The organism is Pseudomonas sp. PK-RTE-24, from assembly GCF_054052265.1.
In genome coordinates, this window is record NZ_CM133224.1 from 2149063 (window position 1) to 2204046 (window position 54984).

A 54984-nucleotide genomic window follows, 5' to 3' on the forward strand; every position below is an offset into this window, starting at 1 on the left:
GCGCGGTTGTTCTTTGATGCTGAGGGGCTTCGTTCTCACTCAATTAGAGCTGGCTCGAGCGTACTGGGGAGAGCAATTCGCCGTCTTTATTACGGGAGGGGATGCCGAGTTGGTTAAAGGCGTCGCGCCTGACGCCAGGGTTGTGCCCGACCTGGTTTTTGTCGGCTTGGCGATGGCTTGTCCCTTGTCTTGAGGTTTATATGCGTTGGTTGTTCCTGCTGCTGGTTGTACTCAATGTTTTTTACTATGTCTGGCATCAGCAGGAAGCGCCCTTGCGAGCCAAAGATGTAACGCCTCTTAATCTGTATCGTGGTTCGCAGCAGGATATCCGTCTGCTGAGCGAAACCGCAGGTGAAGGTCGAAGAGGCGAGGTGGCGCCGCGTCAGCAGTGCTTGTTCCTTGGTGGATTTTCTGACGAAGATTCAATTGCCAGGTTGCAACAGCGTCTGGTGGCGATGAAAGTCAATGTGCAATCCCTGCCGAAAGATGCTGCCGGAAGCGGGTACTGGCTGGCAGCTGCGCCGGACAGCCAGCGTTTGTTGGGCGATCTGCAGTTGCAAAACCTTTCCAAGGAATTCAATGAGTTAAAACATAAAATAATGCTGTGCGAAGGGGTTGCACCTGCTCAATAGTTTGCATAGAATGGCGCCCGCTCCACAGCGAACACCTTAAACGGGATTCGAAGTGAAGCGTGTCAACGCAGCTAACCTCAGGTTTTTAAATGAGAAAATGCTTGACAGGGGTTTGGCATGATATAGAATGCCGGCCTGATTAGGAGGGGTTCCCGAGCGGCCAAAGGGATCAGACTGTAAATCTGACGTCTACGACTTCGAAGGTTCGAATCCTTCTCCCTCCACCAGATTTAAGCGTGAGCTGCAGGCTCCGCGGGTATAGTTTAGTGGTAGAACCTCAGCCTTCCAAGCTGATGATGCGGGTTCGATTCCCGCTACCCGCTCCAAGTTTGCAGGTTGTGCAAAAGGGTTTTGCTCTTGTAGCTCAGTTGGTAGAGCACACCCTTGGTAAGGGTGAGGTCAGCGGTTCAAATCCGCTCAAGAGCTCCATATAACAAGGCAGATATGAAAATATCTGCCTTTGTTTTAATGGTTGATATTGTTTGTCTAATTTCTTCTGTAGAGGGTGATATCGATGGCTAAGGAAAAATTTGATCGTTCCCTGCCCCACGTCAACGTTGGGACCATTGGTCACGTTGACCACGGTAAAACCACTCTGACTGCTGCTCTGACTCGCGTTTGCTCCGAAGTTTTCGGTTCTGCAATCGTTGACTTCGACAAGATCGACAGTGCACCAGAAGAAAAAGCTCGCGGTATCACCATCAACACCGCGCACGTTGAGTACAACTCGAAGATCCGTCACTACGCTCACGTTGACTGCCCAGGTCACGCTGACTACGTGAAGAACATGATCACCGGTGCTGCTCAGATGGACGGCGCTATCCTGGTTTGCTCGGCCGCTGATGGTCCGATGCCGCAAACCCGTGAGCACATCCTGCTGTCCCGTCAGGTTGGCGTTCCGTACATCGTGGTCTTCCTGAACAAGGCTGACCTGGTAGACGACGCTGAGCTGCTGGAACTGGTTGAGATGGAAGTTCGTGACCTGCTGTCGACTTACGACTTCCCGGGCGACGACACTCCGATCATCATCGGTTCGGCTCGTATGGCGCTGGAAGGCAAAGACGACAACGAGATGGGCACCACTGCCGTCAAGAAACTGGTTGAAACTCTGGATGCCTACATCCCAGAGCCAGTTCGTATGATCGACAAGCCATTCCTGATGCCAATCGAAGACGTATTCTCGATCTCGGGTCGCGGTACTGTTGTGACTGGTCGTATCGAGCGCGGTATCGTTCGCGTTCAGGATCCGCTGGAAATCGTTGGTCTGCGTGACACCACCGTTACTACTTGCACCGGTGTTGAAATGTTCCGCAAGCTGCTCGACGAAGGTCGTGCTGGCGAGAACTGCGGCGTTCTGCTGCGTGGTACCAAGCGTGACGACGTTGAGCGTGGCCAGGTTCTGGTCAAGCCAGGTTCGGTCAAGCCGCACACCAAGTTCACCGCAGAAGTTTACGTTCTGAGCAAGGAAGAAGGCGGTCGTCACACTCCGTTCTTCAAAGGCTACCGTCCACAGTTCTACTTCCGTACTACTGACGTGACTGGTAACTGCGAGCTGCCAGAAGGCGTTGAAATGGTAATGCCAGGTGACAACATTCAGATGACTGTTACCCTGATCAAAACCATCGCGATGGAAGATGGTCTGCGTTTCGCTATCCGTGAAGGCGGTCGTACCGTCGGCGCTGGTGTCGTAGCCAAAATCATCGAATAAGCGGTTGTAATGTATTTTTCGGGCCGGCATAATGGTCGGCCTGATTTTGTTTTAGGTCAGTAGCTCAATTGGCAGAGCGACGGTCTCCAAAACCGTAGGTTGGGGGTTCGATTCCCTCCTGACCTGCCAGATTCACTCGGTGTGTCTGGCTTTCTTTTCACAGGATCTTCATAGATGACTCCTAAAGCTGAAGCTCAAGGCTCTCGCTTCGATCTGCTCAAGTGGCTTGTAGTAGTCGCTTTGGTAGTTGTTGGCGTTGTTGGCAATCAGTATTACGCTGCTTCGCCGATCCTGTACCGTGTACTCGCTTTGCTTGCCATTGCTGCTGTAGCTGCCTTTGTAGGCTTGCAGACCGCGAAGGGCAAGTCTTTCTTTGTACTGGTTAAGGAAGCTCGCACCGAGATTCGTAAAGTCGTGTGGCCAACTCGCCAAGAAACCACGCAGACCACGCTGATTGTCGTGGCTGTTGTTCTGGTTATGGCGTTGCTGTTGTGGGGTCTTGATTCCCTGCTCGGCTGGCTTGTTTCCTTGATTGTCGGCTAAGGGTGTCCCGTGGCTAAGCGTTGGTATGTTGTGCATGCTTACTCGGGTTACGAGAAGCATGTGATGCGCTCGCTGATCGAGCGCGTAAAGCTGGCTGGCATGGAAGATGGCTTCGGCGAGATTCTGGTTCCCACTGAAGAAGTGGTTGAGATGCGTAACGGCCAGAAGCGCAAAAGCGAACGGAAGTTCTTTCCAGGCTATGTGCTGGTCCAGATGGATATGAACGAGGGTACTTGGCACTTGGTCAAGGATACTCCTCGGGTGATGGGTTTTATCGGCGGTACCGCTGACAAGCCTGCGCCAATTACAGATAAAGAGGCAGAAGCGATTCTGCGTCGCGTTGCTGATGGTAGCGACAAGCCGAAGCCGAAGACTTTGTTCGAGCCGGGCGAGACGGTACGTGTCAATGACGGTCCATTCGCTGATTTCAACGGCGTTGTGGAAGAAGTTAACTACGAAAAGAGCCGGATCCAAGTGGCAGTGCTCATTTTCGGTCGCTCTACTCCGGTGGAGCTCGAGTTCAGTCAGGTCGAGAAGGTCTAACTGGACAAGCAATCCCAACCCCGCAGCCTTAGGCTGTGGGGTTTTGTCGTCACTGGGATAAACGCGCAAGTAACCGGGGAGCCTTTCGAGGCGTTCGAACCCGTAATTGGAGTGCCTCATGGCCAAGAAGATTACCGCTTACATCAAGCTGCAAGTGAAGGCCGCTCAGGCTAACCCAAGTCCACCGGTTGGTCCTGCTCTGGGTCAGCACGGCGTGAACATCATGGAATTCTGCAAGGCTTTTAACGCCCGTACCCAGGGTCTTGAGCCAGGTCTGCCGACTCCAGTGATCATCACTGTCTACAGCGACCGTAGCTTCACTTTCGAAACCAAATCCACCCCTGCTTCGGTTCTGCTGAAGAAGGCGGCCGGTCTGACCAGCGGTTCCGCTCGTCCGAACACCGTTAAGGTTGGCACCGTTACCCGTGCTCAGCTGGAAGAAATCGCGAAAACCAAAAACGCGGATCTGACTGCAGCTGATATGGATGCAGCCGTGCGTACTATCGCCGGTTCTGCTCGTAGCATGGGCCTTAACGTGGAGGGTGTGTAATGGCTAAGCTGACCAAGCGTCAAAAGGCTATCGCCGGCAAAATCGAAGCAGGCAAGGCCTACAACATTGTAGACGCCGCTGCTCTGCTGGCCGAGCTGTCGACTGTCAAGTTCAGCGAGTCGTTCGACGTTGCTGTAAACCTGGGTGTAGACCCGCGTAAATCCGACCAGGTTGTTCGTAGCGCTACTGTGCTGCCACACGGCACTGGCAAGACCGTTCGCGTTGCTGTGTTCACCCAGGGTCCAGCTGCTGAGGCCGCTCTGGCTGCCGGCGCTGATCGTGTAGGTATGGACGACCTGGCTGCCGAAATGAAAGGCGGCGACCTGAACTATGACGTAGTGATCGCATCCCCGGATGCCATGCGCGTTGTAGGTCAGTTGGGTCAGATCCTCGGTCCACGTGGCCTGATGCCTAACCCTAAAGTCGGCACCGTAACTCCAGACGTAGCCAACGCGGTCAAGAACGCCAAGGCTGGTCAGGTTCGTTATCGCACCGACAAAAACGGCATCATCCACACTTCCGTTGGCAAGATCGGCTTCGACGCCGTCAAGCTGAAGGAAAACGTTGAAGCCCTGATCGCTGATCTGAAGCGTATCAAGCCAGCTTCCTCGAAAGGTATTTACGTCAAGCGCGTTACCCTGAGCACCACTATGGGCCCAGGTCTGGTTATCGACCAGAGCTCGCTCGACGCGTAAGACAAAGGTTGGCGCGGATTGTCGCGCCAATTGAAAGATTGGGGTCCCTGCCTGGCGGGGGCTATCCAAGACCGTAGGCGGCGCAAGCCTTAAACCTCAAGCCTACGCAGATGGTGCTCCCGGTTCCTTACCGAATCAGACACCAAAACGACATTCGGTTCCGATCGAATGAAACGGTAACAAGCAGGAGTTAAACCCGTGGCAATTAATCTCGAAGACAAGAAGGCCATCGTCGCTGAAGTCAACGAGGCTGCCAAAGTCGCTCTGTCCGCTGTCGTGGTTGATGCACGTGGCGTAACAGTAGGCGCAATGACCGGACTCCGTAAAGAGGCTCGTGAAGCTGGCGTTTACGTACGTGTTGTACGTAACACCCTGCTCAAGCGCGCTGTTGCTGACACTCAATACAGTGTCCTCAACGACGTGTTCACCGGCCCGACCCTGATTGCATTCTCGAACGAACATCCGGGCGCTGCTGCCCGTATCTTCAAAGAGTTTGCCAAGGGTCAGGACAAGTTCGAGATCAAGGCAGCTGCGTTCGAGGGCAAGTTCCTCGCAGCTAATCAGATCGACGTACTGGCAACTCTGCCGACCCGTGACGAAGCAATTTCTCAGCTGATGAGCGTGATTCAAGGCGCAACCAGCAAATTGGCTCGTACTCTGGCGGCAATTCGCGACCAGAAAGAAGCTGCCGCAGCCTAAGGCTCGTCACTTTTCGCGTTTTTTGTTTATTTCGATGGTCGCGTAGGCCGTCCCCCAATTCAGGAATTGAGTCATGTCTCTGACTAACGAACAAATCATCGAAGCAATCGGCCAGAAATCCGTAGTGGAAATCGTTGAGCTGATCAAAGCGATGGAAGAAACCTTCGGTGTTACCGCTGCTGCCGCTTCGGCTGGCCCAGCTGTAGCTGCTGCTGCTGTTGAAGAGCAAACCGAGTTCAACGTTGTTCTGCTGGAAGCTGGCGAGAAGAAGGTTAACGTGATCAAGGCAGTTCGTGAACTGACTGGTCTGGGCCTGAAAGAAGCCAAAGAGAAAGTAGACGGCGCTCCTCAGGTTGTAGCTGAAGGCGTTTCGAAAGAAGCGGCTGAAGACGCCAAGAAGAAGCTGGAAGAAGCAGGCGCTAAAGTCGAGCTGAAGTAAGCATCGACTTTGCTCCTCCAGCCCGAGCGTCAAGCGACAGGCTGATGGCTGGTGGCTCTTGCCACCGGCCTTTTTCCGTTATTGGCAGCCGACTGGGTCGGTGCTGATAAAGGCGCTGTAACCACCCGATGCGGTGGCGCAAACCATGGGGTTTGCACGATTTTCTGGCTGCTCCCGTCGGGAGGGGCCAAACAAGCAGGTGACCAAGCTGGGGAACGCTGATGGCTTACTCATATACTGAGAAAAAACGTATCCGCAAGGACTTTAGCAAGTTGCCGGACGTCATGGATGTGCCTTACCTCCTGGCCATCCAGCTGGATTCGTATCGTGAATTCTTGCAAGCGGGAGCGACTAAAGATCAGTTCCGCGACGTGGGCCTGCATGCGGCCTTCAAATCCGTTTTCCCGATCATCAGCTACTCCGGCAATGCTGCGCTGGAGTACGTCGGTTATCGCCTGGGCGAACCGGCATTTGATGTCAAAGAATGCGTATTGCGCGGTGTAACTTTCGCCGTACCTTTGCGGGTAAAAGTGCGCCTGATCATTTTCGACAAAGAATCGTCGAACAAAGCGATCAAGGACATCAAAGAGCAAGAAGTCTACATGGGTGAAATTCCCCTGATGACTGAGAACGGTACCTTCGTAATCAACGGTACCGAGCGTGTTATCGTTTCCCAGCTGCACCGTTCCCCGGGCGTGTTCTTCGACCACGACCGCGGCAAGACGCACAGCTCCGGCAAACTGCTTTACTCGGCTCGCATCATTCCTTACCGCGGTTCGTGGCTGGACTTCGAATTCGACCCGAAAGACTGCGTCTTCGTGCGTATCGACCGTCGTCGCAAGCTGCCGGCCTCGGTACTGCTGCGCGCACTCGGTTACACCACCGAAGAAGTGCTGGACGCGTTCTACACCACCAACGTATTCCACCTGAGCGGCGAAACCCTCAGCCTGGAACTGGTGCCATCGCGCCTGCGTGGTGAAGTTGCGGTTCTGGACATCCAGGACGAGAAGGGCAAGGTCATCGTTGAGCAAGGCCGCCGTATTACCGCGCGCCACATCAACCAGATCGAGAAGGCCGGTATCAAGACGCTGGACGTGCCACTGGACTACGTCCTCGGCCGCACCACCGCCAAGGCTATCGTGCACCCGGCTACCGGCGAAATCCTGGCCGAATGCAACACCGAGCTGAACACTGAAGTCCTGGCAAAGATCGCCAAGGCCCAGGTCGTTCGCATCGAGACCCTGTACACCAACGACATCGACTGCGGTCCGTTCGTCTCCGACACGCTGAAGATCGACTCCACCAGCAACCAACTGGAAGCGCTGGTCGAGATCTATCGCATGATGCGTCCAGGCGAGCCGCCAACCAAAGACGCTGCCGAGACCCTGTTCAACAACCTGTTCTTCAGTCCTGAGCGTTATGACCTGTCTGCGGTCGGCCGGATGAAGTTCAACCGTCGTATCGGTCGTACCGAGATCGAAGGTTCGGGCGTGCTGTGCAAGGAAGACATCGTCGCGGTACTGAAGACTCTGGTCGACATCCGTAACGGTAAAGGCATCGTCGATGACATCGACCACTTGGGTAACCGTCGTGTTCGCTGCGTAGGCGAAATGGCCGAGAACCAGTTCCGCGTTGGCCTGGTACGTGTTGAGCGTGCGGTCAAAGAGCGTCTGTCGATGGCTGAAAGCGAAGGCCTGATGCCGCAAGACCTCATCAACGCCAAGCCAGTGGCTGCGGCGGTGAAAGAGTTCTTCGGTTCCAGCCAGCTGTCGCAGTTCATGGACCAGAACAACCCGCTGTCCGAGATCACCCACAAGCGTCGTGTCTCTGCACTCGGCCCTGGCGGTCTGACTCGTGAGCGCGCAGGCTTCGAAGTCCGTGACGTACACCCGACTCACTACGGTCGTGTCTGCCCGATTGAAACGCCGGAAGGTCCGAACATCGGCCTGATCAACTCCCTGGCTGCGTACGCTCGCACCAACCAGTACGGCTTCCTGGAAAGCCCGTACCGCGTGGTGAAAGAGGGTGTGGTCACCGACGAGATCGTGTTCCTGTCCGCTATTGAAGAAGCCGATCACGTGATCGCGCAGGCTTCGGCGACCATGAACGAGCAGAAAGTCCTGATCGACGAACTGGTTGCCGTACGTCACCTGAACGAATTCACCGTCAAGGCGCCGGAAGACGTCACCCTGATGGACGTTTCGCCGAAGCAGGTTGTGTCGGTTGCAGCGTCGCTGATTCCGTTCCTCGAGCACGACGACGCCAACCGTGCGTTGATGGGTTCGAACATGCAGCGTCAGGCTGTACCGACTCTGCGCGCTGACAAGCCGCTGGTAGGTACCGGCATGGAGCGTAACGTAGCCCGTGACTCCGGCGTTTGCGTCGTGGCTCGTCGTGGTGGCGTGATCGACTCCGTCGACGCCAGCCGTATCGTGGTTCGTGTTGCCGATGACGAAGTTGAAACCGGTGAAGCCGGTGTCGACATCTACAACCTGACCAAATACACCCGCTCGAACCAGAACACCTGCATCAACCAGCGTCCGCTGGTACGTAAAGGTGATCGGGTTCAGCGTAGCGACATCATGGCCGACGGCCCGTCCACCGACATGGGTGAGCTGGCACTGGGTCAGAACATGCGCATCGCGTTCATGGCATGGAACGGCTTCAACTTCGAAGACTCCATCTGCCTGTCTGAGCGTGTGGTTCAGGAAGACCGTTTCACCACGATCCACATTCAGGAACTGACCTGTGTGGCCCGTGACACCAAGCTTGGCCCAGAGGAAATCACTGCGGACATCCCGAACGTGGGTGAAGCTGCACTGAACAAGCTGGACGAAGCCGGTATCGTTTACGTAGGTGCTGAAGTAGGCGCAGGCGACATCCTGGTGGGTAAGGTCACTCCGAAAGGCGAGACCCAGCTGACTCCGGAAGAAAAACTGCTGCGTGCAATCTTCGGTGAAAAAGCCAGCGACGTTAAAGACACCTCCCTGCGCGTGCCAACCGGCACCAAAGGTACTGTCATCGACGTACAGGTCTTCACCCGCGACGGCGTTGAGCGTGATGCTCGTGCACTGTCGATCGAGAAGTCCCAGCTGGACGAGATCCGCAAGGATCTGAACGAAGAGTTCCGCATCGTTGAAGGCGCGACTTTCGAACGTCTGCGTTCCGCACTGGTAGGCCACAAGGCCGAAGGCGGCGCCGGCCTGAAGAAAGGTCAGGACATCACCGACGAAGTACTCGACGGTCTTGAGCACGGCCAGTGGTTCAAACTGCGCATGGCTGAAGATGCGCTGAACGAGCAGCTCGAGAAGGCTCAGGCCTACATCGTTGATCGTCGCCGTCTGCTGGACGACAAGTTCGAAGACAAGAAGCGCAAACTGCAGCAGGGCGATGACCTGGCTCCAGGCGTGCTGAAAATCGTCAAGGTTTACCTGGCAATCCGTCGCCGCATCCAGCCGGGCGACAAGATGGCCGGTCGTCACGGTAACAAGGGTGTGGTCTCCGTGATCATGCCGGTTGAAGACATGCCGCACGATGCCAATGGCACCCCGGTCGACGTGGTCCTCAACCCGCTGGGCGTACCTTCGCGTATGAACGTTGGTCAGATTCTCGAAACCCACCTGGGCCTCGCGGCCAAAGGTCTGGGCGAGAAGATCAACCGGATGGTCGAAGAGCAGCGTAAAGTCGCTGAACTGCGCACTTTCCTGGACGAGATCTACAACCAGATCGGCGGTCGTAACGAAGATCTGGACAGCTTCTCCGATCAGGAAATCCTCGATCTGGCGAACAACCTGCGTGGCGGCGTTCCAATGGCCACTCCAGTGTTCGACGGCGCCAAGGAAAGCGAAATCAAGGCCATGCTGAAACTGGCAGACCTGCCGGAAAGCGGCCAGATGCAGCTGACCGACGGCCGTACCGGCAACAAGTTCGAGCGTCCAGTTACCGTTGGCTACATGTACATGCTGAAGCTGAACCACTTGGTAGACGACAAGATGCACGCGCGTTCTACCGGTTCTTACAGCCTGGTTACCCAGCAGCCGCTGGGTGGTAAGGCGCAGTTCGGTGGTCAGCGTTTCGGGGAGATGGAGGTCTGGGCACTGGAAGCATACGGTGCTGCTTACACTCTGCAAGAAATGCTCACAGTGAAGTCGGACGATGTGAACGGCCGTACCAAGATGTACAAGAACATCGTGGATGGCGATCACCGTATGGAGCCGGGCATGCCCGAGTCCTTCAACGTGTTGATCAAGGAAATTCGTTCCCTCGGCATCGATATCGATCTGGAAACCGAATAACACGTGACGCGAATCGAGAGCGGGGCAGGATTGCCCGCTCTCTGCTCCGCCAGGAGGAAAGGCCTTGAAAGACCTACTGAATTTGCTGAAAAACCAGGGTCAAGTCGAAGAGTTCGACGCCATCCGTATCGGATTGGCCTCGCCGGAGATGATCCGTTCGTGGTCGTTCGGTGAAGTTAAAAAGCCGGAAACCATCAACTACCGTACGTTCAAACCTGAGCGTGACGGCCTGTTCTGCGCCAAGATCTTTGGCCCGGTAAAGGATTACGAGTGCCTGTGCGGTAAGTACAAGCGCTTGAAGCACCGTGGTGTGATCTGCGAGAAGTGCGGCGTTGAAGTTGCACTGGCCAAGGTTCGTCGTGAGCGCATGGCGCACATCGAGCTGGCTTCGCCGGTTGCCCACATCTGGTTCCTGAAGTCGCTGCCGTCCCGTATCGGCCTGCTGATGGACATGACCCTGCGTGATATCGAGCGCGTTCTCTACTTCGAGAGCTATGTCGTTATCGATCCAGGCATGACCACCCTTGAAAAAGGTCAGCTGCTGAACGACGAACAGTACTTCGAAGCGCTTGAAGAGTTCGGAGACGATTTCGACGCCCGCATGGGTGCCGAAGCTGTCCGTGAACTGCTGCACGCTATCGACCTGGAGCACGAGATTGGCCGTCTGCGCGAAGAGATTCCGCAAACCAACTCGGAAACCAAGATCAAGAAGCTGTCCAAGCGTCTGAAGTTGATGGAAGCCTTCCAGGGTTCCGGCAACCTGCCAGAGTGGATGGTGCTGACCGTTCTGCCGGTTCTGCCGCCAGATCTGCGTCCACTGGTCCCGCTGGATGGCGGTCGTTTCGCGACCTCCGACCTCAACGATCTGTATCGTCGAGTGATCAACCGTAACAACCGTTTGAAGCGCCTGCTGGATCTGTCGGCTCCGGACATCATCGTGCGCAACGAAAAGCGCATGTTGCAGGAAGCGGTCGATGCATTGCTCGACAACGGTCGTCGTGGTCGCGCTATCACCGGTTCCAACAAGCGTCCTCTGAAATCCCTGGCTGACATGATCAAGGGTAAGCAGGGTCGTTTCCGTCAGAACTTGCTCGGTAAGCGTGTTGACTACTCCGGTCGTTCGGTAATTACCGTAGGCCCGACCCTGCGTCTGCACCAGTGCGGTCTGCCGAAGAAGATGGCTCTCGAGCTGTTCAAGCCGTTCATTTTTGGCAAGCTGGAAATGCGTGGTCTGGCGACCACCATCAAAGCGGCCAAGAAAATGGTCGAGCGCGAACTGCCAGAGGTTTGGGACGTTCTCGCTGAAGTGATTCGCGAACACCCGGTTCTTCTCAACCGTGCACCGACCCTTCACCGTCTGGGTATCCAGGCGTTTGAACCGGTACTGATCGAAGGTAAGGCTATCCAGCTGCACCCGCTGGTCTGCGCCGCGTACAACGCCGACTTCGACGGCGACCAAATGGCCGTGCACGTACCGCTGACACTGGAAGCCCAGCTCGAAGCGCGTGCGTTGATGATGTCGACCAACAACATTCTGTCGCCAGCCAACGGTGAGCCAATCATCGTTCCGTCGCAGGACGTTGTATTGGGTCTGTACTACATGACTCGTGAAGCGATCAACGCCAAGGGCGAAGGTCGTGTGTTCGCGGATCTGCAGGAAGTCGACCGTGTGTTCCGTGCCGGCGAAGCTGCACTGCACGCCAAGGTCAAGGTTCGTATCAACGAAACCGTCAACGACCGTGACGGCAACAGCGTGAGCGGTACCCGTATCGTCGACACCACTGTCGGCCGTGCGCTGCTGTTCCAGGTTGTGCCAAAAGGTCTGTCGTTCGACGTCGTCAACCTGCCGATGAAGAAAAAGGCGATCTCCAAGCTGATCAACCAGTGCTACCGTGTGGTTGGTCTGAAAGAGACCGTGATCTTCGCTGACCAGTTGATGTACACCGGTTTCGCTTACTCGACCATCTCCGGCGTTTCGATCGGTGTTAACGACTTCGTTATCCCGGATGAAAAAGCCCGCATCATCGGTGCAGCCACCGACGAAGTGAAAGAGATCGAGAGCCAGTACGCCTCCGGCCTGGTAACCCAGGGCGAGAAGTACAACAAAGTGATCGACCTCTGGTCGAAAGCGAACGACGAAGTTTCCAAGGCGATGATGGCCAACCTCTCGAAAGAGAAAGTCATCGACCGTCACGGCGACGAAGTCGACCAAGAGTCTTTCAACTCGATGTACATGATGGCCGACTCGGGTGCGCGGGGTTCCGCAGCACAGATTCGTCAGCTGGCCGGTATGCGTGGTCTGATGGCCAAGCCGGACGGTTCCATCATTGAAACGCCGATTACTGCGAACTTCCGTGAAGGTTTGAGCGTACTTCAGTACTTCATCTCGACTCACGGTGCTCGTAAAGGTCTGGCGGATACCGCGTTGAAAACTGCGAACTCCGGTTACCTGACTCGTCGTCTGGTAGACGTGGCGCAGGATCTGGTTGTAACCGAGATCGATTGCGGCACCGAACACGGTCTGCTGATGACTCCGCACATTGAAGGCGGTGACGTTGTAGAGCCGTTGGGTGAGCGCGTATTGGGTCGTGTCATTGCCCGTGACGTATTCAAGCCAGGCACCGAGGACGTCATCGTTCCTGCCGGTACTCTGGTAGACGAGAAGTGGGTCGAATTCATCGAGCTGAACAGCATCGACGAAGTGATCGTGCGTTCGCCGATCAGCTGCGAAACCCGCTATGGCATCTGCGCCAAGTGCTACGGCCGTGATCTGGCTCGTGGTCACCAGGTGAACATCGGTGAAGCGGTCGGCGTTATCGCTGCCCAGTCCATCGGTGAGCCGGGTACCCAGCTGACCATGCGTACGTTCCACATCGGTGGTGCGGCAAGCCGTACTTCCGCAGCCGACAGCGTTCAGGTGAAGAATGGCGGTACCGTCCGTCTGCACAACCTGAAGCACGTTGAGCGAGTGGATGGTCACCTGGTTGCTGTGTCCCGTTCCGGTGAGCTGGCAATCGCTGACGATTTCGGTCGTGAGCGCGAGCGTTACAAGCTGCCGTACGGTGCTGTGATTTCGGTTAAAGAAGGTGACAAGGTCGACGCTGGCGCAATCGTGGCCAAGTGGGATCCGCACACTCACCCGATCGTTACCGAAATGAAAGGTACCGTGACCTACGTGGGCATGGAAGAAGGCATCACGATCAAGCGTCAGACTGACGAATTGACCGGTATGACCAACATTGAAGTACTCGACGCGAAAGATCGTCCTGCAGCGGGCAAAGAAATTCGTCCTGCAGTGAAGATGGTCGACGACAACGGCAAGGATCTGTTGCTGCCAGGCACTGACGTAATCGCTCAGTACTTCCTGCCAGCCAACGCCCTGGTCGGTGTGGCTGACGGTGCGAAGATTGCGATCGGTGATGTTATCGCTCGTATCCCGCAGGAAACTTCGAAGACCCGTGACATCACCGGTGGTCTGCCGCGTGTTGCCGACCTGTTTGAAGCGCGTCGTCCGAAAGAAGCGTCGATTCTGGCTGAAGTCAGCGGCACCATCGCGTTCGGTAAAGAGACCAAGGGCAAGCGCCGTCTGGTCATTACCCCGAACGACGGTAGCGATCCGTACGAAGAGCTGATTCCGAAGTGGCGTCACCTGAACGTCTTCGAAGGCGAACAGGTAAACCGCGGCGAAGTTATCTCCGACGGTCCAAGCGATCCGCACGACATCCTGCGTCTGCTGGGTGTGAGCGCGCTGGCCAAGTACATCGTCAACGAGATCCAGGACGTTTATCGTCTGCAAGGCGTGAAGATCAACGACAAGCACATCGAGACCATCCTGCGTCAGATGCTGCGTAAAGTTGAGATCTCCGAGTCCGGCGATTCCAGCTTCATCAAGGGCGACCAGATGGAACTGACTCACGTTCTGGTCGAGAACGAACGTCTGAGCGCGGAAGACAAGTTTGTCTCCAAGTTCACTCGCGTTCTGCTGGGTATCACCAAGGCGTCGTTGTCCACCGAATCGTTCATCTCGGCGGCTTCCTTCCAGGAAACCACTCGCGTACTGACCGAAGCGGCAGTCACCGGCAAGCGCGATTACCTGCGCGGCCTGAAAGAAAACGTAGTCGTGGGTCGTCTGATCCCGGCCGGTACCGGTCTTGCCTATCACAGCGAGCGCAAGCGTCGCCGTGATGCCGACAAGCCGTTGCGCGTAAGCGCCAGTGAAGTGGAAGCTGCACTGACCGAAGCGCTGAACTCGAGCGGTAACTGAGTTCTGCGATAAACGAGAGTGAGGCCCTGATCGCTCCGTTCGTCGAATCGAGACATCAAGTCAAGGTTCGATGGGCGGGGAGGTCGGGGCCTTGCCTTGACTGGAATCAAGATCCTCTTTAGACTCTTGATCCCCTAAATTTGGCGGGAATTCGTTCCTGCCATTTTGCTTTTCTTGCAAGACAATAGCGTCGCAAGACAACAGTGGAGCTAGTAGATGGCAACTATCAACCAGCTGGTACGTCAGCCGCGTAAGCGTATCGTCGAGAAATCCGACGTACCTGCGCTGCAGAACTGCCCGCAACGTCGTGGCGTGTGCACCCGTGTGTACACCACCACGCCGAAAAAACCTAACTCGGCACTGCGTAAAGTATGCCGTGTGCGTCTGACCAACGGTTTCGAGGTTTCCTCGTACATCGGTGGTGAAGGCCACAACCTGCAAGAGCACAGCGTGGTACTGATCCGCGGCGGTCGTGTAAAAGACTTGCCAGGTGTTCGTTACCACACCGTTCGCGGCTCCTTGGATACTTCCGGCGTTAAAGGCCGTAACCAGGGTCGTTCGAAGTACGGTACCAAGCGTCCGAAGTAATCGGCCGTTTTGCAGATTTTTATTTTATTGAGTCGATAAGAGTAAGGTCGGGCACGCATCCTCTGGATCTGTCCCGAGCTAACCTGAAGACCGCTTGAGGGCTTATCATGCCAAGACGTCGCGTAGCAGCAAAGCGTGAGATTCTGGACGATCCGAAATACGGAAGCCAGATCCTCGCCAAATTCATGAACCACGTTATGGAAAGCGGCAAGAAAGCCGTTGCCGAGCGTATCGTTTATGGTGCCCTGGAAACCGTTGCGGCCCGTAAGGCTGGCACCGATCCCCTGGAACTCTTCGAAAAAGCACTCGACGCCATCGCTCCGCTGGTCGAAGTGAAGTCGCGCCGCGTTGGTGGTGCTACTTACCAGGTTCCGGTCGAGGTTCGTCCTTCCCGTCGTAACGCTCTGGCAATGCGCTGGTTGGTAGACTTCGCCCGTAAGCGCGGCGAGAAGTCTATGGCTCTGCGTTTGGCTGGCGAACTGCTGGATGCTGCTGAAGGTAAAGGTGCTGCTGTTAAGAAGCGTGAAGACGTGCACCGTATGGCCGAAGCTAACAAAGCTTTCTCGCACTACCGCTTCTAATTTTAGCTTCACTAATTTTGCGAGGGCTTTATGGCTCGTACTACTCCGATTAGCCGCTACCGTAACATCGGTATCGTCGCTCACGTGGATGCTGGTAAAACCACCACCACCGAGCGCGTACTGTTTTACACCGGCAAAAGTCACAAAATGGGCGAGGTGCATGATGGCGCCGCGACCACAGACTGGATGGTTCAGGAGCAGGAGCGTGGTATTACCATTACTTCTGCTGCCATTACCGCCTTCTGGAAAGGTTCCGAGAAGCAGTACTCTCACGAGCACCGTTTCAACGTAATCGATACCCCGGGCCACGTTGACTTCACCATTGAAGTTGAGCGTTCCCTGCGCGTACTCGACGGCGCTGTCGTTGTGTTCTGCGGTACTTCGGGTGTTGAGCCGCAGTCGGAAACCGTATGGCGTCAAGCCAACAAATACGGCGTTCCACGTCTTGTTTACGTAAACAAGATGGACCGTGCCGGCGCCAACTTCCTGCGCGTGATCGGTCAGATCAAGCAGCGTCTGGGTCACACTCCGGTGCCGATCCAGTTGGCCATCGGTTCCGAAGACAACTTCCAGGGTCAGATCGATCTGATCAACATGCAAGCTGTCTACTGGAACGACTCCGACAAAGGTATGGTTCCTGTTCGCAAGGACATTCCTGCCGAGCTGCAAGAGCTGGCGGAAGAGTGGCGCAACAACATGGTTGAAGCTGCCGCCGAAGCCAACGAAGAGCTGATGAACAAGTACCTGGAAGGCGAAGAGCTGTCGATCGAAGAGATCAAGGCTGCTTTGCGTCAGCGTACTATCGCCGGCGAAATCGTTCTGGCCGTTTGCGGTTCTTCGTTCAAGAACAAGGGCGTTCCCCTGGTTCTCGACGCCGTTATCGACTACCTGCCTGCTCCGACCGACATTCCTGCTATCAAGGGTTCCAACCCTGATAACGAGGAAGAAGAGATGGAGCGTCATGCAGACGACAACGAGCCTTTCGCGGCTCTGGCGTTCAAGATCGCTACCGACCCATTCGTGGGTACTCTGACCTTCGTCCGCGTTTACTCGGGCGTGTTGAACTCCGGCGACGGCGTGATCAACTCGGTCAAAGGCAAGAAAGAGCGCGTGGGTCGTATGGTGCAAATGCACGCAAACGCCCGTGAAGAGATCAAGGAAGTACGCGCTGGTGACATCGCGGCCCTGATCGGCATGAAGGACGTCACCACTGGTGAAACCCTCTGCAACGCTGACAAGCCAATCATCCTGGTTCGCATGGACTTCCCGGAGCCGGTTATTTCGGTTGCCGTAGAGCCTAAGACCAAGGATGACCAGGAAAAAATGGGTATCGCTCTGGGCAAACTTGCTCAGGAAGACCCGTCTTTCCGCGTTAAAACTGATGAAGAGACTGGTCAGACGATCATCTCCGGCATGGGCGAGCTGCACCTGGACATCCTGGTTGACCGGATGCGCCGTGAGTTCAACGTCGAAGCCAACATCGGCAAGCCTCAGGTTTCGTATCGTGAGCGCATCACGAAGAACTGTGAAATCGAAGGCAAGTTCGTTCGTCAGTCCGGTGGTCGCGGCCAGTTCGGTCACTGCTGGATCCGTTTTGCTCCTGCTGACGAAGGTCAGGAAGGTCTGCAATTCGTGAACGAAGTTGTAGGTGGTGTGGTTCCTAAGGAATACATCCCGGCTATCCAGAAGGGTATCGAAGAGCAGATGAAGAACGGCGTTGTTGCCGGCTATCCGCTGATCGGCCTGAAGGCTACCGTGTTCGATGGTTCTTACCACGACGTCGACTCCAACGAGATGGCGTTTAAAGTGGCTGCTTCCATGGCGACCAAGCAACTGGCCCAGAAGGGTGGTGGTGAGTTGCTCGAGCCGATCATGGCGGTAGAGGTTGTTACGCCTGAAGACTATATGGGTGATGTGATGGGCGACCTTAACCGTCGTCGCGGCATGATCCAGGGTATGGAAGACACAGTGTCCGGCAAGGTTATCCGTGCCGAGGTTCCACTGGGTGAGATGTTCGGTTATGCGACCGACGTTCGTTCCATGTCCCAGGGTCGCGCAAGCTACTCTATGGAATTCAAAAAATATGATACGGCTCCGTCGCACATCGTCGAATCCGTAACCAAAAAACAAGGCTGATTCAGCCCCTTTAGGCTAGGAGTTAATTGTCGTGGCTAAAGAAAAATTTGATCGTTCCCTACCGCACGTCAACGTTGGCACCATCGGTCACGTTGACCACGGTAAAACCACTCTGACTGCTGCTCTGACTCGCGTTTGCTCCGAAGTTTTCGGTTCTGCAATCGTTGACTTCGACAAGATCGACAGTGCACCAGAAGAAAAAGCTCGCGGTATCACCATCAATACCGCGCACGTTGAGTACAACTCGAAGATCCGTCACTACGCTCACGTTGACTGCCCAGGTCACGCTGACTACGTGAAGAACATGATCACCGGTGCTGCTCAGATGGACGGCGCTATCCTGGTTTGCTCGGCCGCTGATGGTCCGATGCCGCAAACCCGTGAGCACATCCTGCTGTCCCGTCAGGTTGGCGTTCCGTACATCGTGGTCTTCCTGAACAAGGCTGACCTGGTAGACGACGCTGAGCTGCTGGAACTGGTTGAGATGGAAGTTCGTGACCTGCTGTCGACTTACGACTTCCCGGGCGACGACACTCCGATCATCATCGGTTCGGCTCGTATGGCGCTGGAAGGCAAAGACGACAACGAGATGGGCACCACTGCCGTCAAGAAACTGGTTGAAACTCTGGATGCCTACATCCCAGAGCCAGTTCGTATGATCGACAAGCCATTCCTGATGCCAATCGAAGACGTATTCTCGATCTCGGGTCGCGGTACTGTTGTGACTGGTCGTATCGAGCGCGGTATCGTTCGCGTTCAGGATCCGCTGGAAATCGTTGGTCTGCGTGACACCACCGTTACTACTTGCACCGGTGTTGAAATGTTCCGCAAGCTGCTCGACGAAGGTCGTGCTGGCGAGAACTGCGGCGTTCTGCTGCGTGGTACCAAGCGTGACGACGTTGAGCGTGGCCAGGTTCTGGTCAAGCCAGGTTCGGTCAAGCCGCACACCAAGTTCACCGCAGAAGTTTACGTTCTGAGCAAGGAAGAAGGCGGTCGTCACACTCCGTTCTTCAAAGGCTACCGTCCACAGTTCTACTTCCGTACTACTGACGTGACTGGTAACTGCGAGCTGCCAGAAGGCGTTGAAATGGTAATGCCAGGTGACAACATTCAGATGACTGTTACCCTGATCAAAACCATCGCGATGGAAGATGGTCTGCGTTTCGCTATCCGTGAAGGCGGTCGTACCGTCGGCGCTGGCGTCGTAGCCAAAATCATCGAGTAAGACTTTTAAAGTCAGCTTGATGAATTGAAAAAGCCCCCGCTCAGCGGGGGCTTTTTTATTGGGTTGACACCTATCGGGGGCGTCTATAGAATTGCGCCTCCTTTTAACGGGCGTATTGCGCCCGGTGGGAATAGCAGCCGGAGTCTGAAATCCAATGCAAAATCAGCAAATCCGTATCAGGTTGAAGGCTTTTGACCATCGCCTGATCGACCAATCAACCCAGGAAATCGTGGAAACCGCGAAACGTACTGGTGCTCAAGTGCGTGGTCCAATTCCACTGCCTACCCGTAAAGAGCGGTTCACCGTTCTGGTTTCCCCGCACGTCAACAAAGACGCGCGTGACCAGTACGAGATCCGCACTCATAAGCGTGTTCTGGACATCGTCCAGCCAACGGATAAAACCGTTGACGCGCTGATGAAGCTTGATCTTGCGGCCGGTGTGGAAGTGCAGATCAGCCTCGGCTAAGACTCGGTCTTGGTCGTGTAACGCTCTGAAATGGGCGGCCATAGCGGGTGAAAGCCCCGTACACTCATGAGGTTTACAACATGACTATTGGTGTAGTCGGTCGTAAATGCGGTATGACCCGTATTTTCACCGAAGAAGGTGTCTCCATTCCGGTCACGGTCATTGAGATCGAGCCGAATCGCGTCACCCAGTTCAAAACTGAAGAGACCGATGGCTATCGTGCAGTGCAAGTCACTGTCGGCGAGCGTCGCGCTTCGCGTGTAACAGCAGCTCAGGCTGGCCACTTCGCTAAAGCGAACGTTGCCGCTGGTCGCACCACCATGGAATTCCGCCTTGAAGAAGGCGAGTACCAGGCTGGCGATCTGATCAACGCTGAAATCTTCGCCGCTGGTCAACTGGTTGATGTAACCGGTCAGTCCAAGGGTAAAGGCTTCCAGGGTACGATCAAGCGTTGGAATTTCCGCGGGCAAGATAACACCCACGGTAACTCCGTATCCCACCGCGTCCCAGGCTCTATCGGCCAGTGCCAGACTCCTGGTCGTGTATTCAAGGGCAAAAAAATGTCCGGTCATATGGGCGCTGAGCGCGTGACCGTGCAGTCCCTGGAAGTAGTGCGCGTGGACGCTGAACGCAATCTGTTGTTGGTCAAGGGTGCTGTTCCTGGCGCTACTGGCGGCAACCTGGTTGTACGTCCAGCAGCCAAGGCTCGCGGTTAAGGGGAAGCTGACATGCAATTAAATGTAAATGACGCTCAAGCGATCGAAGTTTCCGAACTGACATTTGGCGGCGAATTCAACGAGACGCTGGTTCACCAAGCAGTCGTGGCCTACATGGCCGGCGGCCGTCAAGGTAGCAAGCAGCAGAAGACCCGTTCCGACGTTCGTGGTGGCGGCAAGCGCCCATGGCGTCAGAAAGGTACTGGCCGTGCTCGTGCCGGTACTATCCGTAGCCCAATCTGGCGTGGCGGCGGTACCACTTTCGCAGCTCGTCCACAGGATCACTCCCAGAAGCTGAACAAGAAGATGTATCGCGCAGCAATGCGTTCCATCCTTGCTGAGCTGGTGCGTACTGATCGTCTGGTCGTGGTTCAGGATTTCGCTGTTGAAACTCCGAAAACCAAAGATCTGCTGGGCAAACTGAACAACATGAGCCTGACCGACGTTCTGATCGTGTCGGACGCTGTTGATCAGAACCTGTACCTGGCTGCTCGCAACCTGCCGCACGTAGATGTACGTGACGTGCAAGGTTCCGATCCAGTTAGTCTGATCGCATACGACAAGGTGTTGATCACCGTGTCGGCCGTGAAGAAATTCGAGGAGCTGCTGGGATGAACCAGGAACGCGTATTTAAAGTTCTGCTTGGCCCGCACGTTTCCGAGAAGGCTACGGTTCTGGCAGACAAGAAAGGCCAGTTCGTTTTCAAGGTTGCTACCGATGCAACCAAGCTGGAAATCAAGAAGGCCGTCGAAAGCCTGTTCAGCGTGAAAGTAGAGCGCGTCACTACCCTGAACGTTCTGGGTAAGAGCAAGCGCACTGCTCGCGGTCTGGGCAAGCGTAATGACTGGAAGAAGGCAGTTATCTCCCTTCAGCCAGGCCAAGATCTCGATTTCAGCAGCAGTGCTGAGTAAGGAAGGGGTGCATCATGGCAATCGTTAAATGCAAACCGACTTCCCCTGGCCGCCGTTTTGTGGTCAAGGTGGTCAACCAGGAGCTGCATAAAGGCGCTCCTCACGCACCGCTGCTCGAGAAAAAATCGAAGTCTGGTGGTCGTAACAACAATGGCCGTATTACCACTCGTCACATCGGTGGTGGTCATAAGCAGCATTACCGTATGGTCGATTTCCGTCGCAACGACAAAGATGGCATCGTCGCCACTGTCGAGCGTATCGAATACGATCCAAACCGTACTGCTCACATCGCACTGCTGTGCTACGCAGACGGCGAGCGTCGCTACATCATCGCCCCTAAAGGCGTGAGTGCTGGCGACCAGCTGATCGCAGGCGCTCTGGCTCCAATCAAGCCAGGCAACGCTCTGCAACTGCGCAACATTCCAGTCGGTTCTACCGTACACGGCATCGAATTGAAGCCAGGTAAAGGTGCACAGATCGCTCGTTCCGCTGGTGCTTCGGCTCAGCTGATCGCTCGTGAAGGTGTCTACGTGACCCTGCGTCTGCGTTCCGGTGAAATGCGTAAAGTCCTGGCTGAATGCCGTGCGACCCTGGGTGAAGTCTCGAACTCCGAGCACAGCCTGCGTTCGCTGGGTAAAGCTGGTGCCAAACGCTGGCGTGGCGTTCGCCCAACCGTTCGTGGTGTTGCCATGAACCCGGTTGACCACCCACATGGTGGTGGTGAAGGTCGTACCTCTGGTGGTCGTCATCCGGTATCGCCATGGGGCTTCCCGACTAAGGGCGCGAAGACTCGTGGTAATAAGCGTACCGACAAAATGATCGTCCGTCGTCGCAAGTAAATAGAGGGATACGACAGTGCCACGTTCTCTGAAAAAAGGTCCTTTTATTGATCTTCACCTACTGAAGAAGATCGAAGTGGCGGCGGAAAAGAACGATCGCAAACCAATTAAAACCTGGTCGCGTCGTTCGATGATCCTGCCACAAATGGTCGGTCTGACCATCGCAGTACACAACGGTCGTCAGCACGTCCCAGTTCTCGTTAACGAAGACATGGTCGGCCACAAACTGGGCGAGTTCGCCGGTACCCGCAACTATCGCGGGCACGTGGCTGACAAGAAAGCCAAGCGTTAAGGGGTAAGGAAATGGAAGTAGCCGCTAAGTTGTCGGGCGCTCGAATCTCCGCCCAGAAAGCCCGCTTGGTCGCCGACCAGATCCGCGGGAAGAAGGTGGGCGAAGCGCTCAACCTGTTGGCTTTCAGCAGTAAGAAAGCCGCCGAGATCATGAAGAAAGTGCTGGAGTCGGCCGTAGCCAACGCCGAGCATAACGAAGGCGCAGACGTTGATGACCTCAAGGTCAGCACCGTTTTCGTCAACGAAGGGCGTTCGCTGAAGCGCATCATGCCACGTGCCAAAGGCCGTGCTGATCGCATCGTCAAGCGGTCTTGCCATATCACTGTCAAGGTTGCTGACAAGTAACGGAGTCGAAGAGATGGGTCAGAAAGTACATCCCATTGGCATTCGCCTGGGAATCGTCAAGGAGCACACCTCCGTCTGGTACGCAGACGGTCGGACTTATGCGGACTACTTGTTCGCAGATCTGAAAGTGCGTGAGTATCTCCAAGACAAACTAAAAAGCGCGTCCGTAAGCCGTATCGATATCCATCGTCCGGCCCAAACTGCACGCATCACCATCCACACCGCTCGTCCAGGTATCGTTATCGGGAAGAAAGGTGAAGATGTTGAGAAACTGCGTCAGGACCTGACCAAGCAAATGGGTGTGCCTGTGCACATCAATATCGAAGAGATCCGCAAGCCGGAGCTCGACGGTATGCTGGTTGCGCAGAGCGTAGCTCAGCAGCTGGAGCGTCGTGTAATGTTCCGTCGCGCTATGAAGCGCGCTGTACAGAACGCCATGCGCATTGGTGCCAAAGGCATCAAAATCCAAGTGAGCGGTCGTCTCGGCGGTGCTGAAATCGCACGTACTGAATGGTATCGCGAAGGTCGTGTGCCACTGCACACCCTGCGTGCCGACATCGACTATGCCAACTACGAAGCTCACACCACTTACGGTGTGATCGGTGTAAAGGTTTGGATCTTCAAAGGCGAAGTTATTGGTGGTCGCCAAGAAGAACTGAAACCACAAGCACCAGCGCCTCGTAAAAAAGCTGCTAAGTAAGGGGTACGCCAAATGTTGCAACCAAAGCGTACGAAGTTCCGCAAGCAGATGACCGGCCACAACCGTGGTCTGGCACTGCGCGGTAGCAAAGTCAGCTTCGGCGAGTTCGCGCTGAAGTCTGTTGCTCGTGGTCGTCTCACCGCTCGTCAGATCGAGTCAGCGCGTCGTGCTCTGACCCGTCACGTAAAACGTGGCGGCAAGATCTGGATCCGTGTATTCCCGGACAAGCCGATTTCCAAGAAGCCTCTCGAGGTTCGTATGGGTAAAGGTAAGGGTAACGTGGAGTACTGGGTTGCCCAGATTCAGCCAGGCAAAGTCCTGTATGAAATCGAGGGTGTTTCTGAAGAGCTGGCGCGTGAGGCTTTCGCCCTGGCTGCTGCAAAGCTGCCGCTCGCCACCTCCTTTGTTAAACGGACGGTGATGTGATGAAAGCGAATGAACTTCGTGAAAAATCCGCACAGCAGCTGAACGAGCAACTGCTCGGCTTGCTGCGCGACCAGTTCAATCTGCGCATGCAGAAAGCAACTGGCCAGTTGGGGCAGTCTCATCTGCTCTCGCAAGTTAAGCGTGACATCGCTCGCGTGAAGACTGTGCTCAACCAGCAGGCAGGTAAGTGATCATGGCTGAAGCCGAAAAAACTGTCCGTACGCTGACTGGCCGTGTTGTCAGCGACAAGATGGACAAAACCATCACCGTTCTGATCGAGCGTCGCGTAAAGCACCCGATCTACGGTAAATACGTTAAGCGTTCGACTAAGCTGCACGCGCACGACGAAACCAATCAGTGCCACATCGGCGACAAAGTCACTATTCGTGAAACTCGTCCGATGGCCAAGACCAAGTCTTGGGCGCTGGTTGATGTTCTCGAACGCGCTGTGGAAGTCTAAGGGCTAGGGGTCGGAGAAATTATATGATTCAGACTCAATCCATGCTCGATGTGGCCGATAACAGCGGCGCTCGCCGTGTTATGTGCATCAAGGTGCTGGGTGGCTCCCATCGTCGTTACGCTGGTATCGGTGACATCATCAAAGTTACCGTGAAGGAAGCAATTCCTCGCGGTAAAGTGAAAAAAGGCCAAGTGATGACTGCTGTTGTAGTCCGCACTCGTCACGGCGTACGTCGTGCTGATGGCTCCATTATCCGCTTTGATGGCAACGCTGCTGTTCTTCTGAACAACAAGCAAGAGCCGATCGGCACCCGTATCTTTGGGCCAGTGACCCGTGAACTTCGTACTGAGAAGTTCATGAAGATCGTCTCGCTCGCCCCAGAAGTGCTGTAAGGAGATCCGACATGCAAAAGATTCGTCGTGACGACGAGATCATCGTGATCGCCGGCAAAGACAAAGGTAAGCGCGGTAAGGTGCTGAAGGTTCTTGCTGACAACCGTCTGGTTGTTGGTGGTCTGAACCTGGTCAAGCGTCATACCAAGCCTAACCCGATGTCGGGCGTACAGGGCGGTATCGTCGAGAAAGAAGCGCCACTGCACGCTTCCAACGTCGCCATCTTCAACGGCGAAACCAACAAGGCTGACCGCGTTGGTTTCAAAGTAGAAGACGGTAAGAAAATTCGTGTCTTCAAGTCGACCCAAAAAGCGGTTGATGCTTGAACACTGCTAGGTAGAAGACCATGGCACGACTAAAAGAGATTTACCGGAAGGAAATCGCTCCGAAACTTAAGGAAGAACTTAAGCTTTCGAACGTGATGGAAGTTCCGCGCGTTACCAAAATCACCCTGAACATGGGTCTGGGCGAAGCGATCGGCGACAAAAAAGTCATCGAGCACGCTGTTGCTGACCTGGAAAAGATCACCGGCCAGAAAGTCGTTGTGACCTACGCTCGTAAATCCATCGCTGGCTTTAAAGTCCGCGAAGGATGGCCGATCGGCGTCAAAGTGACCCTGCGCCGTGAGCGTATGTACGAGTTCCTGGATCGTCTGCTGTCGATCTCCCTGCCTCGGGTTCGCGACTTCCGCGGCCTGAATGCCAAGTCCTTCGATGGTCGCGGCAACTACAGCATGGGCGTGAAAGAGCAGATCATCTTCCCGGAAATCGACTACGACAAGATCGATGCTCTCCGCGGTCTGGACATTACCCTGACCACCACTGCCAAGAACGATGATGAAGGCCGCGCTCTGCTGCGTGCTTTCAAATTCCCGTTCCGCAACTGATTGGAGTAGGAAAATGGCCAAGAAGAGCATGAAGAACCGTGAGCTGAAGCGTCAGCTCACCGTTGCCAAGTACGCCACCAAGCGTGCAGCGCTGAAAGCTATCATCGTCGATCTGAACGCAAGTCCAGAAGCGCGTTGGGAAGCTACCGTAGCTCTGCAGAAGCAACCACGTGACGCAAGCGCTTCGCGCATGCGTAACCGTTGCCGCCTGACTGGTCGTCCGCACGGCGTGTACCGCAAGTTCGGCCTCGGCCGTAACATGCTGCGTCAAGCTGCAATGCGTGGTGACGTACCAGGTCTGGTTAAAGCCAGCTGGTAACAGTTGTCAAAGTCTCGATGTTCGGGTTCGCAAGAACCTGACCATCGGTGGCCTTGAATCTGAATCAAGCCCCTTTTGGGGCTTGATTCATTTCTGGGGTGTGTCTAGAATGACCGGCTCGCCTGAGCCCGTGTTTTTCTGCCCGGAAGTTCTCGGCGACAAGTAGTAGCCGCAAGGCTAATTTTTTTGTATTAGGAGCGTCTAGCCCATGAGTATGCAGGACCCGTTAGCGGACATGCTAACTCGAATCCGTAATGCCCAGATGGCTGAAAAGTCTGTCGTAAGCATGCCGTCTTCCACGTTGAAGGCTGCTGTAGCAAAAGTCCTGAAGGACGAAGGTTACATCGCGGATTTTCAGATCACCACCGACGCCAAGCCGTCGCTGTCCATCTCGCTGAAGTACTTCGAAGGCCGTCCGGTTATCGAAGAAGTGAAGCGCGTTAGTCGTCCAGGCCTGCGTCAGTACAAGTCCGTTGAAGATCTGCCGAAAGTTCGTGGCGGTCTTGGCGTGTCTATCGTCTCCACCAACAAAGGTGTGATGACTGATCGTGCTGCGCGCGCTGCCGGTGTCGGCGGCGAAGTTCTTTGCACTGTGTTCTAAGGGGGGATAAGCATGTCTCGCGTCGCTAAGAACCCCGTTAAGCTGCCAGCCGGTGTCGAAGTCAAATTCGCAGGCCAACAGCTTTCGGTGAAGGGTGCCAAGGGCACTCTTGAACTGAACATCCATTCGTCCGTTGAGATCGTTGAAGAAGCTGGTGAGCTGCGTTTCGCTGCTCGCAATGGCGATCAACAAACTCGCGCAATGGCCGGTACCACGCGTGCGTTGGTAAACAACATGGTCCAGGGCGTAAGCCAAGGCTTCGAGCGCAAGCTCCAGCTGGTCGGTGTTGGTTACAAAGCGCAAGCAAAAGGTCAGGTTCTGAACCTGGCTCTTGGCTTCTCGCACCCAGTGGATTACGAACTGCCGGAAGGCATCACCGCTGAGACTCCTAGCCAGACCGATATCCTGATCAAGGGCATCGACAAGCAGCTGGTAGGTCAAGTGGCCGCCGAGATCCGCGACTTCCGTCCACCAGAGCCGTACAAAGGCAAAGGTGTGCGCTACGCGGACGAAGTCGTCCGTCGTAAAGAAGCCAAGAAGAAGTAGGGCATAGCAAATGACCGACAAAAAAGTTACTCGACTGCGTCGCGCTCGCAAAGCACGCCTGAAAATGCACGAACTCGAAGTCGTGCGTCTCTGCGTGTTCCGCTCGTCGCAGCACATCTACGCCCAGGTCATCTCGGCCGACGGCAACAAAGTCCTGGCAAGTGCCTCGACTTTGGATAAAGAACTGCGTGATGGTGCCACTGGCAACATCGACGCGGCCACAAAGGTTGGCCAGCTGGTCGCTACGCGTGCTAAGGCCGCTGGCGTATCGCAAGTGGCTTTCGACCGCTCTGGCTTCAAGTACCATGGCCGCGTTAAAGCGCTGGCTGATGCTGCTCGTGAAGCTGGGCTGGAGTTCTAAGTTATGTCAAATAACGACCAAAAGCGCGACGAAGGCTACATCGAGAAGCTGGTTCAAGTTAACCGCGTAGCCAAAACCGTTAAAGGCGGCCGTATCTTCACTTTCACCGCGTTGACCGTGGTTGGTGATGGTAAAGGGCGTGTTGGCTTCGGCCGTGGCAAGTCGCGTGAAGTGCCTGCTGCGATCCAGAAGGCAATGGAAGCTGCTCGCCGCAACATGATTCAAGTTGACCTGAACGGCACCACTCTGCAGTACGCAATGAAGTCCGCTCACGGCGCTTCGAAGGTGTACATGCAGCCTGCTTCTGAAGGTACCGGTATCATCGCTGGCGGCGCTATGCGTGCTGTCCTCGAAGTTGCTGGCGTTCAGAACGTTCTGGCCAAGTGCTACGGCTCGACTAACCCGGTAAACGTGGTTCACGCCACTTTCAAGGGTCTGAAGGCTATGCAGTCTCCTGAGTCCATCGCTGCCAAGCGTGGCCTGCGTGTTGAGGAGATCAAGTAATCATGGCTACCGTTAAAGTTACGCTGATCAAAAGCATGACCGGCCGCATCCCTAACCACAAACTGTGCGTTAAGGGTCTGGGTCTGCGTCGCATCGGTCACACTGTAGAAGTCCAGGATACTCCCGAGAATCGCGGGATGATCAACAAGGCTTACTACATGCTGCGTGTCGAGGGTTAATCGATGAAACTCAATGATCTGAGTCCAGCGCCGGGTTCCCGTCGCGAAAAGCATCGTCCGGGCCGTGGTATCGGTAGTGGTTTGGGCAAGACTGGTGGCCGTGGTCACAAAGGTCAGACCTCCCGCTCCGGTGGCACCATCGCTCCAGGCTTTGAAGGCGGTCAACAGCCGCTGCATCGTCGTCTGCCTAAGTTCGGTTTCGTTTCCCTGAAAGCCATGGATCGCGCAGAAGTGCGTTTGTCCGAGCTGGCTAAAGTGGAAGGCGACATCGTTACTGTGCAGTCCCTGAAAGATGCCAACGTGATCAACGTCAACGTACAGCGTGTGAAAATCATGCTGTCCGGTGAAGTGACTCGCGCTGTCACTATCGGCAAGGGAATCGGCGCCACCAAAGGTGCGCGTGCGGCTATCGAAGCAGCTGGCGGCAAGTTCGAGGAATAAATGGCTAAGCAAGGTGCTCTCTCTGCGCTCGGCAAAGGCGGTATGTCTGAACTCTGGGCTCGTCTGCGTTTTCTGTTCCTGGCGATTATCGTCTACCGAATAGGCGCACACATCCCGGTTCCAGGTATCAACCCGGACCGACTCGCAGACCTGTTTCGACAGAATGAGGGGACCATTCTTAGCTTGTTCAACATGTTCTCCGGCGGCGCGCTGGAACGGATGAGCATCTTTGCACTGGGGATCATGCCGTACATTTCGGCATCGATCATCATGCAACTGATGACCGCCGTCAGCCCGCAGCTGGAGCAGTTGAAGAAGGAAGGTGAAGCTGGCCGTCGCAAGATTAGCCAGTACACCCGCTACCTCACCGTCGCTCTCGCTCTGGTCCAGGCTATTGGCATGTCCATTGGTCTGGCGGGGCAGGGCGTCGCGTTCACTGGTGACTTTGGCTTCCATTTCGTCGCGGTAACCACATTTGTGGCTGGTGCGATGTTCATGATGTGGCTGGGTGAGCAGATTACTGAGCGTGGTGTTGGCAACGGTATCTCGATGTTGATTTTTTCGGGTATCGTCGCCGGTCTTCCGAGAGCAATCGGGCAGTCTTTCGAGTCTGCGCGTCAGGGTGATATCAACATCTTCGCCCTGGTTGCCATCGGTTTGCTGGCAGTAGCGATTATCGGTTTCGTGGTGTTCATTGAGCGTGGTCAGCGTCGTATCGCTGTTCATTACGCCAAGCGTCAGCAGGGCCGCAAGGTTTTTGCTGCGCAGACAAGCCACTTGCCGCTGAAGGTGAACATGGCCGGTGTTATTCCGGCTATTTTCGCGAGCAGCATTTTGCTGTTCCCGGCTTCGTTGGGTGCCTGGTTCGGTCAGTCTGAAGGTATGGGCTGGTTGCAGGACATCTCGCAGTCGATCGCTCCTGGTCAGCCGTTGAATATTCTGCTGTTTAGTGCAGGGATTATTTTCTTCTGCTTCTTCTATACGGCGTTGATGTTCAATCCGAAAGACGTAGCGGAAAACCTGAAGAAGTCCGGTGCCTTTATTCCGGGCATTCGTCCAGGTGAGCAGTCTGCGCGCTATATTGATGGCGTTCTGACCCGCTTGACCCTGTTCGGTGCTCTTTACATGACGGCCGTGTGCCTGTTGCCCCAATTCCTGGTGGTTGCAGCAAACGTTCCGTTCTACCTTGGCGGGACCTCGTTGCTGATCGTGGTCGTGGTTGTGATGGACTTCATGTCCCAAGTACAATCGCACCTCGTTTCGCACCAGTACGAATCCCTGATGAAGAAAGCCAACCTGAAGGGTTACGGCAGCGGCATGTTGCGCTGAGTACCCATAAGGTTCGAGGAGTTGGTGATGAAAGTTCGTGCATCGGTGAAAAAGCTGTGCCGTAACTGCAAGATTATTCGCCGCGAAGGTGTTGTTCGAGTAATTTGCAGCGCGGAACCGCGTCACAAACAGCGCCAAGGCTGAGTGTGATTGTGCTTCAAGCCCGGTAGCTAGTGCGCTACCGGGTTGATTATTTGTTATTACAGCGATATTATCTCGCGCCCTATTTCTTGGCTTCCGGGGCGTAGGTAGCTGTCAATTGGAGTCCCACTGAATGGCCCGTATTGCAGGCGTTAACATTCCAGATAACAAGCATACTGTTATCTCGCTGACCTACATCTATGGTGTTGGTCGCACTACTGCGCAGAAGATCTGTGCAGTGACTGGGGTAAACCCAGCAGCAAAGATCAAAGATCTGAGCGACGAGCAAATTGAACAGCTGCGTGGCGAAGTGGCGAAGTTCACCACTGAAGGTGACCTGCGTCGCGAAATCAACATGAAAATCAAGCGCTTGATGGACCTCGGTTGCTATCGCGGTCTGCGTCATCGTCGTGGTCTGCCAGTACGCGGTCAGCGTACCAAGACCAACGCGCGTACCCGTAAAGGTCCGCGTAAGCCGATCCGCAAGTAATCGCCCCAGCGAATCGACAGGAATTTAATCATGGCAAAACCTGCTGCTCGTCCTCGTAAAAAAGTTAAAAAGACAGTGGTTGATGGCATCGCCCACATCCATGCATCTTTTAACAACACCATCGTGACCATTACCGACCGTCAAGGTAACGCTCTTTCCTGGGCTACCTCCGGTGGTTCGGGTTTCCGCGGTTCCCGCAAGTCCACCCCGTTCGCTGCTCAAGTAGCTGCTGAACGTGCTGGTCAAGCTGCGCTGGAATACGGCCTGAAAAACCTCGACGTCAACGTCAAGGGTCCAGGTCCAGGTCGTGAATCCGCAGTCCGCGCTTTGAACGGCTGTGGCTACAAGATCGCCAGCATCACCGACGTGACGCCAATCCCGCACAACGGGTGCCGTCCGCCGAAGAAGCGCCGCGTGTAATCCAGGAGATTGTAAAGAATGGCTCGTTACATTGGTCCAAAATGCAAACTCGCTCGTCGCGAAGGCACCGATCTCTTCCTGAAGAGCGGCGTGCGCGCGATCGAATCGAAGTGCAACATTGAAGCAGCACCTGGTATCCACGGCCAGCGCCGCGGTCGCCAGTCCGACTACGGCACCCAACTGCGTGAAAAGCAGAAGGTCCGTCGTATCTACGGCGTTCTCGAGCGTCAGTTCAGCGGCTACTACAAAGAAGCTGCTGGCAAGAAAGGTGCAACCGGTGAAAACCTGCTGCAACTGCTCGAATGCCGTCTGGACAACGTTGTATACCGTATGGGCTTTGGTTCGACTCGTGCCGAATCCCGTCAACTGGTATCGCACAAGTCGATCAGCGTTAACGGTCAGACCGTAAACGTTCCGTCGTATCAGGTTCGTGCTGGTGACGTGGTTGCAGTTCGCGAGAAAGCAAAAAACCAGCTTCGCATTGTCCAAGCTCTCGATCTGTGTGCCCAACGTGGCCGCGTAGAATGGGTAGAAGTAGACACTGAGAAGAAGTCGGGCGTTTTCAAGAACGTTCCTGCTCGCAGTGATCTGTCCGCCGACATCAACGAAAGCCTGATTGTCGAGCTCTACTCCAAGTAAGGGCTAGAAAATAGGTGCATCCATGCAGATTTCGGTAAATGAGTTCCTGACACCCCGCCACATTGATGTGCAGGTTGTCAGTCCAACCCGCGCCAAGATCACTCTCGAGCCTCTCGAGCGTGGTTTTGGCCACACCCTGGGCAACGCGCTGCGCCGCATCCTGTTGTCCTCAATGCCCGGCTGCGCAGTAGTCGAGGCCGAGATTGACGGTGTGCTCCACGAGTACAGCGCCATCGAAGGTGTACAGGAAGACGTAATTGAAATCCTGTTGAACCTTAAAGGTCTGGCCATCAAGCTGCACGGTCGTGACGAAGTTACGCTGACCTTGTCGAAGAAGGGTTCGGGGGTGGTTACCGCTGCCGATATTCAGCTGGATCATGATGTCGAGATCGTTAATCCCGATCACGTAATCGCTAACCTGGCGTCTAACGGCGCCCTGAACATGAAGCTCACCGTAGCTCGTGGTCGTGGTTATGAACCAGCCGACTCGCGTCAGAGCGATGAAGACGAAAGCCGCAGCATCGGTCGCTTGCAGCTCGACTCTTCGTTCAGCCCGGTTCGCCGTATCGCTTACGTGGTGGAAAACGCCCGTGTCGAACAGCGTACCAACCTGGACAAGCTGGTTATTGATCTGGAAACCAACGGTACCCTGGATCCTGAAGAGGCTATCCGTCGCGCTGCAACCATCCTGCAACAGCAGCTGGCTGCGTTCGTCGACCTCAAAGGTGAAAGTGAGCCGCTGGTTGTCGAGCAGGAAGACGAGATCGATCCGATCCTGCTTCGCCCGGTTGACGATCTGGAACTGACTGTACGTTCGGCTAACTGCCTTAAGGCGGAAAACATCTACTACATCGGCGACCTGATTCAGCGTACCGAAGTAGAGCTGTTGAAGACTCCGAACCTGGGCAAGAAATCCTTGACTGAAATCAAGGACGTTCTGGCCTCCCGCGGTCTGTCCCTCGGCATGCGCCTCGACAACTGGCCGCCTGCAAGTCTTAAGAAGGACGACAAGGCGACTGCCTGATCGTCGTAATCACCGAACGTAGTGTTTGGTAAGGAATGAACCATGCGTCATCGTAAAAGTGGTCGTCACCTGAGCCGCACCAGCTCGCACCGCAAGGCCATGTTCCAAAACATGGCGGTGTCGCTGTTCGAGCACGAGCTGATCAAAACTACTCTGCCAAAAGCCAAAGAACTGCGCCGCGTTGCCGAGCCGCTGATCACTCTGGCCAAGACAGACAGCCTGGCTAACCGCCGTCTGGCTTTCGACCGTACTCGTTCGAAAGCTATCGTTGGCAAGCTCTTCAACGACCTGGGCAAGCGTTACGCTACCCGTGAGGGTGGCTACTTGCGCATCCTCAAGTGCGGTTTCCGCGCTGGCGACAACGCGCCTATGGCGTACGTCGAGTTGGTTGATCGTGCTACTGCTGGCGAAGCTGTATCCGCCGAGTAAGACGTCAGTCTGAAACAAAGAACCGGGCCTAGTGCCCGGTTTTTTGTGTCTGTAAGAAATGCGCCGTCCATACAAGTTTCTGACATGGCTGAACTGCCACTATGTGCCGGGAAAACATAATTAGTAATTATCTATCGATGCTTGCAGGTTAATGAATTTGTAGCTGTAACGTCGATGATCAATACTTCCCGCCAAGCCCATTAGCCGGCAGTTCAAGACTGACAGAGGAAGAAGACCGCATGAGCCAGACCAAGACGCTTACAACCGCCAGTGGCGCGCCAGTCGCTGATAACCAGAATTCCCGTTCCGCCGGCCCACGCGGTCCGCTGCTTCTCGACGATTTCCATCTGATCGAAAAACTCGCGCACTTCAACCGTGAAAACATTCCTGAGCGCCGTGTCCACGCTAAAGGCTCGGGCGCCTACGGCACGTTCACCGTTACCCGTGACATCACTGAATACACCAGTGCGAAGTTGTTCGAGACGGTAGGCAAACAAACGCCAACCTTTCTGCGCTTTTCCACCGTAGGTGGCGAGCGTGGTTCGGCCGACACCGAGCGCGATCCGCGCGGCTTCGCCTTGAAGTTCTACACCGAGGAAGGCAACTGGGACATCGTTGGCAACAACACGCCAGTGTTCTTCATCCGTGATCCGCTGAAGTTTCCGGACTTTATCCACACGCAAAAGCGTCTGCCGCAAAGCAACTTGAAAAGCGCGCAGATGATGTGGGATTTCTGGTCGCATTCGCCTGAGGCGCTGCACCAGGTCACTATCCTGTTTTCTGATCGTGGCATCCCTAACGGCTATCGCCATATGCATGGCTTCGGCAGTCACACTTACAGCCTGATCAACGCCAAAGGCGAGCGGCACTGGGTGAAGTGGCACTACAAGACTCAGCAAGGCATCAAGAACCTGGCACCAGCCGAGGCCGCCCGTTTGGCCGGTACCGACCCGGACTATGCGCAGCGTGACCTGTTCGAGGCCATCGAGCGCGGTGAATTTCCGAAATGGCGCGTGTGCATTCAGATCATGACCGAAGCGCAGGCGGCGGCTCATTACGAGAACCCATTCGACGTGACCAAGACCTGGTCGCAGAAGGAGTTTCCGTTGATCGAAGTTGGTGAGCTGGAATTGAACCGCAACCCGCTTAACTACTTCGCTGAAGTCGAGCAGGCTGCGTTTGGCCCGAGCAACATGGTGCCAGGCGTGGGTCTGTCGCCAGACCGTATGCTGCAGGGTCGCGTATTCGCCTACGCTGACGCGCACCGCTACCGTGTGGGCACCAACCACCAGCAATTGCCGGTGAACGCTCCGCGCAGCCCGGTGAATACTTATCAGCGTGACGGCTCTATGGCGTTCGGCAGCAATGGCGGCGCGGCGCCGAACTATGAACCGAACAGCTACGTTGAGTCGCCGAAACAAGCGCCACATTACGCTGAGCCAGCGCTGGCCTTGAGCGGTGCCGCTGATCGCTATGATCACCGCGAAGACACCGACTACTACAGCCATGCCGGTGCCTTGTTCCGCTTGATGAGCGAAGAGCAAAAAGCGCTGCTGGTCAGCAACATTGCCGGTGCGATGGCGGGTGTTTCCAGCGACGTCGTCGATCGCCAGTTGCAGCATTTCTACAAAGCCGATCCAGCGTATGGAGAAGCAATCGCAAAGCTGCTCAGCCTACAGCTTAACGAAGTCTAAACGAGAAGCAGAACCGCCCTCATTTGGGCGGTTTTTGCGTTATTTGGCCTGCTTTTCTCAGAATATCTTCGCTTTTATTGCGTGCGGTGAGTGACCTTCCAGTCAGGTTGGTTCAAACTACAGACTTTCAGGAAGGGAGATGTAGGGCGATGCAAGGCCACCCAGATGTAATCGATTACCTCAATACGTTGCTGACCGGCGAGCTGGCCGCGCGTGACCAATATTTCGTTCATTCGCGGATGTATGAGGACTGGGGGTTTACCAAGCTCTACGAGCGCATCAACCACGAGATGGAAGAAGAGGCCGGCCACGCCGATGCATTGATGCGGCGGATTCTGATGCTCGAAGGCACGCCGCGCATGCGTCCGGATGATCTGGATGTCGGCACCACCGTGCCTACGATGCTCGAAGCTGATCTGCGCCTCGAGTACAAAGTCCGCGCTGCGCTGTGCAAAGGCATCGAACTTTGCGAGCAACACAAGGACTACGTCAGTCGCGAAATTCTGCGGGTTCAGCTCAACGACACCGAAGAAGATCACACCTACTGGCTGGAAAAGCAGTTGGGCCTGATCAAGCTGATCGGTCTCGAGAACTACCTGCAATCCCACGCGTCCTGATTGCACCAGCTACAAAAAAGCCCCTGGCACCTCAACGGTGACAGGGGCTTTTTCATGCCTGGCAGTTAAGCCCGATCGCGGATCAGCAGTGGCTTGAGGTAATGGCCGGTGTGAGATTGCTTCATCTCGGCGACTTCCTCCGGCGTACCGGTGGCAATGATCTGCCCGCCCTTGGAACCGCCTTCAGGACCGAGGTCCACCAGCCAGTCAGCGGTCTTGATCACATCGAGGTTGTGCTCGATGACCACGACGGTGTTGCCGTGGTCGCGCAGACGATGGAGGACGTCGAGCAATTGCTGGATATCGGCGAAGTGCAGGCCGGTGGTTGGCTCATCGAGGATATACAGGGTTTTGCCCGTATCGCGTTTGGACAGCTCGCGCGACAACTTGACCCGCTGTGCTTCACCGCCGGACAGGGTCGTCGCCGACTGCCCGAGCTTGATGTAGGACAGGCCGACATCCATCAGCGTTTGCAGCTTGCGCGCCAGTGCCGGCACCGCATCGAAGAACTCCCGAGCTTCCTCGATGGTCATTTCGAGGGTCTCGTGGATGCTCTTGCCCTTGTATTTGATCTCAAGGGTCTCGCGGTTGTAGCGCTTGCTCTTGCACACATCGCAGGGCACGTAGATGTCCGGCAGGAAGTGCATTTCCACCTTGATCAGGCCATCGCCCTGGCACGCTTCGCAGCGACCGCCCTTGACGTTGAACGAGAAACGCCCCGGGCCGTAACCCCGGGAGCGCGACTCGGGCACGCCGGCAAACAGTTCGCGGATCGGCGTGAACAGCCCGGTATAGGTCGCGGGGTTGGAACGCGGCGTACGACCGATCGGGCTCTGGTCGATGTCGACGACTTTGTCGAGATGTTCCAGACCTTTGATGCTGTCATGTGCGGCCGCTTCCAGCGTGGTCGCGCCATTCAGTGCCGTGGCGCTCAGCGGGAACAGCGTGTTGTTGATCAGCGTCGATTTGCCCGAACCGGATACGCCAGTCACGCACGTCAGCAGGCCGATCGGGATGTCCAGATCGACATTGCGCAGATTGTTGCCGCGCGCACCTTTGAGCGACAGGTTGAGCTTCTTGTTGCGCGGCGTGCGCTTGGCCGGCACTTCGATCTTCACCCGGCCGGACAGGTATTTGCCGGTCAGCGAATCAGGGTGTGCCATGACTTCGTCCGGCGTGCCCTCGGCAACGATCTGCCCGCCGTGCACACCGGCGCCCGGGCCGATATCGACGACATAGTCAGCCAGACGAATCGCGTCTTCATCATGCTCGACCACGATTACCGTGTTGCCGATATCGCGCAAATGCTTGAGCGTACCGAGCAGCCGGTCGTTGTCGCGCTGATGCAAGCCAATGGACGGTTCGTCGAGGATATACAGAACGCCGACCAGACCGGCGCCAATCTGGCTTGCCAGACGAATCCGTTGCGCCTCGCCACCGGAGAGCGTGTCCGCGCTGCGATCCAGCGACAGATAGTCGAGTCCGACGTTGACCAGGAACTGCAGACGCTCGCGAATTTCCTTGAGAATCTTGTCAGCGATCTCGCCACGCCGACCGGTCATCTTCAGCGCACCGAAATATTCGCAGGCATCGCCGATCGGCAGATTGGTCACTGCCGGCAGGGTTTTCTCGCCGACCCAGACGTGCCGCGCTTCGCGGCGCAGACGCGTGCCACGGCAATCCGGGCAGGCCTGATGGCTGAGGAACTTGGCCAGCTCTTCGCGCACGCTCGCCGATTCGGTTTCGCGATAGCGACGCTCAAGATTCGGCACGATGCCTTCGAACGGGTGCGAGCGTTTGACGATGTCGCCACGGTCGTTCAGGTATTTGAAGTCGACGTTCTGCGAGCCGCTGCCATGCAGGATGAACTTCTGCTGCTCGGCGCTCAGCTCGTTGAAGGGCTTGTCCAGACTGAATTTGTAGTGCGAGGCGAGCGAGCCAAGCATCTGGAAGTAATAGACGTTGCGCCGGTCCCAGCCACGGATCGCGCCCTCGGCCAGAGTCAGCTCGCCATTGACCAGACGCTTGATGTCGAAGAACTGCTTCACGCCCAAGCCATCGCAGGTCGGGCAGGCGCCGGCCGGGTTGTTGAAGGAAAACAGCTTGGGTTCCAGCTCGCTGATCGCATGGCCGCAGATCGGGCAGGCGAAGCGTGCGGAGAAGATCATTTCTTCGCCGGGCTCATCGTCCATCGGCGCGACCAGGGCAATGCCGTCGGCAAGTTTCAGCGCAGTCTCGAAAGACTCTGCGAGGCGCTGCTGCAGATCGGCGCGGACCTTGAAGCGGTCAACGATCACATCGATCGAATGCTTCTTCTGTTTATCCAGCTTCGGCAGCTCGTCGAGCTCGCAAATGCGTCCGTTGACCCGAGCGCGGACGAAACCTTGCGCACGCAATTCTTCGAAGACCGACAGGTGTTCGCCTTTGCGTTCGCGGATCACCGGCGCCAGCAGCATGAGTTTGCTGCCTTCCGGCTGCGCCAGCACCAGATCGACCATCTGGCTGACGGTCTGCGCCTCCAGTGGAATGTCGTGATCCGGGCAACGCGGCGTACCCACGCGGGCATAGAGCAAGCGCAGGTAGTCGTAGATTTCGGTGATGGTGCCGACCGTGGAACGCGGGTTGTGCGAGGTCGACTTCTGTTCGATGGAGATCGCCGGCGACAGGCCTTCGATGGTGTCGACGTCGGGTTTTTCCATCATCGACAGGAACTGCCGAGCGTAAGCCGACAGCGATTCGACATAGCGGCGCTGACCTTCGGCATACAGCGTGTCGAACGCCAGGGACGACTTGCCGGATCCGGACAGGCCGGTGATCACGATCAGCTTGTCCCGTGGCAGGGTCAGGTCGATGTTCTTCAGGTTGTGGGTACGGGCCCCACGTATCAGGATCTTGTCCAAAGTGGCCTCGCTTGGCGGGCGTCGAAAACGTAGGAGTATACGGGCAAATACTGGATGGATGCACACTATCCAACGAAGGGCGTTTTGCCGTTCATGAAGAGAGTTTCATCTATACGCGTCATAGCGTCGCGATATACCCCGTCTTCCGATGGGACTGGTAGAATCGCCGCCGGTTCACACGAGGTTTTTCCATGCACGATCCCCACAGCGAACGCATGAGTGGCAGCGAGACCCGCGCGGCGAGCGGTCTGGCCCTGGTGTTCGCCTTCCGTATGCTTGGCATGTTCATGGTGTTGCCGGTGCTGGCGACCTATGGCATGGATCTGGCGGGAGCGACCCCGGCCCTGATCGGGCTGGCGATTGGCGCTTACGGTCTGACCCAGGCAATTTTCCAGATTCCGTTCGGGATCATTTCCGACCGCATCGGTCGCCGACCGGTGATCTACCTCGGCCTGATCGTCTTCGCTCTCGGCAGTGTTCTGGCTTCCCAGGCCGATTCGATCTGGGGCGTGATCGCCGGGCGAATCCTGCAGGGCGCCGGGGCGATTTCCGCAGCGGTGATGGCGCTGCTTTCCGACCTGACCCGCGAGCAGCATCGGACCAAAGCCATGGCGATGATCGGCATGACCATCGGCCTGTCGTTCGCCGTGGCCATGGTGGTCGGGCCGTTACTGACCAGTGCGTTCGGGCTGTCCGGGCTGTTCCTCGCCACTGGCGCCATGGCGCTGGTCGGCATCCTGATCATCATGTTCATGGTGCCGCAATCCACCGGGCCGTTGCAGCACCGGGAATCCGGCGTGGCCCGACAGGCGCTGATGCCGACGCTCAAGCACCCGGACCTGCTGCGCCTGGATCTGGGCATCTTTGTGTTACATGCCATGTTGATGTCGAGCTTCGTGGCCTTGCCGCTGGCACTGGTGGAAAAAGCCGGTCTGCCCAAGGAACAGCACTGGTGGGTCTACCTCACCGCGCTGCTGATTTCGTTCTTCGCCATGATCCCGTTCATTATCTACGGCGAGAAGAAACGCAAAATGAAACGAGTTTTGCTCGGCGCCGTCATGACATTGATGCTGACTGAACTATTCTTCTGGCAGTTCGGCGACAGCCTGCGTGCTCTGGTGATAGGTACGGTGGTGTTTTTCACCGCGTTCAATCTGCTCGAGGCATCGTTGCCGTCGCTGATCAGCAAGGTTTCACCGGCAGGCGGCAAGGGCACGGCCATGGGCGTGTACTCCACCAGCCAGTTCCTCGGTTCGGCACTCGGCGGGATACTCGGCGGCTGGTTGTTCCAGCATGGCGGTCTGTCGGTTGTGTTCCTCGGATGCGCCGCGCTGGCTGCACTTTGGCTGGCCTTTGCTGTTACCATGCGCGAACCTCCCTACGTGACGAGCCTGCGCTTGCCGTTGTCGCCCGAAGCGATCCGCGAAGCGGGTCTGGTCGAGCGCCTCAAGGCCCTGGTAGGGGTAACAGATGCAGTGATAGTCGCCGAAGAGGCGGCTGTTTACATCAAACTGGACAAAGAATTAGTGGATCGCACCACCCTCGAACGCCTGGTCAACAACCCGGCCGGGGCTGCGTGCGACGCTTAGGAGAACGTTATGGCCCGTGGGGTTAACAAAGTCATATTGGTCGGCACTTGCGGCCAGGATCCCGAAGTTCGCTACCTGCCTAACGGTAACGCCGTGACCAACCTGAGTCTGGCCACCAGCGAACAATGGACCGACAAGCAGACCGGTCAGAAGGTCGAGAAGACCGAATGGCACCGCGTATCGATGTTCGGCAAGGTTGCCGAGATCGCCGGTGAATACCTGCGCAAGGGTTCGCAGGTCTACATCGAAGGCAAGTTGCAGACCCGCGAGTGGGAAAAGGACGGCATCAAGCGTTACACCACTGAAATCGTGGTCGACATGCAAGGCACCATGCAACTGCTCGGCGGCCGTCCACAACAGGGCGACCAGCAAGGCGGCGGCAACAACTACCAGCAGCAGGCGCCACGTCAGCAGGCACCGCGCCCGCAGCAGTCGGCTCCACAGCAGCGTTCGGCTCCGCAAGCACCGCAGCAGGCCGCACCGCAACCGGCTCCGGATTTCGACAGCTTCGATGACGATATTCCGTTCTGATTTGCCGCTGTAACCGTTTTGAATGAAAAAGGCCCGTCGCTTAAACGACGGGCCTTTTTTGTTCAGGAAATTCCTGGCTACTCACAATCTCCTGTGGGAGCGAGCCTGCTCGCGAATGCGTCAGATCAGTCGATGCACCTGTAACTGACAGGGCGCTTTCGCGAGCAGGCTCGCTCCCACAAGGTAATTTCGTCTTAATCCAGGATCAGGTGCGGCAGGAAGCGGCTGGAGTCTTTGGTGATCAGACTATTGTCCTCACGCACACCAATCCCTGCCGCCTCATCACCAATCACCCACGAGCCAATCAGCGTGTAGCTGTCGCCAAACTTCGGCAGCGGTGCGAGCTGCTGCAAGATGAACGGCGCATCGGTGTAAGGCCCGTCCTCTTTGACGATCAGACCTTCCACTGTTTGCAGCTCGATGTTGGCGCCTTCGCGGGAAAAGTACGGCTTGCGCACCCAGCCCTTCGGCACCGCGCTCTGCGGATTCGGATCAAGGTGCGCAGCGAGCAGATTCGGATGGCCTTGGTGCAACTCCCACAGCAAAGGCAGCGCACCTTTGTTCGACAGAATCGCCTTCCACGCCGGTTCGAAAAACTGCGTATCGCATTCGGCGATCGCTGCGCCGAACGGCTCGTGGAAGATGAATTCCCAGGCGTGCAGCTTGAACAGGTGCGGGATCCAGCGATCCTGCAGATCGACGAAACGACCTTCAGCCGTCAGGCCAATGTCTTCGATATCGATGTGGCGTGATTCGATGCCGACCTTTTCCGCGATCAGCCGCAGGTAATCGGTGGTGCCTTTGTCCTCGACCGAATCCTTCATCGACGCAAAGTAGAACGGCCGCTTCAACTGCAACTCGGCGAAGGCCTGATGCAGCTTGGTGTCGATGCTGTTGAACTGGTCGGCATGCGGCGGCAGCGTGCCACGCTCGATGCACTGTTCCAGCCAGCCCCATTGAAAGGCTGCCGCTTCATAGAGGCTGGTCGGCGTGTCGTAGTTGAGCTCCAGCAGTTTCGCCGGCCCGTTGTCGCTGTAGGAAAAGTCCATGCGACCGTACAGATGCGGATGACCCTCGCGCCAGGAGGTGCGGATCATGTCGTAGTACGCCGCCGGGATACTCAGGCGATCGAGCAACTCCTCGCTGTTGACGACGCGATCCACCAGGTCCATGCACATCTCATGCAGTTCGGTGGTCGGGTCTTCCAGATCGTTTTCGATCTGCGCGAGGCTGAACTGGTAGTAGGCGCTTTCGTCCCAGTACGGTTCGTCGTCGATGGTGTGGAACAGGAAACCAAGGCTTTCGGCGGTGTGTTTCCAGTCGGGGCGCTCGGCGCAGTGGATCTTTTTCATGTCAGCTGCTCGAGCGTCCGGAACTGCTGCCCCAGCCACCCCAACCGCTGCGGGCACTGGACTGGCTGCCGAAACCGCCGCGCGAAGTCGACGACGCAACGTTCACCGGCTTGCTCTTGCTGCTCTCGTAATCCGACTGGCTGCGCGAGGTTGTGTCAGCTCGGCGGTACTGCGTTGAGGTGTTGTACGGCTGGCGCGTTTCGCGATCACGGTAAACGGTGCGTTCGGCGTTGTTGCTCATTGCGTTGCCGATCAGCCAGCCGGTCAGCCAGCCATTGCCGCCGCCACCTGAGCCACCGGAATAGTGCGAGCCGCCGTGGCTGGCACTGCTGCTGGTGGTGTCTCCCGCCGGCATTTGCGAATTGGCGATGGCATCGAGATCCTGCGGCGTCTCGGCATTGCCCGGCACTTTGAAGCCGCCGAGTTTCGGCACGAAACGGCCATCGGAATTTTTCTGACACCAGCCAGCGGCGAAGTCTGCGTCGCACTTGGCCTTGTCGTTGTAGGCCGGGGCGATGCGCCGGTGTTCGTTCAGGGCGGCGACGTAGGCGCTGGAGCAGAGATCGGCGGCCAATTCGGCGTCGACACACTGTTCAACGCTTTGGAAGTTGCGCGGCTGATCCAGCGCCGCTGCTTCACCGGAAATCGCCATCGCCACCGATGCGGCGAGGGACAATTGCACGTATTTGCTGCGTTTCATCGAGAGGCTTCCTGCCGGTCAGTGGGACGGGGTCATGCACGCGGCATTGAGCATGCCGACGCTGATCGCCACGGCAGCCACATAGATGCCGGCCGCCACTTCGCCGTTGGCGATGCGCTGGGAAGTGCCCTTGAGCACCAGCCCGGTAGCGACAAACGCCAGCAATTGCACAACGGCGGCGATGACCGCCCAGAGGACAAAGTCGAGCACGTTGACCGAGTAGGCGATCACGTTGCTCGCCGGAATGGCGAAACCGATGATCGCCCCGGACAGGGCAATGGCGGCGGCAGTGTTGCCGGCACGGATCAGCTCGAATTCCTTGTGCGCGGTGATGCGTGTGTAGACGAATTGAAACAGCATGAACAGCAACACGGCGCCGATCAGGTAGACGACGAAACCGACCAGCGCGGTTTTGTTCAGAGAAACGGCCAAGACTTCCAGCATGAAAAACTTCCTTTTTTAGATGGCGCTCAAATCAGTCGTGTACAGCGAGATGCCCAGCGAGGTGCTCAGGCTGACGGTGCCTTCTTCGTCCTGTTCGACGGAGAACAGCAGCAGTTCGCGGCGATCGGTCAGACCGGTGTCGCGGGCATACAGCATGGCGTGGTGCTTGATGGTGTAGGACTCGTCCGGATTGACCACGTGTTCGGTCATTGGCACCAGTTCAGTCTGCTGCAGTTCGGTGCCCCATTCGCGGGTGTATTCAACACCGTCGTGGTGGTAGGTCGGCAGACCGATCAGGCTGTTGGGGCCGGCCAGACGCTGCAGTTCGGCGTCACTGTTGACCGTCACATAGCTGATGTAATTGAACAGGGTGACCGACTCGACCTGATCATCGCCGGTGACGTGGATCTGCACCCAGAAATCCTCGTCGTTCATGTAATAGCGATGCAGTTTGTTGGACTGGCCGAGATCGACCCAGCCGGCGCTCCACACCGCTTGATCGAATGGCACCCGCACCGAAGTCGAGCCTTCCAGCAGCAACGCCAGGGTCGTGTCGAAGCGCACGCCTTTGCCTTGAGCCATGCCCAGTGGGCCGCTGGCGGCGGTGGTCGTTGGCGCAGCGGTCTGCCAATTGCTGGTGCCGAGCAAGTCTTTAAACCATCCCATGGGTACGTTCCTTGAAGCGGGTGGAGGTGTTCGGGTGAAAAAGTGGCGGTAGTGTAACGGGCGAAGCGGTGAACGAGCAGGGGCAATTACGCCGCAAAACCATGTGGGAGCGAGCCTGCTCGCGAATGGGTTGTGTCAGTCACTCGATTATTTGACTGTCACGACGCTTTCGCGAGCAGGCTCGCTCCCACAAGTTACCGTTCAGTCCTTACTGCGCGGACTTCTGCTTCAGGCGCTCAAGGATCGCATTGGCGCTGCCTTCGTTCGGCGTGATGCCGGCGTCGCGCAGTTTGCGTTCCAGGTCGTTGCCGGTGGAGGCGTCGGCCAGTTCGTCCGCTGCGTTCAGTTCGGCAGCGCGTTGCTGCTGCTTGGCTTGCAGGCGGTTCAGGGTGCCGACCGCAGTTTCCAGTTTGCCGTTGGCGCCGCCGCTGGCAATCGAGGCGCTGACCTGGGCTTTCTGCACGCTGTCGCGGGCCTTGGCCATGTCCACTTGCTGGCGCAGGCTCTTGATCCGCGATTCGGCTTTGCTGATGTCTTTGCGCATGTTGTCGGCGTAGGCGCCGAATTCATCGCTGAGTTTCTTCTCGGCAGCGAGGTCGTTGGTCAGGGTCGAAATCGCTTCGGCCACTTCCAGCGCCAGGTCTTCGCGGCCGGCATTCAACGCGGCCACAGCCTTGGCTTCGAGGTCCTTGATCTTGGCGTCGTATTCGCTGACGCGGTCGGCGGCCAGTTTGTGCTTGGCCATGATCGTTACCAGTTCGCGGCGGGCATTGGACAGCGCGGTGTCCGCGTCGCGGATTTCCTGATCGAGGATGCGCAGGGCCTGCTGGTCGGCGATGGCTTCGCCGACTTCATTGGCGCCGCCGCGCAGTGCGGTGAACAACTTGCTCCAGATGGACTGAGTCATTGGATATTCCCTGTTGATTACTTGAAGAAGTGTTCGAAGGCTTCGCTGGCGCGCTGCACGTTGTCGACCAGGGTTTTCACCTCGGTGACTACGTTGGTCAGGCTCGAATCAGCACTGAGGGCGCCGAACATGTTGTAGACGGTCTGTCCGTTCGGCATCGATTCGATCCCGATCGAAGACAGCGGGAACATCTCGCGGCTGCGCAGTACGGCATCGTTGAACGCCTGGACATTGCTGATCGAATCGATGTCCACCAGCACGGTGTCGACGATGATCTGCTGGCCGGCCAGGGCGATATGAATCGGCAGGCCGCCGAATTCGTTCATTTCCAGCTTGATGCTCGGTTCGGAGCTCTGGATCAGGGACAGCGAAATCTCTTGGGAAGCCACCTCGTCCAGCGCCTTGAGGGCATTGAAGAGGCTGTCGATGGTCCAGTTGTTGCCTGCGCTCATGTATTTCTCCGACATGAAAGAGCCAGCCAGAATCGGTTGGCGTAGCTGTTGCTCCATTTGCTTGAGCAAGCTTCGGTTTTCCGGAAGCACCCAAGTTTCGTGTTTCACATAACCGGCGGCGGCCAGGCCTGCGCGCATCTGCTTCATGTAGAAGCTCGACGGTTTTTTCGCTGACGTCTTGCCACGCTCGCCCTTGGGGCTGGCTGCGGCAGGCGTCGGAGTGCGGCTTGTCATGGCTGGAATCCGGTTATGAGCGTCTCACGCGTGGGCCACACTACAACCAATGCAAAGTGCCATCAATGACTCACGCGTGAGATTTTCATGACAGACGCAAAAAGGCCCGCAACGTGGCGGGCCAGTAGATTGCGCAGTTGTTGCTAGGCGTTGCTGCTCAGGAACTCGTCAGTGGATACCACGCTGGCATAGGCGAAACCCAGCGCCGCCATGAAGGCTGCGTGCACATGAGCGGCCGGCACCGTCAGGCCATTGAATTCCAGATCACGGCTGGCGCAGGCATCGTGAATCACCGTGACCGCATACCCCATGTCTGCCGCGGCGCGGGTGATGCCATCGACGCACATATGGCTCATGCTGCCGACCACCACCAGGTCGGTGATGCCGTGTTCGTCGAGCACCGCTTTCAGTTCGGTTTCGCGGAACGAGTTGACGAAGTGCTTGAGCACCACCGGCTCGTCGGCGCGGTTGAGCACTTTCGGATGCAGTTTCGCGCCTTCGGAGCCGGGAGTGAAAAACGGCGCGTCTTCGGAGGTGGATTCATGCCGAATGTGTACCACCGGATCGCCCGTTTCGCGGAAGGCTGCGATCAGCCGTGCGGCGTTATCGGCAGCGGCGTCGGCGCCGACCAGCGGCCACTTGCCTTGGGGGAAGTAGTCGTTCTGGATATCGACTACGATGAGCGCTTGCTTGGCCATGGGATTGTCCTCGAGACGGTGATTGGGTGTGGCCTCAGTATTGACGCTGGCCGAGGATTCGAGGACTGGCCGCACCGACAATAGACGGGGGAAAACTGACAATGGCTGCACAAAGAGCCGCCACCGCTGAACTGGGCGTGCTGATTTACCCCGGCGCGCAACTGGCGGCGGTGCACGGTCTGACCGACCTGTTCGCCGTGGCCAATCGCATCGCTGCCGAGTATCAGGCTGTGCAATTGCCCGTGCTGCGAGTCAGTCACTGGCAGGTCGATGGCGAGCAGTTGCCGGCGCGGGTCTATGACAGTCATCCCGGTGCCGAAGGCGCTTTGCTCGCCGTGCTGATTCCGCCGTCCCTCGGCGGGTTCGATGCGGCGCAGATGACCGTGAGTCTTGCGCAATGGCTGCGCGATCAGCATGCGCGCGGCGCAACGCTTGGTGGTGTCTGTGTGGGCTCGTTGATGCTCGCCGAAAGCGGCTTGCTCGACGGTCGCAGCGCCACCACCCACTGGACCTCGGCCCAGGCTTTCGCCGAGCGTTACCCGAAGATCAAGCTGAAGGCCGACACGCCGATTGTCGACGACGGCGACCTGATCACCACGGCCGGGCTGATGGCCTGGTCGGAATTGGGGTTGCGCCTGGTCGATCGCTTGCTCGGCCCGAGCATCGCCACCGCGACCGCGCGTTTTCTGGTGATGGAACACAGCGACAGCGCCAGTGAATGCGGAAGCAATTTCGCACCGATCCTCAGCCATGGCGACGCGGCGATTCTCAAGGTCCAGCACTGGCTGCAAAGCACCGGGGCGACGGATGTTTCGCTGACGGCAATGGCCGAGCGTGCGGGACTTGAAGAGCGTACTTTCCTGCGCCGATTCCGCGCCGCGACAGGCTTGAAACCGACCGAGTATTGCCAGCACTTGCGGGTCGGCAAGGCGCGGGAAATGCTCGAGTTCACCAATGGCACGATCGACCACATTGCCTGGACTGTCGGCTATCAGGATCCGGGCGCGTTTCGTGCGATCTTCAAGAAGATTACCGGGCTTGGGCCGAGTGAGTACCGGGGGCGGTTTGGTGTGAATCCCGCTCCCAGAACGACGATGAACTAATGTGGGAGCGAGCCTGCTCGCGAAGGCGCTGGATCTACAGAATTGTAGTCGGCTGACACTACGCTTTCGCGAGCAGGCTCGCTCCCACAATGATCGCGGCGAGGGTGAGAGATCGTGCAATTTGCCGGAGTTTTGCGCGCTGTCGTGCAGTTTGAAACAGGCGTGATGCCAGCACAGTCACGGCAAGCTCCCGATTATCGGGCGGTTCGTGGGGATGGTTGATTGGCCTGATCTCTGCAATTTCCTTTGAGAACCCATCGACTGATAAAAGGGGAACGCATGACCCCGACACCCAGCAACAAAATCGTCGTGGCCCATTCGGTGCGTGCCGAGGCGCCGCAACATGAAGTCGAGACCAACAAGGCACTGGCGCGTTGGCTGGCGCAGATTCTCGGCTGCAAATTCGGCGGCAGTTTCGATCCGGCCAAACATCAGGGCCGCGAGCTGTATCTGCTGCCAACGCAAACCATCGTCGGCGCCGCCCACGCGCAAGCACTTGGCATCAACGGCCCCGATGACTTGTGGGGCGGTTACGTCGAATACGATTTCATCTGCACCAAAGCCATCAGCCACGGTTTGCGCAACCATCTGGCGCACGCGCCGCAGGGCTGGTCGCCGCTGTTTTCGGAGCGGGTGCGCAACGTTGTGCTCGACGGTCTCAGCGTATTCGCCCTGGAAGATGCGCGGCCCGCCGCCGAGCATCTGTTGTACGCCGGGCCGATTCGCTTGAAGCCGATTCACGCTTGCGCCGGTCGCGGTCAGGAAGTGATCAAAAGCCTCGATGCGTTCGATGAAATCCTCGCTCGTCCCGAAGCGCAAAGCCTGTTCAGCGACGGCGTAGTGCTGGAGCAGGACTTGAGCAACGTCGTCACCCACAGCGTCGGCCAGTCGTTCATCGGCGGCAAAGTGTTGAGCTATTGCGGTGATCAATACTTGACCGAGGACGGTCAGGGCGAAGAGGTCTACGGCGGCTCGAATCTGCTGGTGGTGCAGGGCGGCTATGACCAATTGCTCGCGCTGGATCTGCCTGATGATGTGCGTCTGGCCATCGAGCAGGCGCAGGTCTTCGACAGTGCCGCCAACGAAGCCTACCCACGCTTCTTCGCCTCGCGGCGCAATTACGATATCGCCCAAGGCCTCGACGCCAGCCGCAACCCGCGCAGCGGCGTGCTCGAACAATCCTGGCGCATGGGCGGTGCCAGCAGCGCTGAAGTGGCCGCGTTGCAGAGCTTCGTCAACGATCCACAGATGCGCGCGATTCGCGTGTCGTCGGTGGAAACCTATACCGATCAGGCGCTGCCGGCGGACGCCATCGAGGTCTATCGCGGCCCGGCGGAAAACAGCGCATTTCTTCTCAAATATGTGACGGTCCAATCCTATGACGGCTAGAAGCGAAAGCATTCAAATCGACATTGATGACGAACAGATGAGCGGGACTTTTCTCAGTCCCAAATCGAAAGTCCCGGGGGTGTTGTTCGTGCACGGTTGGGGCGGCAGTCAGGAGCGTGATCTGGAACGGGCCAAAGGCATCGCCGGCCTGGGTTGCGTATGCCTGACCTTCGACCTGCGCGGGCACACCGGCGGCACAGGAATTCCGCTGACCCGGGTGACCCGTGAAGACAATCTGCGTGACTTGCTGGCGGCCTACGATCGCCTGCTGGCGCACCCGGCCCTCGACACTTCGGCGATCGCCGTGGTCGGCACCAGTTATGGCGGTTATCTGGCCTCGATCCTGACGTCACTGCGCCCGGTGCGCTGGCTGGCGCTGCGCGTGCCGGCGCTGTACCGCGACGAGCAGTGGCACACGCCCAAGCGCGATCTGGACAAGGCCGACCTGCGCGATTATCGCAATACGCTGGTGCGCGCCGACAGCAATCGCGCCCTGCATGCCTGTTCGCAATTCACGGGCGACGTGCTGTTGGTAGAATCGGAAACCGACGACTTCGTGCCCCACGCGACGATCATGAGTTACCGCGCCGCATGTCAGCAGACTCACTCATTGACTCATCGGATTATTGATGGCGCCGATCACGCATTGAGTGATCCAGTTTCGCAGCAGGCCTACACCTCGATCCTGGTGGACTGGATTACCGAGATGGTGGTGGGGGAGCGGTTGAGCATTATCCAATCCAGATGATCTGTCGCATGTACCGGCCCCTTCGCGAGCAGGTTGAACGCATTTCAAATGTAGATACTCTGTTCACGGTCAAGCTTTTTGGGTGTGTTTATCGCTAAAAAGCTTGGCTGTACTGAAGTCTTCGCCTGCCCGCATGCAGGCCCATAGTCCGGTCAGGTATTTGCGCATGACTGCGACAATAGCCTGCATCTTCCTCTTTCCTCGAGCCACCAATGCTTCGTAAAACGCTTTAACGTTCGGGTCGCAACGTATGGCGGTCAGCGCAGGCATGTACATCGCTGATCGCAAATAGGCATTGCCGCCCTTACTTATCCGGCCGGGTTTATCAATGCTGGTGCCTGATTGCGTGAGTCGGACATCGAGTCCGGCATGGCGGCTGACCTGCGCTGACTTGAGCGTTACCGGTAAGGTCGTCAGTTCAGCCAGCGCCGCAAATACTGAGATCTCACCCATGCCAGGGGCGGCGATCATGTGGGCGAACTGGGCGCTCAACGTTGGGCAGTTGTCGATCAGTGCCCGACCAGCGAGTCGGAAACGCTCGATTCGTTTGTCAAAGGCGTTGATGGCTTCTTCTTCGTCTTCAATCAGCATCAGAAGAGTTGTTTGAGTGGCTTTTAGTGCATGCAGCTCGTTTTTGGCGCGGGTGCGATGACCCGTCAAACGATTGATGTGGCGACCGATAGCGCGTAGCTCAAGCTGTATTGAAGTGGGCGGCGTCCACAACCTTGGGCTCATGCGTTCGCCGTACTCAGCTAATAACTGGGCATCGATTGCGTCCGTTTTGCTGTTTTTCAGCATCAGCTTTGCAAAGTTGTGAAAACTCTTCGGATTGATAACCGAGACTGGCAAACCCGCCGCAGCGAGCTCCATGGCCAAGTCCAGGTAGTAGATTCCGGTGGCTTCCATCACCACAGATATAGGCTTGAGCTCAAGTAACTTGCCGACAGCAGCTTTGCGCCCCGCCGGTGTCTGGTCGATATTGCACTGACCTGCAAAACGGCCGCCATTGCGCCAGCCCATCGCTGTAGTGCGAGATCCCACATCCAAACCGACGTGCATGTTCATGCTTTCAACTCCAAGAGAACTGAGTTAAAAATGCTTCCTGGTTCCCCTGACCTCGAACTTCATGCCACTGCAACCTTGTAATGCGAAGTCCGACTCGTCGGCTTCTCGATACTCTTCGTGGTGGGCAATGAGGCGGGGGGACCTCTCTACATACAAGGTCAGGAGCAAGTCCTGCCTTAAGGAGCGATCGGTCTCCCCCAGAAACACATCTTCGTATGTCGCACCAGCGAGCTTAGATCTCATTCATGCTGGTGTGTGGGGAACATACAAGGAGCTGCCGAAGGCTGCGATCTTTTGATCTTGATTCTAATGTGTGGGTTTCTTCTCGATCCGCAACGCCTTGGCCTTGGCCTCCACCACCAGATACATCACCACCGTGATCAACAGCGGCAGCAGAAAATAAATCGCCCGATACGCCAGCAATCCCGCGACCAGACTGCCGCGCGACGCCTCGTGCTGCAGCAGCGCCACGAACACCGCCTCAAGCACACCCAGTCCCGCCGGAATATGCGTGATGACCCCGGCAATCGCGCTGATCAACAGCACGCCAAGCACCAGCGGATAATCCAGTTTGCTCGGCAGCAGAGTGAAGATCACCGCCGCCATCAGCGACCAGTTCAACGCCCCCAGCAGCAATTGCAGCACCGCCATGCGCAGCGACGGCAGGTTGATTTCCACGCCGCGAATCGACCACTCGCGGCGCTTGGAAAACTGACACGCCGCCAGATAGCCGGCGCTGACCAGCAGCAGTAACACACCAACCAGTTGCAAGGCCGAACTGCTGAGTTTCCAGCCCGGCGGCATCGTCACCAGACCGCTGCTGAACACTACGCCAGCGATGGTCATGTAGCCGAACCAGTTGGTTGCCAGGCTCAGGCCGAGAATTTTGGCGATGTTGCCTTTGCTCACGCCCAGCCGCGAATACAGGCGATAGCGCATGGCGATGCCGCCGACCCAGGCGCTAAGGTTGAGATTGAAGGCGTAGCTGATGATGCCCACCGGCAGGATCTGCTTCCAAGTCAGGTCTTGCCGAATGTAAGTGCGGCCGATCAGGTCGAAACTGGCGTACACCAGAAAACTCAGCAGGGTCAGGCTGGCGGCGATGATCAGTGTGCGCACCTTGAAATCGGCGAGGGTCTCCAGCACCTCGGCCCATTCGATGCGCGTAGCGAACATCGTCAACAGGACGATCAGCGCGAGGAAAAACAGGATGGTCAGCGGACGTTTCCAGCGGCTCCATTTCGACGGCGCCGCTTGTGTCGAATGGCTATCGGAATGGACTTCGGAATGACTCATGGACGCGCACCTCGGAAAGGCTTCAGACGCGGTTTATGCGCCGGCAGCCAACCGGCCATGGCCGGGAAGTGCCGCAGGAAGTGGAACACCAGAAAACCCACGGTCATGTGCCAGATACGCCCGCGCGGCAACAGCTTGGCGTCCATGGCTTTGCAGTGGTTCTGGCTGAGATCTTCGAGGCGTTCGTACAGGTGCTGATTGAACGCGCGGTCGCGGATCAGCACGTTGGCTTCCAGATTCAGCGACAGGCTCAGCGGGTCGAGATTGCTCGAGCCCACGGTGCTCCAGTCATCGTCGACCAGCGCGACCTTGCCGTGCAGCGGGCGTTGGCAGTATTCGTGAATCTGCACGCCGGCACGCAGCAGATAATCGTAGGTCATGCGCGCCGCCAGTTTGGCTACGAGCATGTCGGGCTGGCCTTGCAGGATCAGCCGCACCTCGACGCCACGGCGGGCGGCGTTGCGGATTTCGCGCAGCAAACGGTAGCCGGGAAAGAAGTAGGCGTTGGCGATGATTACCCGGCGCTTGGCCTTGCGCAGCACCTGCAAATACACGTCTTCGATATCGGTGTTGTGTTGATCGTTATCGCGGAACACCAGGCGTACCTGGCCGTCGTGGTCGGTGAAGGCCATTTCCTCCAGGCGCTGGCGCCGGCGCTGCCACCAGAACCGCGCGCGTCCGGGGCGACCGCTTTGAAGCAGGGCGAAGTGATGGATATCGGCGACCACCGGGCCCTGGATCTCCACCGAATAATCCTGCTTGGCTTCAGGGCCGAAATCGGCCAGGTGATCGCCGGAAAAATTGATCCCGCCAATGAACGCGATCAAGCCGTCGACCACCACGATCTTGCGGTGCAAGCGGCGGAACCAGTTGGTGCGGATGCCCAAATGCTTCGGCGCCGGATCGAAGATTTGCAGATGCACGCCGGCATCGCTCAAGGCCGACAGATAGCCGGTGCTCAGCTCGCCACAGCCGAAGCCGTCGAGGCTGACCGTGGTGCGCACGCCGCGCTGGGCGGCTTCGATGAGGATTTGCTGCAACTCGGCGCCGACCTTGTCTTCGAAGACGATGAAGGTCTCCAGCAGGATCTCGCTCTTGGCTGCGCGCATCGCTTCGAATACCCGGGGGAAATATTCCTCGCCGTTCTCCAGCAGCTCTACGCGGTTATTGCTGTGCCATTGATACTCGACGTCCACGTGGCCGGGCTCGCGCACCGGCGGGTTCAGCGGGACCGGGTCGACGGCGGATTTTTCCAGTGGCGCACTGTTCATAGTTCAATCTCCACCGATAACGGTGCGTGGTCGGAAAGGTGGGACCAGGGCCGGTTGGTCAAAACTTTCGGGCGGCTGGCCTTGAGGTTGCGTACGTAGATGCGGTCGAGTCGTAGCGCTGGCAGCCGCGCGGGAAAGCTGCGCGCCGGCTTGCCGTACTGCTCGGCGAACACTTCGCGCAGGCCACAGGGCTTGAGCTGCGCATCGGCACGCTGGCGCCAGTCGTTGAAATCGCCAGCGACGATCACCGGGGCATCAGCGGGCAATTCGGCGAGACGTTGCATCAGCAGATCCAGTTGCGCGTTGCGGTGGCTCTCGCGCAGGCCCAGATGCACGCAGATCGCATGCACTTCGGTGCCGTCGCCAGGCAGGCGCAGCACGCAATGCAGCAGGCCACGGTTTTCATGGCCGCTGATCGACACGTCGAGGTTGTCGTGGCGGATGATCTGGAATTTCGACAGCAGCGCATTGCCGTGGTCGCCCGCCGGGTACACGGCATTGCGCCCGTAGGCGAATTGCGGCCAGAGGCTGTCGGCGAGAAATTCGTATTGCGGCATCGTCGGCCAGTTGTCGTAGCGTTTCGGATGCTGCTCGTGCGTGCCGTGCACTTCCTGCAGAAACACCACGTCGGCGGCGACGCTGCGCACCGCTTCACGCAGCTCCGGCAGGATGAAACGCCGGTTCAGCGCGGTGAAGCCCTTGTGGGTGTTGACCGTCAGTATGGTGAAGGTGCGCACCGAGGGCGCAACCACGGAGCCTTCGTCGGTGAAACCGACCGGTTCGGGAATGCTCATGACAGAACTCCTTCTGCGGCGACTTGCCCGGGAGTTGTGGCGAGGTCTTTGTCGAGGTCCAAGCGCTGCAACAAGTTGCGTGCGTCGTAGGGCGCGCGGACTTTGATGTCGTTGTCGAAGTAGCAGAACACTTCGCGGGATTTGCGCGCGCGGGGTTTCAGGCGTGGGGCTATCAGGTGGGCGTCCTCTGGCTGTTTACCGTGATGCCAGGCGTCGATGCGCTCGGCCCAGCGCTTGAGCGCTTGTTCGGAATAACCGCTGGCGTAGAGCTCTTCGGCGCCGTGCAGGCGCAGATAGACGAAGTCGCTGGTGAGGTCTTCGCGGTACGGCCATTTGCCGGCGGTGTCGGCAATGACCAGCGCGGTGTTGTGGCGTTTGAGCAGGCGCACGAATTCCGGATCGATGAAACTTTCATGACGGATTTCCACCGCATGGCGCAGCGGTTTCTTGCGCCAGGCTTTGACGCTGGCGTGGCCGGGAAGATGCGAGTCGTGCTGGCGGGCGAGGGCGGCTGCGGCTTGGGTATCGTGGGGCAGTTGCGCGAGAAAGTGATCGAAGCGCTCGGCGTCGAATTTGAAATTCGGCGGAAACTGCCAGAGGATCGGCCCGAGTTTTTCCTTCAGCTCCAGCACGCCCGAGGCAAAGAAATTCGCCAGCGGTTTTTCGATTTCGCGCAAGCGGCGCACGTGGGTGATGAAGCGCGGTGCCTTGACGCTGAACACGAAGTCATCAGGAGTTTCGGCGTACCACTGGGCGTAACGTTCGGGGCGTTGCAGGGCGTAGAACGATCCATTGATTTCGATGCTGTTGACCGCGCGGGAGGCGAACTGCAATTCGCGCTTCTGCGCCAGTCCCTTCGGGTAGAAATCCCCGCGCCACGGGGCGTAGCGCCAGCCTGAAATACCGATGTGAATCGTCGCCATCCCATCCTCCCGTAGAAAGTCCTCGTGTTGCCGATGTTCTGTGATGACTGCGGCGGGGGTGGGAAAGTTTCGGTGGCGTTACGGACGGTCGCGGGTGAAGCGAAGATCAAGAGCTTACCCCCTCACCCCAACCCTCTCCCCCAAGGGGGCGAGGGGGAAGGGAGCAGATCTTCATGCCTCCTGAAATCGCGTACGACTGTGAAGGGAGCAGATCTGCATGGTCTTCAGGACTTGAGTTCGACTCAAGACGTGCAGTTGGTGATTTTGGTCATGCAACTCGGTCGGCTCCCTCTCCTGGGGGAGAGGGCTGGGGTGAGGGGGCTCTTGAACTTGCCGCGCAATTACCGATCAGTTCCTTACCAGGGTCAGCCACGGGAGATCGGAGCTTTGCGCAATTTCAGGATCGCCATTCTGCTGGGAGCGCTGCTGTGCTTGGGCGTCAACACATCGCAAGCCGTCGCGCTGCCGGGCGTTCCGGCTGCCGCCGATACGGCGGAAAAACCCGCCGAACCGGAACCGCTGGTGCAGGGCGGTCTGCTCGGGGCGATCAGTACGAGCATCGACGATGTGCAGGAAAAACTCGATCTCAACGAACACCTGGTCGATGCCTGGCGGCTGCGCGCTGACCGCGCGGCGGATGAGGTCGATCGGCTGGTCAAGCAGCCGTCGAACCGCTCGGGCTGGAGCGTGGCCGGGGATTTCCTCACGTTGTCGGGAGTGTGGCTGGGCAGTTTTGCCCTATTGACGGTGCTCGGCAGTCTGTTGGCCAAGCGCCTGCGTGAAGGGCGCTGGTTGCGCACCCGCCAGCGCAGTCAGGATCTGCTCGGCTACGTGCTGCCGTACACCGTGCCGGCGCTG

At 57.2% G+C, this 54984-nt stretch carries 64 protein-coding genes and 4 tRNA genes (2 of these 68 cut by a window edge); 55 read left to right on the top strand and 13 right to left on the bottom strand.

The window, feature by feature from the left end:
- From ACV8MC_RS09505 to bfr, 49 genes are all read left to right on the top strand, one after another.
- A protein-coding gene (locus ACV8MC_RS09505) for a pantothenate kinase (protein ID WP_056786910.1) crosses the window boundary here: on the top strand, positions 1 to 193 show its 3' portion. The gene continues 560 nt to the left of window position 1, outside the view; only the last 193 of its 753 coding nucleotides appear in the window; its start codon lies off the left edge, out of view; its stop codon occupies positions 191 to 193.
- 7 nt (positions 194 to 200) lie between these two features.
- The gene (locus tag ACV8MC_RS09510; RefSeq protein ID WP_095181969.1) at positions 201 to 632 is read left to right on the top strand and encodes a hypothetical protein; all 432 of its coding nucleotides are present in this window, start codon (positions 201 to 203) and stop codon (positions 630 to 632) included.
- Positions 633 to 774: 142 nt separating this feature from the next.
- A tRNA-Tyr gene (locus ACV8MC_RS09515) sits at positions 775 to 859 on the top strand.
- Positions 860 to 884: 25 nt separating this feature from the next.
- Positions 885 to 958, top strand: a tRNA-Gly gene (locus ACV8MC_RS09520).
- Positions 959 to 985: 27 nt separating this feature from the next.
- Positions 986 to 1061: transfer RNA gene (locus tag ACV8MC_RS09525), tRNA-Thr, on the top strand.
- Between the two features lie 85 nt (positions 1062 to 1146).
- A complete protein-coding gene (gene tuf / locus ACV8MC_RS09530; protein WP_064361246.1) occupies positions 1147 to 2340 on the top strand; it encodes an elongation factor Tu in 1194 nt (397 codons plus the stop codon).
- A 53-nt stretch (positions 2341 to 2393) separates the two neighbouring features.
- Positions 2394 to 2469: transfer RNA gene (locus tag ACV8MC_RS09535), tRNA-Trp, on the top strand.
- Positions 2470 to 2514: 45 nt separating this feature from the next.
- Positions 2515 to 2883, top strand: a complete 369-nt coding sequence (gene secE, locus ACV8MC_RS09540; protein WP_016772937.1) for a preprotein translocase subunit SecE — start codon at positions 2515 to 2517, stop codon at positions 2881 to 2883.
- Between the two features lie 9 nt (positions 2884 to 2892).
- The gene (nusG, locus tag ACV8MC_RS09545) at positions 2893 to 3426 is read left to right on the top strand and encodes a transcription termination/antitermination protein NusG (protein WP_007957598.1); all 534 of its coding nucleotides are present in this window, start codon (positions 2893 to 2895) and stop codon (positions 3424 to 3426) included.
- A 118-nt stretch (positions 3427 to 3544) separates the two neighbouring features.
- The gene (rplK, locus tag ACV8MC_RS09550) at positions 3545 to 3976 is read left to right on the top strand and encodes a 50S ribosomal protein L11 (RefSeq protein WP_003176435.1); all 432 of its coding nucleotides are present in this window, start codon (positions 3545 to 3547) and stop codon (positions 3974 to 3976) included.
- Entirely contained in the window at positions 3976 to 4671 is a 696-nt protein-coding gene (gene rplA / locus ACV8MC_RS09555) for a 50S ribosomal protein L1 (protein ID WP_024014523.1), read from the top strand. The genes rplK and rplA overlap by 1 nt, the downstream gene beginning before the upstream one ends.
- A 198-nt stretch (positions 4672 to 4869) precedes the next feature.
- Positions 4870 to 5370 carry a 50S ribosomal protein L10 gene (rplJ, locus tag ACV8MC_RS09560; protein WP_008081912.1) on the top strand — a complete coding sequence of 167 codons (501 nt, stop codon included), beginning with the start codon at positions 4870 to 4872 and terminating at the stop codon, positions 5368 to 5370.
- Between the two features lie 73 nt (positions 5371 to 5443).
- Positions 5444 to 5809: a 50S ribosomal protein L7/L12 gene (gene rplL / locus ACV8MC_RS09565; protein WP_007962228.1), complete on the top strand. Its 366-nt coding sequence runs from the start codon at positions 5444 to 5446 to the stop codon at positions 5807 to 5809.
- 221 nt (positions 5810 to 6030) lie between these two features.
- Positions 6031 to 10104 (top strand): DNA-directed RNA polymerase subunit beta, encoded by a 4074-nt coding sequence (rpoB, locus tag ACV8MC_RS09570; RefSeq protein WP_016772939.1) that lies wholly within the window; start codon positions 6031 to 6033, stop codon positions 10102 to 10104.
- Between the two features lie 64 nt (positions 10105 to 10168).
- On the top strand, positions 10169 to 14368 hold the full coding sequence (rpoC, locus tag ACV8MC_RS09575) for a DNA-directed RNA polymerase subunit beta' (RefSeq protein ID WP_016772940.1): 4200 nt from the start codon (positions 10169 to 10171) through the stop codon (positions 14366 to 14368).
- A 216-nt stretch (positions 14369 to 14584) separates the two neighbouring features.
- A complete protein-coding gene (rpsL, locus tag ACV8MC_RS09580; RefSeq protein ID WP_003186084.1) occupies positions 14585 to 14956 on the top strand; it encodes a 30S ribosomal protein S12 in 372 nt (123 codons plus the stop codon).
- A gap of 107 nt (positions 14957 to 15063) precedes the next feature.
- The gene (gene rpsG / locus ACV8MC_RS09585; protein WP_016772941.1) at positions 15064 to 15537 is read left to right on the top strand and encodes a 30S ribosomal protein S7; all 474 of its coding nucleotides are present in this window, start codon (positions 15064 to 15066) and stop codon (positions 15535 to 15537) included.
- A gap of 30 nt (positions 15538 to 15567) precedes the next feature.
- The gene (fusA, locus tag ACV8MC_RS09590; protein ID WP_016772942.1) at positions 15568 to 17673 is read left to right on the top strand and encodes an elongation factor G; all 2106 of its coding nucleotides are present in this window, start codon (positions 15568 to 15570) and stop codon (positions 17671 to 17673) included.
- A 31-nt stretch (positions 17674 to 17704) separates the two neighbouring features.
- Complete coding sequence (gene tuf / locus ACV8MC_RS09595; RefSeq protein WP_064361246.1) at positions 17705 to 18898, top strand: elongation factor Tu; 1194 nt, start codon at positions 17705 to 17707, stop codon at positions 18896 to 18898.
- Between the two features lie 154 nt (positions 18899 to 19052).
- On the top strand, positions 19053 to 19364 hold the full coding sequence (gene rpsJ / locus ACV8MC_RS09600) for a 30S ribosomal protein S10 (protein ID WP_003186070.1): 312 nt from the start codon (positions 19053 to 19055) through the stop codon (positions 19362 to 19364).
- A gap of 80 nt (positions 19365 to 19444) precedes the next feature.
- Positions 19445 to 20080 carry a 50S ribosomal protein L3 gene (rplC, locus tag ACV8MC_RS09605; RefSeq protein ID WP_003228738.1) on the top strand — a complete coding sequence of 212 codons (636 nt, stop codon included), beginning with the start codon at positions 19445 to 19447 and terminating at the stop codon, positions 20078 to 20080.
- A gap of 12 nt (positions 20081 to 20092) precedes the next feature.
- Positions 20093 to 20695, top strand: coding sequence for a 50S ribosomal protein L4 (rplD, locus tag ACV8MC_RS09610; RefSeq protein ID WP_003228735.1), 603 nt, complete (start codon positions 20093 to 20095; stop codon positions 20693 to 20695).
- The gene (gene rplW / locus ACV8MC_RS09615; protein WP_002555488.1) at positions 20692 to 20991 is read left to right on the top strand and encodes a 50S ribosomal protein L23; all 300 of its coding nucleotides are present in this window, start codon (positions 20692 to 20694) and stop codon (positions 20989 to 20991) included. Before rplD ends, rplW begins: the two co-directional genes overlap by 4 nt.
- 14 nt (positions 20992 to 21005) lie before the next feature.
- Positions 21006 to 21830: a 50S ribosomal protein L2 gene (gene rplB, locus ACV8MC_RS09620; RefSeq protein ID WP_016772943.1), complete on the top strand. Its 825-nt coding sequence runs from the start codon at positions 21006 to 21008 to the stop codon at positions 21828 to 21830.
- 16 nt (positions 21831 to 21846) lie between these two features.
- Positions 21847 to 22122, top strand: coding sequence for a 30S ribosomal protein S19 (rpsS, locus tag ACV8MC_RS09625; RefSeq protein ID WP_011336172.1), 276 nt, complete (start codon positions 21847 to 21849; stop codon positions 22120 to 22122).
- 11 nt (positions 22123 to 22133) lie between these two features.
- Complete coding sequence (rplV, locus tag ACV8MC_RS09630; RefSeq protein WP_003103908.1) at positions 22134 to 22466, top strand: 50S ribosomal protein L22; 333 nt, start codon at positions 22134 to 22136, stop codon at positions 22464 to 22466.
- A gap of 13 nt (positions 22467 to 22479) precedes the next feature.
- Positions 22480 to 23166 carry a 30S ribosomal protein S3 gene (gene rpsC / locus ACV8MC_RS09635; RefSeq protein WP_003176422.1) on the top strand — a complete coding sequence of 229 codons (687 nt, stop codon included), beginning with the start codon at positions 22480 to 22482 and terminating at the stop codon, positions 23164 to 23166.
- A gap of 12 nt (positions 23167 to 23178) precedes the next feature.
- Positions 23179 to 23592 (top strand): 50S ribosomal protein L16, encoded by a 414-nt coding sequence (gene rplP / locus ACV8MC_RS09640; RefSeq protein WP_003228729.1) that lies wholly within the window; start codon positions 23179 to 23181, stop codon positions 23590 to 23592.
- Positions 23592 to 23783, top strand: a complete 192-nt coding sequence (gene rpmC / locus ACV8MC_RS09645; protein WP_002555481.1) for a 50S ribosomal protein L29 — start codon at positions 23592 to 23594, stop codon at positions 23781 to 23783. Before rplP ends, rpmC begins: the two co-directional genes overlap by 1 nt.
- Before the next feature lie 2 nt (positions 23784 to 23785).
- A complete protein-coding gene (gene rpsQ / locus ACV8MC_RS09650) occupies positions 23786 to 24052 on the top strand; it encodes a 30S ribosomal protein S17 (RefSeq protein ID WP_003194644.1) in 267 nt (88 codons plus the stop codon).
- Between the two features lie 23 nt (positions 24053 to 24075).
- On the top strand, positions 24076 to 24444 hold the full coding sequence (gene rplN / locus ACV8MC_RS09655; RefSeq protein WP_002555479.1) for a 50S ribosomal protein L14: 369 nt from the start codon (positions 24076 to 24078) through the stop codon (positions 24442 to 24444).
- 11 nt (positions 24445 to 24455) lie between these two features.
- Positions 24456 to 24770, top strand: a complete 315-nt coding sequence (rplX, locus tag ACV8MC_RS09660) for a 50S ribosomal protein L24 (RefSeq protein WP_003186046.1) — start codon at positions 24456 to 24458, stop codon at positions 24768 to 24770.
- A 20-nt stretch (positions 24771 to 24790) separates the two neighbouring features.
- Entirely contained in the window at positions 24791 to 25330 is a 540-nt protein-coding gene (rplE, locus tag ACV8MC_RS09665; protein ID WP_003210069.1) for a 50S ribosomal protein L5, read from the top strand.
- A gap of 13 nt (positions 25331 to 25343) precedes the next feature.
- Entirely contained in the window at positions 25344 to 25649 is a 306-nt protein-coding gene (gene rpsN, locus ACV8MC_RS09670; protein ID WP_003186042.1) for a 30S ribosomal protein S14, read from the top strand.
- 208 nt (positions 25650 to 25857) lie between these two features.
- The gene (gene rpsH, locus ACV8MC_RS09675; RefSeq protein ID WP_016772944.1) at positions 25858 to 26250 is read left to right on the top strand and encodes a 30S ribosomal protein S8; all 393 of its coding nucleotides are present in this window, start codon (positions 25858 to 25860) and stop codon (positions 26248 to 26250) included.
- Positions 26251 to 26262: 12 nt separating this feature from the next.
- A complete protein-coding gene (gene rplF / locus ACV8MC_RS09680) occupies positions 26263 to 26796 on the top strand; it encodes a 50S ribosomal protein L6 (RefSeq protein WP_003228722.1) in 534 nt (177 codons plus the stop codon).
- A gap of 10 nt (positions 26797 to 26806) precedes the next feature.
- Positions 26807 to 27157 (top strand): 50S ribosomal protein L18, encoded by a 351-nt coding sequence (rplR, locus tag ACV8MC_RS09685; RefSeq protein WP_003186037.1) that lies wholly within the window; start codon positions 26807 to 26809, stop codon positions 27155 to 27157.
- Between the two features lie 3 nt (positions 27158 to 27160).
- The gene (gene rpsE / locus ACV8MC_RS09690) at positions 27161 to 27661 is read left to right on the top strand and encodes a 30S ribosomal protein S5 (RefSeq protein WP_007955637.1); all 501 of its coding nucleotides are present in this window, start codon (positions 27161 to 27163) and stop codon (positions 27659 to 27661) included.
- Between the two features lie 2 nt (positions 27662 to 27663).
- Complete coding sequence (gene rpmD, locus ACV8MC_RS09695; protein WP_003176408.1) at positions 27664 to 27840, top strand: 50S ribosomal protein L30; 177 nt, start codon at positions 27664 to 27666, stop codon at positions 27838 to 27840.
- A gap of 3 nt (positions 27841 to 27843) precedes the next feature.
- On the top strand, positions 27844 to 28281 hold the full coding sequence (gene rplO, locus ACV8MC_RS09700) for a 50S ribosomal protein L15 (protein ID WP_003228720.1): 438 nt from the start codon (positions 27844 to 27846) through the stop codon (positions 28279 to 28281).
- Complete coding sequence (secY, locus tag ACV8MC_RS09705; protein ID WP_016772945.1) at positions 28282 to 29610, top strand: preprotein translocase subunit SecY; 1329 nt, start codon at positions 28282 to 28284, stop codon at positions 29608 to 29610.
- A 27-nt stretch (positions 29611 to 29637) separates the two neighbouring features.
- Positions 29638 to 29754, top strand: a complete 117-nt coding sequence (rpmJ, locus tag ACV8MC_RS09710; RefSeq protein ID WP_002555468.1) for a 50S ribosomal protein L36 — start codon at positions 29638 to 29640, stop codon at positions 29752 to 29754.
- 130 nt (positions 29755 to 29884) lie between these two features.
- Positions 29885 to 30241: a 30S ribosomal protein S13 gene (gene rpsM, locus ACV8MC_RS09715; RefSeq protein ID WP_003186020.1), complete on the top strand. Its 357-nt coding sequence runs from the start codon at positions 29885 to 29887 to the stop codon at positions 30239 to 30241.
- A 30-nt stretch (positions 30242 to 30271) separates the two neighbouring features.
- Positions 30272 to 30661 (top strand): 30S ribosomal protein S11, encoded by a 390-nt coding sequence (rpsK, locus tag ACV8MC_RS09720; RefSeq protein ID WP_002555466.1) that lies wholly within the window; start codon positions 30272 to 30274, stop codon positions 30659 to 30661.
- Between the two features lie 18 nt (positions 30662 to 30679).
- Positions 30680 to 31300 carry a 30S ribosomal protein S4 gene (rpsD, locus tag ACV8MC_RS09725; RefSeq protein WP_003176404.1) on the top strand — a complete coding sequence of 207 codons (621 nt, stop codon included), beginning with the start codon at positions 30680 to 30682 and terminating at the stop codon, positions 31298 to 31300.
- A gap of 22 nt (positions 31301 to 31322) precedes the next feature.
- Positions 31323 to 32324, top strand: coding sequence for a DNA-directed RNA polymerase subunit alpha (locus ACV8MC_RS09730; protein ID WP_016772946.1), 1002 nt, complete (start codon positions 31323 to 31325; stop codon positions 32322 to 32324).
- A gap of 42 nt (positions 32325 to 32366) precedes the next feature.
- On the top strand, positions 32367 to 32753 hold the full coding sequence (rplQ, locus tag ACV8MC_RS09735) for a 50S ribosomal protein L17 (protein WP_003176402.1): 387 nt from the start codon (positions 32367 to 32369) through the stop codon (positions 32751 to 32753).
- A 239-nt stretch (positions 32754 to 32992) separates the two neighbouring features.
- Positions 32993 to 34447, top strand: a complete 1455-nt coding sequence (locus ACV8MC_RS09740) for a catalase (protein WP_252878985.1) — start codon at positions 32993 to 32995, stop codon at positions 34445 to 34447.
- A 149-nt stretch (positions 34448 to 34596) separates the two neighbouring features.
- Entirely contained in the window at positions 34597 to 35064 is a 468-nt protein-coding gene (bfr, locus tag ACV8MC_RS09745) for a bacterioferritin (RefSeq protein WP_016772947.1), read from the top strand.
- A 65-nt stretch (positions 35065 to 35129) separates the two neighbouring features.
- Here bfr and uvrA read toward each other — a convergent pair whose 3' ends face one another.
- Positions 35130 to 37964 (bottom strand): excinuclease ABC subunit UvrA, encoded by a 2835-nt coding sequence (gene uvrA / locus ACV8MC_RS09750; protein WP_041477664.1) that lies wholly within the window; start codon positions 37962 to 37964, stop codon positions 35130 to 35132.
- A gap of 191 nt (positions 37965 to 38155) precedes the next feature.
- Here uvrA and ACV8MC_RS09755 point away from each other — a divergent pair, with 191 nt between their 5' ends.
- Together ACV8MC_RS09755 and ACV8MC_RS09760 are read left to right on the top strand one after the other, a co-directional pair.
- Entirely contained in the window at positions 38156 to 39553 is a 1398-nt protein-coding gene (locus tag ACV8MC_RS09755; protein ID WP_041477665.1) for an MFS transporter, read from the top strand.
- A gap of 9 nt (positions 39554 to 39562) precedes the next feature.
- Positions 39563 to 40084 carry a single-stranded DNA-binding protein gene (locus ACV8MC_RS09760; protein ID WP_041477666.1) on the top strand — a complete coding sequence of 174 codons (522 nt, stop codon included), beginning with the start codon at positions 39563 to 39565 and terminating at the stop codon, positions 40082 to 40084.
- Between the two features lie 194 nt (positions 40085 to 40278).
- On the opposite strand, the gene ACV8MC_RS09765 is transcribed toward ACV8MC_RS09760, so the two are convergent.
- The 7 genes from ACV8MC_RS09765 to ACV8MC_RS09795 all read right to left on the bottom strand — a co-directional run bounded on the left by ACV8MC_RS09765 (position 40279) and on the right by ACV8MC_RS09795 (position 45537).
- The gene (locus ACV8MC_RS09765; RefSeq protein ID WP_457265116.1) at positions 40279 to 41436 is read right to left on the bottom strand and encodes a glutathionylspermidine synthase family protein; all 1158 of its coding nucleotides are present in this window, start codon (positions 41434 to 41436) and stop codon (positions 40279 to 40281) included.
- A 1-nt stretch (position 41437) separates the two neighbouring features.
- On the bottom strand, positions 41438 to 42136 hold the full coding sequence (locus ACV8MC_RS09770) for a DUF1190 domain-containing protein (RefSeq protein WP_056790788.1): 699 nt from the start codon (positions 42134 to 42136) through the stop codon (positions 41438 to 41440).
- Between the two features lie 18 nt (positions 42137 to 42154).
- Positions 42155 to 42580 (bottom strand): DUF350 domain-containing protein, encoded by a 426-nt coding sequence (locus tag ACV8MC_RS09775; RefSeq protein ID WP_016772952.1) that lies wholly within the window; start codon positions 42578 to 42580, stop codon positions 42155 to 42157.
- 15 nt (positions 42581 to 42595) lie between these two features.
- The gene (locus tag ACV8MC_RS09780) at positions 42596 to 43246 is read right to left on the bottom strand and encodes a DUF2491 family protein (protein ID WP_457265119.1); all 651 of its coding nucleotides are present in this window, start codon (positions 43244 to 43246) and stop codon (positions 42596 to 42598) included.
- Positions 43247 to 43454: 208 nt separating this feature from the next.
- Positions 43455 to 44153: a PspA/IM30 family protein gene (locus ACV8MC_RS09785; protein ID WP_016772954.1), complete on the bottom strand. Its 699-nt coding sequence runs from the start codon at positions 44151 to 44153 to the stop codon at positions 43455 to 43457.
- A 17-nt stretch (positions 44154 to 44170) separates the two neighbouring features.
- Complete coding sequence (locus tag ACV8MC_RS09790; RefSeq protein WP_225914461.1) at positions 44171 to 44752, bottom strand: YjfI family protein; 582 nt, start codon at positions 44750 to 44752, stop codon at positions 44171 to 44173.
- 230 nt (positions 44753 to 44982) lie between these two features.
- The gene (locus tag ACV8MC_RS09795) at positions 44983 to 45537 is read right to left on the bottom strand and encodes a cysteine hydrolase family protein (protein WP_457265121.1); all 555 of its coding nucleotides are present in this window, start codon (positions 45535 to 45537) and stop codon (positions 44983 to 44985) included.
- A gap of 101 nt (positions 45538 to 45638) precedes the next feature.
- Between ACV8MC_RS09795 and ACV8MC_RS09800 the strand changes: the two genes are divergently transcribed.
- The 3 genes from ACV8MC_RS09800 to ACV8MC_RS09810 all read left to right on the top strand — a co-directional run bounded on the left by ACV8MC_RS09800 (position 45639) and on the right by ACV8MC_RS09810 (position 48777).
- Entirely contained in the window at positions 45639 to 46640 is a 1002-nt protein-coding gene (locus tag ACV8MC_RS09800; RefSeq protein WP_457265122.1) for a GlxA family transcriptional regulator, read from the top strand.
- A gap of 279 nt (positions 46641 to 46919) precedes the next feature.
- Positions 46920 to 48029, top strand: coding sequence for a DUF3182 family protein (locus ACV8MC_RS09805; RefSeq protein WP_457265124.1), 1110 nt, complete (start codon positions 46920 to 46922; stop codon positions 48027 to 48029).
- Positions 48019 to 48777 (top strand): alpha/beta hydrolase family protein, encoded by a 759-nt coding sequence (locus tag ACV8MC_RS09810; protein ID WP_042610641.1) that lies wholly within the window; start codon positions 48019 to 48021, stop codon positions 48775 to 48777. Before ACV8MC_RS09805 ends, ACV8MC_RS09810 begins: the two co-directional genes overlap by 11 nt.
- 69 nt (positions 48778 to 48846) lie before the next feature.
- Here the strand turns inward: ACV8MC_RS09810 and ACV8MC_RS09815 are convergent, their stop codons facing one another.
- From ACV8MC_RS09815 to ACV8MC_RS09835, 5 genes are all read right to left on the bottom strand, one after another.
- Positions 48847 to 49842: an IS110 family RNA-guided transposase gene (locus ACV8MC_RS09815; RefSeq protein WP_150638880.1), complete on the bottom strand. Its 996-nt coding sequence runs from the start codon at positions 49840 to 49842 to the stop codon at positions 48847 to 48849.
- A gap of 306 nt (positions 49843 to 50148) precedes the next feature.
- Complete coding sequence (locus ACV8MC_RS09820; protein ID WP_041477676.1) at positions 50149 to 51138, bottom strand: lysylphosphatidylglycerol synthase domain-containing protein; 990 nt, start codon at positions 51136 to 51138, stop codon at positions 50149 to 50151.
- Complete coding sequence (clsB, locus tag ACV8MC_RS09825) at positions 51135 to 52409, bottom strand: cardiolipin synthase ClsB (protein WP_016772961.1); 1275 nt, start codon at positions 52407 to 52409, stop codon at positions 51135 to 51137. Before clsB ends, ACV8MC_RS09820 begins: the two co-directional genes overlap by 4 nt.
- A complete protein-coding gene (locus tag ACV8MC_RS09830; RefSeq protein WP_041477677.1) occupies positions 52406 to 53203 on the bottom strand; it encodes an endonuclease/exonuclease/phosphatase family protein in 798 nt (265 codons plus the stop codon). The genes clsB and ACV8MC_RS09830 overlap by 4 nt, the downstream gene beginning before the upstream one ends.
- Positions 53200 to 54126: a DUF72 domain-containing protein gene (locus ACV8MC_RS09835; RefSeq protein WP_056790764.1), complete on the bottom strand. Its 927-nt coding sequence runs from the start codon at positions 54124 to 54126 to the stop codon at positions 53200 to 53202. Before ACV8MC_RS09835 ends, ACV8MC_RS09830 begins: the two co-directional genes overlap by 4 nt.
- Before the next feature lie 387 nt (positions 54127 to 54513).
- Here ACV8MC_RS09835 and ACV8MC_RS09840 point away from each other — a divergent pair, with 387 nt between their 5' ends.
- Positions 54514 to 54984: the beginning of a mechanosensitive ion channel domain-containing protein gene (locus tag ACV8MC_RS09840; RefSeq protein WP_122603807.1), read on the top strand. The gene runs 1632 nt beyond the window's last position; 471 of the gene's 2103 nt are visible here — the first part of the coding sequence; it begins with the start codon at positions 54514 to 54516; its stop codon lies beyond the right edge, outside the window.

Coding starts and splice junctions, on each gene's coding strand:
- ACV8MC_RS09510 (WP_095181969.1), top strand. CDS start 201: ATGCGTTGGTTGTTCCTGCTGCTGGTTGTACTCAATGTTTTTTACTAT.
- tuf (WP_064361246.1), top strand. CDS start 1,147: ATGGCTAAGGAAAAATTTGATCGTTCCCTGCCCCACGTCAACGTTGGG.
- secE (WP_016772937.1), top strand. CDS start 2,515: ATGACTCCTAAAGCTGAAGCTCAAGGCTCTCGCTTCGATCTGCTCAAG.
- rplK (WP_003176435.1), top strand. CDS start 3,545: ATGGCCAAGAAGATTACCGCTTACATCAAGCTGCAAGTGAAGGCCGCT.
- rplA (WP_024014523.1), top strand. CDS start 3,976: ATGGCTAAGCTGACCAAGCGTCAAAAGGCTATCGCCGGCAAAATCGAA.
- rplL (WP_007962228.1), top strand. CDS start 5,444: ATGTCTCTGACTAACGAACAAATCATCGAAGCAATCGGCCAGAAATCC.
- rpoB (WP_016772939.1), top strand. CDS start 6,031: ATGGCTTACTCATATACTGAGAAAAAACGTATCCGCAAGGACTTTAGC.
- rpsL (WP_003186084.1), top strand. CDS start 14,585: ATGGCAACTATCAACCAGCTGGTACGTCAGCCGCGTAAGCGTATCGTC.
- rpsG (WP_016772941.1), top strand. CDS start 15,064: ATGCCAAGACGTCGCGTAGCAGCAAAGCGTGAGATTCTGGACGATCCG.
- fusA (WP_016772942.1), top strand. CDS start 15,568: ATGGCTCGTACTACTCCGATTAGCCGCTACCGTAACATCGGTATCGTC.
- rpsJ (WP_003186070.1), top strand. CDS start 19,053: ATGCAAAATCAGCAAATCCGTATCAGGTTGAAGGCTTTTGACCATCGC.
- rplC (WP_003228738.1), top strand. CDS start 19,445: ATGACTATTGGTGTAGTCGGTCGTAAATGCGGTATGACCCGTATTTTC.
- rplD (WP_003228735.1), top strand. CDS start 20,093: ATGCAATTAAATGTAAATGACGCTCAAGCGATCGAAGTTTCCGAACTG.
- rplW (WP_002555488.1), top strand. CDS start 20,692: ATGAACCAGGAACGCGTATTTAAAGTTCTGCTTGGCCCGCACGTTTCC.
- rplB (WP_016772943.1), top strand. CDS start 21,006: ATGGCAATCGTTAAATGCAAACCGACTTCCCCTGGCCGCCGTTTTGTG.
- rplV (WP_003103908.1), top strand. CDS start 22,134: ATGGAAGTAGCCGCTAAGTTGTCGGGCGCTCGAATCTCCGCCCAGAAA.
- rpsC (WP_003176422.1), top strand. CDS start 22,480: ATGGGTCAGAAAGTACATCCCATTGGCATTCGCCTGGGAATCGTCAAG.
- rplP (WP_003228729.1), top strand. CDS start 23,179: ATGTTGCAACCAAAGCGTACGAAGTTCCGCAAGCAGATGACCGGCCAC.
- rpmC (WP_002555481.1), top strand. CDS start 23,592: ATGAAAGCGAATGAACTTCGTGAAAAATCCGCACAGCAGCTGAACGAG.
- rpsQ (WP_003194644.1), top strand. CDS start 23,786: ATGGCTGAAGCCGAAAAAACTGTCCGTACGCTGACTGGCCGTGTTGTC.
- rplN (WP_002555479.1), top strand. CDS start 24,076: ATGATTCAGACTCAATCCATGCTCGATGTGGCCGATAACAGCGGCGCT.
- rplX (WP_003186046.1), top strand. CDS start 24,456: ATGCAAAAGATTCGTCGTGACGACGAGATCATCGTGATCGCCGGCAAA.
- rplE (WP_003210069.1), top strand. CDS start 24,791: ATGGCACGACTAAAAGAGATTTACCGGAAGGAAATCGCTCCGAAACTT.
- rpsN (WP_003186042.1), top strand. CDS start 25,344: ATGGCCAAGAAGAGCATGAAGAACCGTGAGCTGAAGCGTCAGCTCACC.
- rpsH (WP_016772944.1), top strand. CDS start 25,858: ATGAGTATGCAGGACCCGTTAGCGGACATGCTAACTCGAATCCGTAAT.
- rplF (WP_003228722.1), top strand. CDS start 26,263: ATGTCTCGCGTCGCTAAGAACCCCGTTAAGCTGCCAGCCGGTGTCGAA.
- rplR (WP_003186037.1), top strand. CDS start 26,807: ATGACCGACAAAAAAGTTACTCGACTGCGTCGCGCTCGCAAAGCACGC.
- rpsE (WP_007955637.1), top strand. CDS start 27,161: ATGTCAAATAACGACCAAAAGCGCGACGAAGGCTACATCGAGAAGCTG.
- rpmD (WP_003176408.1), top strand. CDS start 27,664: ATGGCTACCGTTAAAGTTACGCTGATCAAAAGCATGACCGGCCGCATC.
- rplO (WP_003228720.1), top strand. CDS start 27,844: ATGAAACTCAATGATCTGAGTCCAGCGCCGGGTTCCCGTCGCGAAAAG.
- secY (WP_016772945.1), top strand. CDS start 28,282: ATGGCTAAGCAAGGTGCTCTCTCTGCGCTCGGCAAAGGCGGTATGTCT.
- rpmJ (WP_002555468.1), top strand. CDS start 29,638: ATGAAAGTTCGTGCATCGGTGAAAAAGCTGTGCCGTAACTGCAAGATT.
- rpsM (WP_003186020.1), top strand. CDS start 29,885: ATGGCCCGTATTGCAGGCGTTAACATTCCAGATAACAAGCATACTGTT.
- rpsK (WP_002555466.1), top strand. CDS start 30,272: ATGGCAAAACCTGCTGCTCGTCCTCGTAAAAAAGTTAAAAAGACAGTG.
- rpsD (WP_003176404.1), top strand. CDS start 30,680: ATGGCTCGTTACATTGGTCCAAAATGCAAACTCGCTCGTCGCGAAGGC.
- ACV8MC_RS09730 (WP_016772946.1), top strand. CDS start 31,323: ATGCAGATTTCGGTAAATGAGTTCCTGACACCCCGCCACATTGATGTG.
- rplQ (WP_003176402.1), top strand. CDS start 32,367: ATGCGTCATCGTAAAAGTGGTCGTCACCTGAGCCGCACCAGCTCGCAC.
- ACV8MC_RS09740 (WP_252878985.1), top strand. CDS start 32,993: ATGAGCCAGACCAAGACGCTTACAACCGCCAGTGGCGCGCCAGTCGCT.
- bfr (WP_016772947.1), top strand. CDS start 34,597: ATGCAAGGCCACCCAGATGTAATCGATTACCTCAATACGTTGCTGACC.
- ACV8MC_RS09755 (WP_041477665.1), top strand. CDS start 38,156: ATGCACGATCCCCACAGCGAACGCATGAGTGGCAGCGAGACCCGCGCG.
- ACV8MC_RS09760 (WP_041477666.1), top strand. CDS start 39,563: ATGGCCCGTGGGGTTAACAAAGTCATATTGGTCGGCACTTGCGGCCAG.
- ACV8MC_RS09765 (WP_457265116.1), bottom strand. CDS start 41,436: ATGAAAAAGATCCACTGCGCCGAGCGCCCCGACTGGAAACACACCGCC.
- ACV8MC_RS09770 (WP_056790788.1), bottom strand. CDS start 42,136: ATGAAACGCAGCAAATACGTGCAATTGTCCCTCGCCGCATCGGTGGCG.
- ACV8MC_RS09775 (WP_016772952.1), bottom strand. CDS start 42,580: ATGCTGGAAGTCTTGGCCGTTTCTCTGAACAAAACCGCGCTGGTCGGT.
- ACV8MC_RS09780 (WP_457265119.1), bottom strand. CDS start 43,246: ATGGGATGGTTTAAAGACTTGCTCGGCACCAGCAATTGGCAGACCGCT.
- ACV8MC_RS09785 (WP_016772954.1), bottom strand. CDS start 44,153: ATGACTCAGTCCATCTGGAGCAAGTTGTTCACCGCACTGCGCGGCGGC.
- ACV8MC_RS09790 (WP_225914461.1), bottom strand. CDS start 44,752: ATGAAGCAGATGCGCGCAGGCCTGGCCGCCGCCGGTTATGTGAAACAC.
- ACV8MC_RS09795 (WP_457265121.1), bottom strand. CDS start 45,537: ATGGCCAAGCAAGCGCTCATCGTAGTCGATATCCAGAACGACTACTTC.
- ACV8MC_RS09800 (WP_457265122.1), top strand. CDS start 45,639: ATGGCTGCACAAAGAGCCGCCACCGCTGAACTGGGCGTGCTGATTTAC.
- ACV8MC_RS09805 (WP_457265124.1), top strand. CDS start 46,920: ATGACCCCGACACCCAGCAACAAAATCGTCGTGGCCCATTCGGTGCGT.
- ACV8MC_RS09810 (WP_042610641.1), top strand. CDS start 48,019: ATGACGGCTAGAAGCGAAAGCATTCAAATCGACATTGATGACGAACAG.
- ACV8MC_RS09815 (WP_150638880.1), bottom strand. CDS start 49,842: ATGAACATGCACGTCGGTTTGGATGTGGGATCTCGCACTACAGCGATG.
- ACV8MC_RS09820 (WP_041477676.1), bottom strand. CDS start 51,138: ATGAGTCATTCCGAAGTCCATTCCGATAGCCATTCGACACAAGCGGCG.
- clsB (WP_016772961.1), bottom strand. CDS start 52,409: ATGAACAGTGCGCCACTGGAAAAATCCGCCGTCGACCCGGTCCCGCTG.
- ACV8MC_RS09830 (WP_041477677.1), bottom strand. CDS start 53,203: ATGAGCATTCCCGAACCGGTCGGTTTCACCGACGAAGGCTCCGTGGTT.
- ACV8MC_RS09835 (WP_056790764.1), bottom strand. CDS start 54,126: ATGGCGACGATTCACATCGGTATTTCAGGCTGGCGCTACGCCCCGTGG.